This window comes from Pseudoroseomonas cervicalis (assembly GCF_030818485.1).
GTDB lineage: Bacteria > Pseudomonadota > Alphaproteobacteria > Acetobacterales > Acetobacteraceae > Pseudoroseomonas > Pseudoroseomonas cervicalis_A.
Window position 1 is genome coordinate 3,663,784 of the sequence record NZ_JAUTAJ010000004.1, and the last position, 56,027, is coordinate 3,719,810.

At 71.3% G+C, this 56,027-nt stretch carries 51 protein-coding genes (2 of these 51 only partly in view); 40 read left to right on the forward strand and 11 right to left on the reverse strand.

Going from position 1 to position 56,027, the window contains the following annotated elements; all coding sequences use genetic code 11:
• From bcsA to QE401_RS21250, 6 genes are all read left to right on the forward strand, one after another.
• A protein-coding gene (gene bcsA, locus QE401_RS21225) for a UDP-forming cellulose synthase catalytic subunit (protein WP_307140087.1) crosses the window boundary here: on the forward strand, positions 1-21 show its end. It extends 4,893 nt beyond the left edge of the window; only the last 21 of its 4,914 coding nucleotides appear in the window; its start codon lies beyond the left edge, outside the window; it ends in the stop codon at positions 19-21.
• Positions 21-3,857 (forward strand): cellulose biosynthesis protein BcsC, encoded by a 3,837-nt coding sequence (locus tag QE401_RS21230; protein WP_307140088.1) that lies wholly within the window; start codon positions 21-23, stop codon positions 3,855-3,857. The genes bcsA and QE401_RS21230 overlap by 1 nt, the downstream gene beginning before the upstream one ends.
• A 113-nt stretch (positions 3,858-3,970) precedes the next feature.
• Entirely contained in the window at positions 3,971-4,450 is a 480-nt protein-coding gene (gene bcsD, locus QE401_RS21235) for a cellulose biosynthesis protein BcsD (protein WP_307140089.1), read from the forward strand.
• Between the two features lie 114 nt (positions 4,451-4,564).
• On the forward strand, positions 4,565-5,719 hold the full coding sequence (locus tag QE401_RS21240; RefSeq protein ID WP_307140090.1) for a Re/Si-specific NAD(P)(+) transhydrogenase subunit alpha: 1,155 nt from the start codon (positions 4,565-4,567) through the stop codon (positions 5,717-5,719).
• 11 nt (positions 5,720-5,730) lie between these two features.
• The gene (locus tag QE401_RS21245; protein ID WP_007003260.1) at positions 5,731-6,123 is read left to right on the forward strand and encodes an NAD(P) transhydrogenase subunit alpha part 2; all 393 of its coding nucleotides are present in this window, start codon (positions 5,731-5,733) and stop codon (positions 6,121-6,123) included.
• A 4-nt stretch (positions 6,124-6,127) separates the two neighbouring features.
• The gene (locus tag QE401_RS21250; protein ID WP_307140091.1) at positions 6,128-7,534 is read left to right on the forward strand and encodes an NAD(P)(+) transhydrogenase (Re/Si-specific) subunit beta; all 1,407 of its coding nucleotides are present in this window, start codon (positions 6,128-6,130) and stop codon (positions 7,532-7,534) included.
• Positions 7,535-7,616: 82 nt separating this feature from the next.
• On the opposite strand, the gene QE401_RS21255 is transcribed toward QE401_RS21250, so the two are convergent.
• Complete coding sequence (locus tag QE401_RS21255; protein ID WP_307140092.1) at positions 7,617-8,189, reverse strand: hypothetical protein; 573 nt, start codon at positions 8,187-8,189, stop codon at positions 7,617-7,619.
• Between the two features lie 67 nt (positions 8,190-8,256).
• Between QE401_RS21255 and QE401_RS21260 the strand changes: the two genes are divergently transcribed.
• From QE401_RS21260 to QE401_RS21290, 7 genes are all read left to right on the forward strand, one after another.
• A complete protein-coding gene (locus QE401_RS21260; protein ID WP_307140283.1) occupies positions 8,257-8,439 on the forward strand; it encodes a helix-turn-helix domain-containing protein in 183 nt (60 codons plus the stop codon).
• A gap of 242 nt (positions 8,440-8,681) precedes the next feature.
• Positions 8,682-10,292, forward strand: a complete 1,611-nt coding sequence (locus tag QE401_RS21265; protein WP_307140093.1) for an ABC transporter substrate-binding protein — start codon at positions 8,682-8,684, stop codon at positions 10,290-10,292.
• 9 nt (positions 10,293-10,301) lie between these two features.
• Complete coding sequence (locus QE401_RS21270) at positions 10,302-11,279, forward strand: ABC transporter permease (protein WP_307140094.1); 978 nt, start codon at positions 10,302-10,304, stop codon at positions 11,277-11,279.
• A gap of 3 nt (positions 11,280-11,282) precedes the next feature.
• Complete coding sequence (locus QE401_RS21275) at positions 11,283-12,116, forward strand: ABC transporter permease (RefSeq protein WP_307140095.1); 834 nt, start codon at positions 11,283-11,285, stop codon at positions 12,114-12,116.
• Positions 12,113-13,753, forward strand: coding sequence for an ABC transporter ATP-binding protein (locus tag QE401_RS21280; protein WP_307140096.1), 1,641 nt, complete (start codon positions 12,113-12,115; stop codon positions 13,751-13,753). The genes QE401_RS21275 and QE401_RS21280 overlap by 4 nt, the downstream gene beginning before the upstream one ends.
• Before the next feature lie 144 nt (positions 13,754-13,897).
• On the forward strand, positions 13,898-15,973 hold the full coding sequence (locus QE401_RS21285; protein ID WP_307140097.1) for a hydantoinase/oxoprolinase family protein: 2,076 nt from the start codon (positions 13,898-13,900) through the stop codon (positions 15,971-15,973).
• Positions 15,973-17,607: a hydantoinase B/oxoprolinase family protein gene (locus QE401_RS21290; protein WP_307140098.1), complete on the forward strand. Its 1,635-nt coding sequence runs from the start codon at positions 15,973-15,975 to the stop codon at positions 17,605-17,607. Before QE401_RS21285 ends, QE401_RS21290 begins: the two co-directional genes overlap by 1 nt.
• 123 nt (positions 17,608-17,730) lie before the next feature.
• Here QE401_RS21290 and QE401_RS21295 read toward each other — a convergent pair whose 3' ends face one another.
• Entirely contained in the window at positions 17,731-18,735 is a 1,005-nt protein-coding gene (locus QE401_RS21295) for an SDR family oxidoreductase (RefSeq protein WP_307140099.1), read from the reverse strand.
• Between the two features lie 357 nt (positions 18,736-19,092).
• Here QE401_RS21295 and QE401_RS21300 point away from each other — a divergent pair, with 357 nt between their 5' ends.
• The 14 genes from QE401_RS21300 to QE401_RS21365 all read left to right on the forward strand — a co-directional run bounded on the left by QE401_RS21300 (position 19,093) and on the right by QE401_RS21365 (position 33,107).
• On the forward strand, positions 19,093-20,235 hold the full coding sequence (locus QE401_RS21300; protein WP_307140100.1) for a transporter substrate-binding domain-containing protein: 1,143 nt from the start codon (positions 19,093-19,095) through the stop codon (positions 20,233-20,235).
• Entirely contained in the window at positions 20,235-20,879 is a 645-nt protein-coding gene (locus tag QE401_RS21305; protein WP_307140101.1) for an ANTAR domain-containing response regulator, read from the forward strand. Before QE401_RS21300 ends, QE401_RS21305 begins: the two co-directional genes overlap by 1 nt.
• The gene (locus tag QE401_RS21310) at positions 20,879-22,129 is read left to right on the forward strand and encodes an urea ABC transporter substrate-binding protein (RefSeq protein WP_307140102.1); all 1,251 of its coding nucleotides are present in this window, start codon (positions 20,879-20,881) and stop codon (positions 22,127-22,129) included. The genes QE401_RS21305 and QE401_RS21310 overlap by 1 nt, the downstream gene beginning before the upstream one ends.
• A 4-nt stretch (positions 22,130-22,133) precedes the next feature.
• Entirely contained in the window at positions 22,134-23,000 is an 867-nt protein-coding gene (locus QE401_RS21315) for a branched-chain amino acid ABC transporter permease (protein ID WP_307140103.1), read from the forward strand.
• Entirely contained in the window at positions 22,997-24,037 is a 1,041-nt protein-coding gene (locus tag QE401_RS21320; protein ID WP_307140104.1) for an ABC transporter permease subunit, read from the forward strand. Before QE401_RS21315 ends, QE401_RS21320 begins: the two co-directional genes overlap by 4 nt.
• Positions 24,034-24,762 (forward strand): ATP-binding cassette domain-containing protein, encoded by a 729-nt coding sequence (locus tag QE401_RS21325; RefSeq protein WP_307140105.1) that lies wholly within the window; start codon positions 24,034-24,036, stop codon positions 24,760-24,762. The genes QE401_RS21320 and QE401_RS21325 overlap by 4 nt, the downstream gene beginning before the upstream one ends.
• Positions 24,759-25,466 (forward strand): ABC transporter ATP-binding protein, encoded by a 708-nt coding sequence (locus QE401_RS21330; protein WP_307140106.1) that lies wholly within the window; start codon positions 24,759-24,761, stop codon positions 25,464-25,466. The genes QE401_RS21325 and QE401_RS21330 overlap by 4 nt, the downstream gene beginning before the upstream one ends.
• A 38-nt stretch (positions 25,467-25,504) precedes the next feature.
• Complete coding sequence (locus tag QE401_RS21335) at positions 25,505-27,019, forward strand: amidase (RefSeq protein WP_307140107.1); 1,515 nt, start codon at positions 25,505-25,507, stop codon at positions 27,017-27,019.
• Between the two features lie 2 nt (positions 27,020-27,021).
• Positions 27,022-27,324, forward strand: coding sequence for a putative quinol monooxygenase (locus tag QE401_RS21340; RefSeq protein WP_307140108.1), 303 nt, complete (start codon positions 27,022-27,024; stop codon positions 27,322-27,324).
• On the forward strand, positions 27,321-28,739 hold the full coding sequence (locus QE401_RS21345; RefSeq protein WP_307140109.1) for an amidase: 1,419 nt from the start codon (positions 27,321-27,323) through the stop codon (positions 28,737-28,739). The genes QE401_RS21340 and QE401_RS21345 overlap by 4 nt, the downstream gene beginning before the upstream one ends.
• Positions 28,736-29,686, forward strand: coding sequence for an acetamidase/formamidase family protein (locus tag QE401_RS21350; protein WP_307140110.1), 951 nt, complete (start codon positions 28,736-28,738; stop codon positions 29,684-29,686). The genes QE401_RS21345 and QE401_RS21350 overlap by 4 nt, the downstream gene beginning before the upstream one ends.
• Positions 29,683-31,314, forward strand: coding sequence for a GMC family oxidoreductase (locus tag QE401_RS21355; RefSeq protein ID WP_307140111.1), 1,632 nt, complete (start codon positions 29,683-29,685; stop codon positions 31,312-31,314). Before QE401_RS21350 ends, QE401_RS21355 begins: the two co-directional genes overlap by 4 nt.
• A gap of 153 nt (positions 31,315-31,467) precedes the next feature.
• Positions 31,468-32,460 carry a 2-dehydro-3-deoxygalactonokinase gene (locus QE401_RS21360; RefSeq protein WP_307140112.1) on the forward strand — a complete coding sequence of 331 codons (993 nt, stop codon included), beginning with the start codon at positions 31,468-31,470 and terminating at the stop codon, positions 32,458-32,460.
• Positions 32,457-33,107: a 2-dehydro-3-deoxy-6-phosphogalactonate aldolase gene (locus tag QE401_RS21365; RefSeq protein WP_307140113.1), complete on the forward strand. Its 651-nt coding sequence runs from the start codon at positions 32,457-32,459 to the stop codon at positions 33,105-33,107. Before QE401_RS21360 ends, QE401_RS21365 begins: the two co-directional genes overlap by 4 nt.
• A gap of 3 nt (positions 33,108-33,110) precedes the next feature.
• Here the strand turns inward: QE401_RS21365 and QE401_RS21370 are convergent, their stop codons facing one another.
• Both QE401_RS21370 and QE401_RS21375 read right to left on the reverse strand, forming a co-directional pair.
• Positions 33,111-33,851, reverse strand: a complete 741-nt coding sequence (locus QE401_RS21370) for an SDR family oxidoreductase (protein WP_307140114.1) — start codon at positions 33,849-33,851, stop codon at positions 33,111-33,113.
• A 187-nt stretch (positions 33,852-34,038) separates the two neighbouring features.
• The gene (locus QE401_RS21375) at positions 34,039-34,848 is read right to left on the reverse strand and encodes an alpha/beta fold hydrolase (protein ID WP_307140115.1); all 810 of its coding nucleotides are present in this window, start codon (positions 34,846-34,848) and stop codon (positions 34,039-34,041) included.
• 156 nt (positions 34,849-35,004) lie between these two features.
• Here QE401_RS21375 and QE401_RS21380 point away from each other — a divergent pair, with 156 nt between their 5' ends.
• Positions 35,005-35,550 carry a MarR family winged helix-turn-helix transcriptional regulator gene (locus tag QE401_RS21380; RefSeq protein ID WP_307140116.1) on the forward strand — a complete coding sequence of 182 codons (546 nt, stop codon included), beginning with the start codon at positions 35,005-35,007 and terminating at the stop codon, positions 35,548-35,550.
• Positions 35,551-35,574: 24 nt separating this feature from the next.
• Here QE401_RS21380 and QE401_RS21385 read toward each other — a convergent pair whose 3' ends face one another.
• Positions 35,575-36,159, reverse strand: coding sequence for a hypothetical protein (locus QE401_RS21385; protein WP_307140117.1), 585 nt, complete (start codon positions 36,157-36,159; stop codon positions 35,575-35,577).
• Positions 36,160-36,592: 433 nt separating this feature from the next.
• On the opposite strand from QE401_RS21385, the gene QE401_RS21390 reads away from it, so the two are divergent.
• Genes QE401_RS21390 through QE401_RS21435 form a run of 8 tightly spaced genes read left to right on the forward strand, consistent with a single transcriptional unit; the run spans position 36,593 to position 46,280 of the window.
• Positions 36,593-37,444: a VOC family protein gene (locus QE401_RS21390; protein ID WP_307140118.1), complete on the forward strand. Its 852-nt coding sequence runs from the start codon at positions 36,593-36,595 to the stop codon at positions 37,442-37,444.
• Positions 37,445-37,448: 4 nt separating this feature from the next.
• Positions 37,449-38,462: a quinone oxidoreductase family protein gene (locus tag QE401_RS21395; protein ID WP_307140119.1), complete on the forward strand. Its 1,014-nt coding sequence runs from the start codon at positions 37,449-37,451 to the stop codon at positions 38,460-38,462.
• Entirely contained in the window at positions 38,459-38,881 is a 423-nt protein-coding gene (locus tag QE401_RS21400) for a PaaI family thioesterase (RefSeq protein ID WP_307140120.1), read from the forward strand. Before QE401_RS21395 ends, QE401_RS21400 begins: the two co-directional genes overlap by 4 nt.
• Before the next feature lie 13 nt (positions 38,882-38,894).
• Positions 38,895-40,484, forward strand: coding sequence for an ABC transporter substrate-binding protein (locus QE401_RS21405; RefSeq protein WP_307140121.1), 1,590 nt, complete (start codon positions 38,895-38,897; stop codon positions 40,482-40,484).
• Complete coding sequence (locus QE401_RS23115) at positions 40,484-42,337, forward strand: ABC transporter permease subunit (protein WP_475638095.1); 1,854 nt, start codon at positions 40,484-40,486, stop codon at positions 42,335-42,337. The genes QE401_RS21405 and QE401_RS23115 overlap by 1 nt, the downstream gene beginning before the upstream one ends.
• A gap of 23 nt (positions 42,338-42,360) precedes the next feature.
• Entirely contained in the window at positions 42,361-43,905 is a 1,545-nt protein-coding gene (locus tag QE401_RS21425) for a class I adenylate-forming enzyme family protein (RefSeq protein ID WP_307140122.1), read from the forward strand.
• Positions 43,893-44,672 carry an SDR family oxidoreductase gene (locus QE401_RS21430; protein WP_307140123.1) on the forward strand — a complete coding sequence of 260 codons (780 nt, stop codon included), beginning with the start codon at positions 43,893-43,895 and terminating at the stop codon, positions 44,670-44,672. Before QE401_RS21425 ends, QE401_RS21430 begins: the two co-directional genes overlap by 13 nt.
• 30 nt (positions 44,673-44,702) lie before the next feature.
• Positions 44,703-46,280 (forward strand): ABC transporter substrate-binding protein, encoded by a 1,578-nt coding sequence (locus QE401_RS21435; protein ID WP_307140124.1) that lies wholly within the window; start codon positions 44,703-44,705, stop codon positions 46,278-46,280.
• Between the two features lie 141 nt (positions 46,281-46,421).
• Here the strand turns inward: QE401_RS21435 and QE401_RS21440 are convergent, their stop codons facing one another.
• Genes QE401_RS21440 through QE401_RS21455 form a run of 4 tightly spaced genes read right to left on the reverse strand, consistent with a single transcriptional unit; the run spans position 46,422 to position 50,606 of the window.
• Entirely contained in the window at positions 46,422-47,351 is a 930-nt protein-coding gene (locus QE401_RS21440; protein WP_307140125.1) for an ABC transporter substrate-binding protein, read from the reverse strand.
• Positions 47,348-48,145, reverse strand: coding sequence for a class II aldolase/adducin family protein (locus QE401_RS21445; protein ID WP_307140126.1), 798 nt, complete (start codon positions 48,143-48,145; stop codon positions 47,348-47,350). Before QE401_RS21445 ends, QE401_RS21440 begins: the two co-directional genes overlap by 4 nt.
• Positions 48,142-48,969 carry a peroxidase-related enzyme gene (locus QE401_RS21450; RefSeq protein WP_307140127.1) on the reverse strand — a complete coding sequence of 276 codons (828 nt, stop codon included), beginning with the start codon at positions 48,967-48,969 and terminating at the stop codon, positions 48,142-48,144. Before QE401_RS21450 ends, QE401_RS21445 begins: the two co-directional genes overlap by 4 nt.
• A 41-nt stretch (positions 48,970-49,010) precedes the next feature.
• Positions 49,011-50,606, reverse strand: a complete 1,596-nt coding sequence (locus QE401_RS21455; protein WP_307140128.1) for an ABC transporter substrate-binding protein — start codon at positions 50,604-50,606, stop codon at positions 49,011-49,013.
• Positions 50,607-50,896: 290 nt separating this feature from the next.
• Between QE401_RS21455 and QE401_RS21460 the strand changes: the two genes are divergently transcribed.
• From QE401_RS21460 to QE401_RS21475, 4 genes are all read left to right on the forward strand, one after another.
• The gene (locus QE401_RS21460; protein WP_307140129.1) at positions 50,897-51,034 is read left to right on the forward strand and encodes a hypothetical protein; all 138 of its coding nucleotides are present in this window, start codon (positions 50,897-50,899) and stop codon (positions 51,032-51,034) included.
• 36 nt (positions 51,035-51,070) lie between these two features.
• Positions 51,071-52,162 carry an LLM class flavin-dependent oxidoreductase gene (locus tag QE401_RS21465; protein ID WP_307140130.1) on the forward strand — a complete coding sequence of 364 codons (1,092 nt, stop codon included), beginning with the start codon at positions 51,071-51,073 and terminating at the stop codon, positions 52,160-52,162.
• 211 nt (positions 52,163-52,373) lie between these two features.
• Entirely contained in the window at positions 52,374-53,588 is a 1,215-nt protein-coding gene (locus QE401_RS21470; RefSeq protein WP_307140131.1) for an MFS transporter, read from the forward strand.
• Positions 53,589-53,787: 199 nt separating this feature from the next.
• The gene (locus QE401_RS21475; RefSeq protein ID WP_307140132.1) at positions 53,788-54,789 is read left to right on the forward strand and encodes an alginate O-acetyltransferase AlgX-related protein; all 1,002 of its coding nucleotides are present in this window, start codon (positions 53,788-53,790) and stop codon (positions 54,787-54,789) included.
• Between the two features lie 251 nt (positions 54,790-55,040).
• On the opposite strand, the gene QE401_RS21480 is transcribed toward QE401_RS21475, so the two are convergent.
• Positions 55,041-55,355: a hypothetical protein gene (locus tag QE401_RS21480; RefSeq protein WP_307140133.1), complete on the reverse strand. Its 315-nt coding sequence runs from the start codon at positions 55,353-55,355 to the stop codon at positions 55,041-55,043.
• 51 nt (positions 55,356-55,406) lie between these two features.
• A protein-coding gene (locus QE401_RS21485) for a DUF3320 domain-containing protein (protein WP_307140286.1) crosses the window boundary here: on the reverse strand, positions 55,407-56,027 show its final stretch. Its footprint extends 1,692 nt past the window's final position; 621 of the gene's 2,313 nt are visible here — the last part of the coding sequence; its start codon lies off the right edge, out of view; the stop codon is at positions 55,407-55,409.

A 56,027-nucleotide genomic window follows, 5' to 3' on the forward strand; every position in this document is an offset into this window, starting at 1 on the left:
CTCCGGACCAGGACGCAATGATGCCGCTCCGCGCCGCGCTGCTCGCCACGGCCTGTTCCCTCGCGCTGCTGCCGGCCCTGGGGGCGGCGCCGGCCCGGGCGCAGGACGCGGCCTATGCGGTGCTGCTGGAGCAGGCGGAATACTGGCGCCTGCAGGGCCGGCCGGACCGCGCGGCGCTCACCCTGGACCGGCTGCTGGCGGCCGAGCCCGATCATCCGGGCGCGCTCGCCGCCGCCGTCGCCGCCCGCGCCGAGCTGGGCGAGGTGGAGGCGGCGACGCGGCATCTGGAGCGGCTGCGCCTGCTGGCGCCGGCCGATCCGCGGCTGCAATCGGCGGCGCTGGCGCTGCGCGGCGCGCAGCTCGACCCGCAGGCGGTGGAGGCGGCGCGCCGCCTGGCGCAGGGCGGCGCGGCGGATGAGGCGGTGGCGCGCTATCGCGCTTTGTTCGGCGGCAGCACCCCGCCGGATGCCTTCGCGCTGGAATATTACGAGGCGCTCGCCGGCACCGCCGAGGGCCAGGCCGAGGCGCGCGACGCGCTGGAGGCGCTGGCCGCCGCGCGGCCGCAGGATGCGCGGCTGGCGCTGGCGCTCGCCCGCGCCATGACCTATCGCCCCGGCTCCCGTGCCGAGGGGGTGCGGCGGCTGCGGGCGCTGGCGGCGCAGCCGGACAGCGCCGCCCCGGCCATGGCCGCCTGGCGCGCCGCCCTGCTGTGGGAGCCGCCCTCGGCCACGCAGATCCCGGCCATCGAGGCCTATCTGGCGGTGGCGCCGCAGGATGCCGCTCTGCGCCAGCGCCTGGCCGAGGCGCGCGGCGCCGGCGCCGGGCATGAGGCCGGGGCGCGCCGGCTGCGCGGCTTCGCCCTGCTGAATGCCGGGCGGCTGGAGGCGGCGGCGCAGGATTTCGAGATCGTGCTGGCCGCCCGCCCGGGCGATGCCGAGGCGCTGGGCGGGCTGGGCCTGGCCCGGCTGCGCCAGGGCCGCATCGCCGAGGCGCGGCGCAGCCTGGCCGAGGCGGTGGCGCGCGACCCGGAGTCCGGCCGCGCCCGCTGGGGCCGCGCGCTGGAGGGCGCCAGCGGCGACAGCCAGCCAGAGCAGGCGCGCGCCCTGGCGCAGCGCGGCGCCCATGACCAGGCCGAGGCGCTGCTGCGCCGCGCGCTGCGCCGCGATGGCGCCGAGCGGGCCGAGGCCGAGGCGCTGCTGGCCGAGCTGCTGCTGCGCCGTGGCGACTGGCCGGGCGCCGAGCTGCATTACCGCGCCGCGCTGGAGCGCCGCCCCTTCCTGCCCACCGCCCTGGCCGGTCTGGCCGAGGCGCTGCAGCGCCAGGGAAGGGTGGCCGAGGCCGGGTCGCTCGCCGCCCTGCGCGGGCGGCTGCTGGAAGGCAGCGCGGCGCAGCGGGCCGAGGCGCTGCGCCTGGAATCGCTGCGCGCCGGCGACGCCGAATCGGCCGCCGGCCTGCTGCGCGCCGCGCTGGCCGCCGAGCCCGGCAATCCCTGGCTGCGCCTCGATTTGGCCCGCGCCCTGGCGCGCCAGGGCATGGCCGGGGAGATCCCGGCGCTGCTGCCGGCCGGGGAGGGCGCCGCGCCGGACACGCTGCAGGCCGCCGCGCTGCTGGCCGCCGATGCCGGCCGCATGGGCGAGGCGGCGCTGCTGCTGGAGCGCATCCCGGCCCGGCTGCGCAGCGCCGAGATGGTGCGGCTGGCCCGCCGCGTGCGGCTGAACCTGCTGCTGGCCGAGGCCGCCGAGCCCGCCTCCTACGGCCATGCCACCGAGGCGGCGCGTCGTCTGGTGGCGCTGGCCGGCCAGCCCGACCCTTCGGGCGAGCTGGCGGCGCTGGTGGTGCAGGCGCTGACCGGCGCCGGCCAGCCGGTGGCGGCGGAACAGGCGGCCGAGGCCGCGCTGGCCGCCAATGCCGGCGCCCCCGCCAGCGCCCGGCTGCGCCTGGCCGATGCCCTGGCCGAGGCCGGGCTGGACCGCGCCGCCGGCGCGCTGGCCGCCAGGCTGGCGCAGGAGGGAAGGCTCAGCCTGGATGAGCGGCGCCAGCTGGCGGTGCTGCGCCCCGGCGCCGATGCCGGCCCTGTCCTGGCCCGCGCCGAGCCGCGCCCGCGCGCGCCGGAGGCTGCGCCGCAGCCGGTGGTCGCGCAGCAGGCGCCGCCGCCGGGTCCCGCCCCTGGCCCCGCCATGTCCGACCCGCGCGCCACCCAGCGCCTGGCCGAGGCGGTGCTGCGCCGCGACCCGCGCCATGTCGAGGCGCGCGCCAATGCCATCGAGGCGGCGCTGGCCCTGGGCGAGGGCGCCCGGGCCGAGGCGCTGCTGGAGGATGGCCGCGCCCTGCTGCCGAATGATCCGCGCCTGTCGCTGCTGGAGGCCCGCATGGCCCGGCTGCAGGGCGACGGGGTGCGCGCCCGCGCCGCCCTGGCCCTGGCCGCCGAGCAGCGCCGCGGCCAGCTCGGCGCCGCGCCGGGCGGCATGATGGCCCAGGGGGGCGCGCCGCAGCCCGGCGCGCCGCAGCGCGTGGCGCTGGCCGGGCAGGGGCTCTCCGCCCCGCCCGCCGCCTATGGCGCCGTGCCCCAATCCTACGCCCAGCAGCAATACGCCCAGCAGCAGTATGCGCAGGCGACCTATCCGCAGGCGGTCGGCCAGACGGGCTTCCCGCTGCCGCTCTCCGCCCCGCCCGCCGCGGTGGAGGATCCGCTGCTGCGGCAGATCGATCGCGAGCTGGCCTCGGTGCAGGACGAGGCGGCGCCGCGCCTGGCCGCCAGCTTCAACGCCCGCGGCCGCTCCGGCGAGGGCGGGCTGGACCGCATGACCGAGTTCGGCGCGGGGGCCGAGGCCTCGGCGCCGCTGCCGGGCGTCGGCGGCCGCGTCACGCTGCGCGCCCAGGCGGTGACGCTGGATGCCGGCGACATGTCGCAGAATGCCGCGACGCTCAGCCGCTTCGGCAGCGGCGCGCAGATCGTGCCCAGCAATGGCAGCCTCTCGGCCGACCAGGCGCGGGCGCTGACGCCCTCGGGCACCACCGCCTCCGGCCTGTCGCTGGGGCTGGGCTATGCGCGGGACAGCTTCTCGGCCGATATCGGCTCCACCCCGCTCGGCTTCCGCAAGCAGAATGTGCTGGGCGGGGTGGAGGTGGCGCCGGCGCTGGGCAACAATCTGCGCCTGCGCGTCACCGCCGAGCGCCGCGCCATCACCGACACGCTGCTCTCCTGGAGCGGCATGCGCGACCCGAGCAGCGGCACCACCTGGGGCGGCGTGGTGCGCAACACCGGGCGCGGCCAGCTCGAATACGCGGTGGGCGATACCAGCTTCTATCTGGGCGGCGGCTATTCGACGCTGGAGGGCGATGGCGTCGCCGACAACACCCGCATCGAGGCCTATGGCGGCGTCAGCCACGCCTTGTATCGCCGCGCCGATTCCGAGCTGGTGACCGGCCTCGACCTGCTCTACCAGTCCTACGACAAGAATCTGCGCTACTTCACCCTCGGCCATGGCGGCTATTTCAGCCCCCAATCCTTCGTCGCCGCCTCGGTGCCGCTGGATTACCGGGCACGCTCGGGCGATTTCTCCTACCGCATCGGCGCCAGCGTCGGCATCGCCTCCTTCCGCGAGGATCGCAGCGCCGTCTTCCCCGACGATGCGGCGCGCCAGGCGCAGCAGGAGGCGCTGGCGGCGTCCAACAGCGGCTACACCGCCTTCTATGCCGGCCAGTCGCAGACGGTGGTCACCGCCGGGCTGCGCGCCGATCTGGAATATGCGGTGACGCCCAGCCTGCGGCTCGGCGCCGCGCTGCGCTATGACCGCTCGGCCGATTGGAACGAGGCGCGCGGCCTGCTCTATGCCCGCTACCGCATCGACCAGTAGTGTCAGTGCGGCAGGCCGCGAATCGGCCGACAACCACGGGTTGCAGGCGCGACCCGCGGGGCGGCGCGAGGGGCGGCGGAGAGTTGGGCGGCAGGCGGTAGGGACGAGACAGGATGCAGGGCACCCCCGGAAGCGATGCGGCCATGCTGGCCTATCTGGCGCGGCGCGGCACCAGCGCGCAGTGGCGCGGTTTCCTGCGCGCCCTGGTCGAGACGCTGGATGGCAGCCTGGACCGCGCCGGGCGCGACGCGCTGCTGCGCGCCGTCGGCGGCCGGCTCGGCGCCACCCTGCCGCTCGGCCCGGCCGACACCCTGGCCTCGCTCGAGGCGCGGATGAACGAGGCGCTGGCCGGGCTGGAATGGGGTTTCGTGGGCATCGGGGTGGATGAGGCCGATCGCAGCCTGCGGCTGACGCATCACGCCATGCCCGCCGTGCCGCTGCCGGCCGACGAATCGGGGCATTGGTTCGGCGCCGTGCTGGAGGGCCTCTACGGCGCCTGGATGACGGCGCAGCAGGGCGGCGCCACGGGCGGGGCCACCATGCGCGTGGTGCAGAGCGATACGGCCAGGCTCGTGCTGCGCTACGGCAGCTGAGGCGCCGCGCCCGGCCGGGCGCGCCCCGCCCCGGCCACCCCCCGGGCGCGGATGCCTTGCGGCGCCGCAACAGCCTCGGCATCCTCGCCCGCAAACCTGGGAAGGAGGATCCGGATGCGCCTCGCGGTGCTCAAGGAAAGACGCGCGGGCGAGACCCGCGTCGCCGCCACGCCGGAGACGGTGAAGAAGCTGATCGCGCTCGGCCTCGCCGTGGTGGTGGAGAGCGGCGCCGGCCTCGCCTCCGGCCTGCCGGATGCGCAGTATCGCGAGGCCGGGGCGGAGATCGCCCCCGACGCGGCCGCGGCGCTGGCCGGCGCCGGCATCGTGCTGAAGCTGCGCGCGCCGCTGGGCACGGGGGAGGGGGCGGTGGACGAGCTCTCCCTGATCCCGCGCGGGGCGCTGCTGATCGGCACGCTCGACGCGCTCTCCGAGCCGGCCCGCGCGCGCGTCTATGCCGAGCTGGGCATCGATGCCTGCTCGATGGAGCTGCTGCCGCGCATCACCCGCGCGCAGAGCATGGATGTGCTCTCCTCCCAGGCCAATCTCGCCGGCTACCGCGCGGTGATCGAGGGCGCGGGCGCCTTCGACAAGGGTTTTCCCATGCTGATGACGGCGGCGGGCACCATCCCGGCGGCCAATGTCTTCGTCATGGGCGCGGGCGTGGCCGGGCTGCAGGCGATCGCGACGGCCCGGCGCCTCGGCGGCCGCGTCTCGGCCACCGATGTCCGGCCGGCGGCGAAGGAGGAGATCAAGTCGCTCGGCGCCAGCTTCGTGGGCTATGAGGATGCCGAGAGCCAGGCGGCGCAGACCGCCGGCGGCTATGCCAAGCAGCTCTCGGCCGAGTTCTACGCCAGGCAGGCCGAGGTGGTGGCCGCCCATGTGGTGAAGCAGGATGTCGTCATCTGCACCGCGCTGGTGCAGGGCCGCAAGGCGCCGATCCTGCTGACCGCCGAGATGGTGGCCAGCATGAAGCCGGGCAGCGTGGTGGTCGATATCGCCGCGGATGCCGGCGGCAATTGCGCGCTGACCGTGCCGGGGGAGAGCATCACCACCGAAGGCGGCGTGAAGATCCTGGGCCACCGCAACTGGCCCGGCCGCATCCCCGCCGCCGCCTCCAGCCTCTATGCGCGCAACCTGCTGACCTTCCTGACCACCTTCTGGGACAAGGAGGCCGGCGCGCCGAAGCTGCCGGTGGAGGATGAGATCATCCGCGGCGTGGCGCTGACCCGCGCGGGCGCCGTCGTGCACCCGCAACTGGCGCAAGCCTGAGGAGAGAAGCGATGAACGCGACCGATCTCGCCAACCAGGCCTCCGCCACGGCGGAGCGCGCCCTGGCGCTGGCCGCCCAGGCGCGGCAGATGGCCGAGGCCGTGGCGCCGGTGGCCCAGGCCGCCGAGCCCTTCCTGCTGCTGCTGACGATTTTTCTCCTCGCCTGCTTCGTCGGCTACTACGTCGTCTGGAACGTCACGCCGGCGCTGCACTCGCCGCTGATGGGCGTCACCAACGCCATCTCCTCGGTCATCGTGGTGGGCGCCATCCTGGCCACCGGCCTCGGCGATTCCTGGGCGGCGAAATTCTTCGGCTTCCTGGCGGTGACGCTGGCCTCGGTGAACATCTTCGGCGGCTTCCTGGTGACGCGCCGGATGCTCGCCATGTTCAAGAAGAAGGGCTGAGGCGATGGCGCACACGCTCTCGACGCTCGCCTATCTCGCAGCCTCCGTCCTGTTCATCCTGGCGCTGCGCGGCCTGTCGCATCCGGAGACCAGCCGGCAGGGCAATCTCTTCGGCATGGTCGGCATGGCCATCGCCATCCTCGCCTCGCTGGCGCGGCCGGGCATGGACATTGGCGGCATCGCGCTGATCCTGGCGGGGCTCGCCCTCGGCGGCGGCATCGGCGCGGTGGTGGCGCAGCGCATCCAGATGACGGCGCTGCCGCAGCTGGTCGCCGCCTTCCACTCTCTGGTGGGTCTCGCCGCCGTCTTCGTCGCGGCGGCGGCCTTCTACAACCCCGAGGCCTTCGGCATCGGCCATCCCGGCGCGATCCACACCGGCAGCCTGGTGGAGATGTCGCTGGGGCTGGCCATCGGCGCCATCACCTTCAGCGGCTCGCTGATCGCCTTCGCTAAGCTGCAGGCGCTGATGGGCTCCGCGCCGATCACCTTCAAGGGCCAGCACTGGCTGAATCTGGGCCTGGCGCTGCTGCTGCTGGTGCTGGTCATCGCCTTCTGCGCCACCGGCTCGGGCGTGCTGTTCTGGCTGATCGCGCTGCTGGCGCTCGGCCTCGGTTTCCTGCTGATCATCCCGATCGGCGGCGCCGACATGCCGGTCGTCGTCTCGATGCTGAACTCCTATTCCGGCTGGGCGGCGGCGGGCATCGGCTTCACGCTGGGCAATCTGCTGCTGATCGTCACCGGCGCGCTGGTCGGCGCCTCGGGCGCGATCCTGTCCTACATCATGTGCAAGGGCATGAACCGCAGCATCATCAATGTGCTGCTGGGCGGTTTCGGCAGCGAGGCGGGGGGTACCTCCGCGGGCGGCGGCGGCGGGCCCGCGCGGCCGGTGAAGGCCGGCAGCCCGGAGGATGCCGCCTACATCATGAAGAACGCCGCCAAGATCATCATCGTGCCGGGCTACGGCATGGCGGTGGCGCAGGCGCAGCAGGTGGTGCGCGAGATGGCGGACCTGCTGAAGAAGGAAGGCGCCGAGATCTCCTACGCCATCCACCCCGTCGCGGGCCGCATGCCCGGCCATATGAACGTGCTGCTGGCCGAGGCGAATGTGCCCTATGACGAGGTGCATGAGCTGGAGGAGATCAACCCCGAATTCGCCGAGGCCGATGTGGCCTATGTGATCGGCGCCAATGACGTGACCAACCCGGCGGCCAAGACCGACAAGTCCAGCGCCATCTACGGCATGCCGATCCTGGATGTGGAGCGCGCCAAGACGGTGTTCTTCGTCAAGCGCGGCATGGCCAGCGGCTATGCCGGCGTCGAGAACGAGCTGTTCTTCCGCGACAACACCATGATGCTGTTCGGCGACGCCAAGAAGGTGACGCAGCAGATCGTCCAGGCCCTGCAGAAATAATTCTTTCGGGCTGCCGCCGTCCGGTGGGGCGGCGGGACGCTGCACTGAGGGGCCTTATCGCCTTCTCGGTGCAGCTTTCATGTCACGCGGCGGTTGAGGAGACCGGCGCGGGGAAATGAAACGGTTGCAAACTCTTTGTCGACCGCTCCCCCTGGCCTATAACCTTCTGGTCATGGCGGCCAAAACCAGTCTCACGCCCCTGCCGGGCGCCTGCGCGGCCTGCGCCGTGCGCCCCTTCGCCCTGTTCCGCGTCGTGCCGCAGGCGCGGGTGGGGGAGATCGCGCGCGTCCGCTCCGCCGTGCGCCTGGTGCGCTCGGGCGACGCCATCCGTGACACCGTCTTCACCCTCTATGCCGGCTGGGCCTTCTCCTGGACGACGACGCCGGATGGGCGCCGCCAGATCCTCGACTTCCACCTGCCCGGCGACCTGGTCGAGCGCAGCGAGGACGGGGCCGAGGTCTCGGCGCTGACCGATGCCAGCTTCTGCGTCCTCGCCAAGGACCGGCTCTGCGAGTTCATGGGCCGCGATCCGGGCCTGGCCATGTCCTATGCCGATGGGCTGGTGCGCGACCGCGCCCGGCTGCGGGAGCGTCTGACCAGCCTCGGCCGGCGCGATGCCATGGGCCGCGTCGCGCATCTGCTGCTGGAGCTGCACACCCGCCTGTCGCATCGCGGCGGCGCCGACCGCAGCGGCGCGCCGCTGCCGCTGAAGCAGGGCGCATCTGGCCGATGCGCTGGGCCTGTCGGTGGAGCATGCCAACCGGGCGCTCGCCGCTCTGCGCCGCGATGGCGTGGCGGCGCTGCAGAAAGGGCGGCTCGACATCCTCGACCGCGAGGCGATGGAGGAGCTGGCCGGCTGGTCCAGCGCCCCCGCCGCGCCCGTGCTGACCACGCTCAAGGCCTGAGGCGCCCCCGCCCCGCCTGTTTGTGTCAGGGGGCAGGGGGCGGCTTTTCCATGCCCACCGTATCCGCCATGCTGCGCGCGGCCCCTTGCGGGGCGGCTCAGCCTATGTTGCGCTGCATCATGCGTGGCGTGCAGGGCAGGAATGGCCCTCTTCCGGCCTCGCCGCGGTCAAACTACACGCCGCAGTGATTGACAGAATCTCACTTTCGCCGATTGTTGATTCGAACGACGGAGATAGGGACCATGGCCATCACACGCCGCCATCTGCTTCTGTCCGGTGTGGCGACCGGGCTTGCCGCCAGCCTGCCGGCCGGGCTGCCGCTGCCCGCCCTGGCCCAGGAGCCGCGCCGCGGCGGCGTGCTGACCGTGCATCTGGGGTCGGAGCAGCGCATCCTGAACCCGGCGCTCCGCGCCTCCACCGGCGTCTACGTCATCACCAGCAAGATCATCGAGCCGCTGGTCGATCTCGGCGAGGGCGGCAGGATCGTCCCCGTGCTGGCCACCTCCTGGGAAGCGGCGGAGGACGGCAAGACCGTCACCTTCAGGCTGCGCGAAGGCGTGCAATGGCATGACGGCAAGCCCTTCACCAGCGCCGATGTGCAGTATTCCGCGATGGAACAGTGGAAGAAGCATCTGAACTACGGCACCACGCTGCAGCTCTATCTCGACGCGGTCGAGACGCCGGACGCCCACACCGCCATCTTCCGCTATTCGCGCCCCATGCCGCTGAACCTGCTGCTGCGCGCGCTGTGCGATCTCGGCTATGTCGTGCCGAAGCATGTGTTCGAGGGCACCAATGTGCTGGAGAACCCGGCCAACACCGCCCCCATCGGCACCGGCCCGTTCAAATTCGTCGAGTACCAGCGCGGCCAGTATGTGATCGCCGAGCGCAACCCGAATTACTGGCGCCAGGGCTTCCCCTATCTCGACCGCGTGGTGTGGCGCTTCATCACCGACCGCTCGGCGGCGACGGCGGCGCTGGAGACCGGGGCGGTGCAGCTCTCGGCCTATAACGGCCTGCCGCTGGCCGATCTGGACCGGCTGCGCAAGGACAACCGCTTCGAGGTCTCGACCCGCGGCGTCGAGGGCAATGTCTTCAACAACACCCTCGAATTCAACACCCGCCGGCGCGAGCTGTCGGACAAGCGGGTGCGCCAGGCGATCGCCCACGCCATCGATGTCGATTTCTTCCTGGAGAACTTTCTTTACGGCCTGGGCAAGCGGGCCACCGGGCCGATCCCGTCCTCCTCGCAAGAATTCTTCCCCGGCAACCCGGTGCCCTACACCTATGACAAGGCGCGCGCCGAGCGGCTGCTGGACGAGGCCGGCTTCCGCCGCGGCGCCGGCGGCATCCGCTTCAGCCTGAAGATCGTGCCGATCATGAATGGCGAGGATGTGCCGCTGCTGGCCACCTTCGTGCAGCAATCGCTGCAGCAGGTCGGCATCCGGGTGGAGATCGTGCAGCTCGACATCGCCGGCGCGCTCTCCGCCGTCTATCGCGACTGGAATTTCGACCTGGCCACCGGCTGGCACCAGTATCGCGGCGATCCGGCGGTCTCCACCACCGTCTGGTACCGCTCCGGCAGCCCGAAGGGCTCGCCCTGGACCAACCAGTTCGGCTGGCAGTCGGACAAGGTCGACCAGCTGATCGACCAGGCCGCGACCGAGCTGGACGTCGCCAGGCGCAAGGCGCTCTATGCCGAATTCGTGCGCGAGGTGAATGAGGAGCTGCCCGTGTGGATGATGACGGAGCGGCCCTTCTATGCCGCGACCAGCAGGCGCGTGCAGAACCACCACAATGTGCCGCGCTGGGATTCCGGCGACTGGCACGACACCTGGCTGCAGCCGGGCTGAGGAGACGGGATGCGCATCCTCCTGCTTGCCCTGCGCCGGCTGGCCGCCAGCCTGCCGACGCTGTTCCTGATCCTGGTCGGGCTGTTCCTGCTGCTGCAGCTGGCGCCGGGCGACACGGTGGATGCGCTGATCGCGCAGATGGGCGGCGGCGACCCGGCGATGGCCGAGCAGCTGCGGCAATTCTACGGGCTGGACGCGCCGGTGGTGGTCCAGCTCGGCCGCTACCTGCTGCGGCTGGTGACCCTCGATCTCGGCTTCTCCGCCATCTATGGCAAGCCGGTGGCGGACGTCATCCTGGAGCGGCTGCCGGTCACCCTGCTGCTGATGGCCAGCGCGCTCAGCTTCGCCTTCGCCGCCGGCATGGCGCTCGGCGTGCTGGCGGCGCGGCGGGTCAATCGCTGGCCGGACACGCTGATCTCGACGCTGGGGCTGGTCTTCTATGCCACCCCCTCCTTCTGGTTCGGCATGATGGGCATCGTGGTCTTCGCGGTGCACCTGGCCTGGCTGCCCGCCGGCGGTTTCGAGGAGATCGGCAGCGGCAATACGGGCCTCGCCCGCGCCCTCGACATCGCCTGGCATCTGGTGCTGCCGGTGGCGACGCTGGCGCTGACCTACCTCGCCACCTATCTGCGCATCATGCGCGCCTCGATGCTGGAGGTGCTGACGCTGGATTTCGTCCGCACCGCCCGCGCCAAGGGCTTGGGCGAGACGGCGGTGGTGCTGCGCCACGTGCTGCGCAACGCGCTGCTGCCGGGGGTGACGCTGATGGGGCTGCAGGCCGGCACCATGCTGGGCGGCTCGGTGGTGGTGGAAAGCGTCTTCGCGCTGCCCGGCCTCGGGCGGCTGGCCTATGAATCGGTCGTGCAGCGCGACGTGAACACGCTGCTCGGCATCGTCTTCGTCTCGGCGCTGCTGGTCATCGCCATCAACTTCATCGTGGACATGCTCTATGCGAAGCTCGATCCGCGCATCCTGTCCGGGCGCTGAGGCATGATCGGCTTCCTGAAACGCTATGCGCGCAGCCCGGCCGCGGTGGTCGGGCTGCTGATCGTGCTGGCGGTGATCGGCATGGCCATCGCCGCCCCCTTCGTCTTCCCGCGCGACCCGCTCTCGCTGGCCGGGCGGCCGCTGCAATGGCCGCTGGACAATCCGCGCTTCTGGCTGGGCACCGACAATGCCGGGCGCGACATCGCGGCGCAGATCTTCCACGGCGCCCGCACCTCGCTGCTGATCGGGCTGGTGGCGACGGTGGTCGCCATCGGCATCGGCATCGTCATCGGCGCCATCGCCGGCTATTATGGCGGCTGGGTGGATGACGCGCTGATGCGCGTCACCGAGGCCTTCCAGACCCTGCCGAATTTCCTTCTGCTGCTGGTGCTGGTGGCGGTGTTCGGCTCGAACATCACCTTCGTCACCATCGCAATCGGCATCGTTTCCTGGCCGCCCTCGGCAAGGCTGACGCGGGCCGAGTTCCTGAGCTTGCGGAACCGCGAATTCGTCCAGGCCTGCCGGGTGCTCGGCATGCGCGACCGGCAGATCATCTTCCGCGAGATCCTGCCCAACGCCCTGCCGCCGGTCATCGTCTATGCCAGCGTCATCATGGCGGTTGCCATCCTGCTGGAAAGCGCCCTGGCCTTCCTCAACCTCTCCGACCCCAATGTGCCGAGCTGGGGCAATCTGATCGGCGCCGGCCGCGGCGTGCTGCGCGTGCAATGGTATGTCTCCGCCATTCCCGGCCTGGTCATCCTGCTCACCGTGCTCGGCGTGTCGCTGGTCGGGCAGGGTCTGAACGACGCGCTGAACCCAAGGCTGAAGGGACGATGAGCCTGCTCTCCATCGAAGGCCTGACCGTCGCCCTGCCGAAAGGCGCCGACCGTCCGCATGCGCTCGAGGATGTCTCGCTCCATCTCGACGCCAATGAGATCCTCTGCGTGGTGGGGGAGAGCGGATCCGGCAAGTCGCTCACCGCCGGGGCGGTGATGGGGCTGCTGCCGGAAGGCGTGCTGGCGACCCGCGGGCGCATCCTGTTCGAAGGGCGCGACCTGCTGGAACTGCCGCCTGCCGAGATGCGCAAGCTGCGCGGTGCCCGGATCGGCATGGTGTTCCAGGAGCCGATGACGGCGCTGAACCCGCTGCGCAGCATCGGCAGCCAGATCGCCGAGATGTTCCGCATCCACACGCGCCTCTCCCGCGCCGACATCGAGAAGCGTGTGCTGGCGCTGCTTGAGGATGTGCGCATCCCCGACCCGGCGGCGGCGGCGCGCGCCTATCCGCATGAGCTGTCGGGCGGCCAGCGCCAGCGCGCCATGATCGCCATGGCGCTCGCCCTGGAGCCGAAGCTGCTGATCTGCGACGAGCCGACCACCGCGCTCGACGTCACCACCCAGGCGCAGATCCTGCACCTGATCCGCGACATGCAGCGCCGCACCGGCACCGCCGTGCTGTTCATCACCCATGATTTCGGCGTGGTGGCCGATATCGCCGACCGGGTGGCGGTGATGCGCCAGGGGCTGCTGGTGGAGCAGGGGCCGGCGGAGGAGGTGCTGAACCGCCCGCAGCACCCCTATACCCGCGCCCTCGTCGCCGCCGTGCCGCCGCTGCTGCCACCCCCCGCCGCCGCCGCGCCGGCCGAGCCGGCGGCGCCGGTGCTGGAGGTGCGCGACCTCTCCAAGACCTATCGCAAGGGCGGGCTGCTGAAGCGCAGCCGCCGCGTCACCCATGCGGTGAAGCAGGTCTCTTTCAGTTTGCCGCGTGGGTCGACGCTGGGGATCGTGGGCGAGAGCGGCTCGGGCAAGTCGACGCTGGCGCGCTGCATCGTGCGCCTGCTCGACCCCGAGCAGGGAGAGATCCGCGTCGAGGGGCAGGACCGCATGGCGCTGTCGCGCGAGGCGCTGCGGCGCGACGCGCGGCGCGTGCAGATGGTGTTCCAGGACCCCTTCGCCAGCCTCAACCCGCGCCGCCGCGTGGGCGAGCTGGTGGCGCAGGGCCCGATCATCCACGGCACGCCGAAGGCCGAGGCCTTCGCCCGGGCGCGCGAGCTGTTCGGCCTGGTCGGGCTGGATCCCGCGGCGCTGGACCGCTTCCCGCATGAATTCTCCGGCGGGCAGCGCCAGCGCATCGGCCTGGCCCGCGCCCTGGCGATGCGGCCGGAGCTGCTGGTGGCGGATGAACCGGTCTCGGCGCTCGATGTCTCGGTGCAGGCGCAGGTGCTGAAGCTGCTGGCGCGGCTGCGCGAGCAGCTCGGCCTGTCCATGCTGTTCATCACCCATGATCTGCGCGTCGCCGCGCAGCTCTGCGATCGCATCGCGGTGATGCGCCAGGGCGAGGTGGTGGAGGAAGGCCCGACCGCCGAGGTCTTCGCCAATCCGCGCCACGACTACACGCGCGCGCTGATGGCGGCGGTGCCGGGGCAGGGCTGGACACCCCCCGTCGCCTTCGGCAGCGAGGAAGTGACCGTCTGAGCCGCTGCCCGCGCCGGCGCCAATTGCGCGCCGGCCGGGCAGCGCGCCGCGCCGCGCAGGCGCATTGAAGGGGCGGGCCCCCTTTTCAGCGGCATCGAAGCGATGAACACTCCCACCCCTCACGGACCGGGAGAGTTCGACCTGATGGCATCCGCACGTCTGGCCTCCGATATCGGCGGCACCTTCACCGATCTGGCCCTGGAGCGCGGCGGGGAGCGCTGGACCGCCAAGGTCCTCACCACGCCGCACGCCCCCGAGCTCGGCGTGCTGGAGGGCATCCGCGTTGTCCTGGCCAAGGCGGGGCTGCAGCCTTCGGACATCGCGCTGTTCATCCATGGCACCACCCTCGCCACCAATGCGGTGATCGAGCGCAAGGGCGCGAAGACAGCGCTGCTGACCACCGAGGGCTTCCGCGACGTGCTCGCCCTCGGCAATGAGTCACGCTACGACCAGTACGATCTCAACATCGAGCTGCCGCAGCCTCTGGTGCCGCGCCGCTGGCGCCTGGCGGTGCCGGAGCGGCTGGACAATGAGGGCAAGGTGCTGCTGCCGCTGGACGAGGCGGCGCTGCGCAAGCAGATCGCCTTCATGAAGTCCGAGGGCATCGAGAGCGTCGCCATCGGCTTCCTGCACGCCTTCGTCAACCCGGTGCATGAGCAGCGCGCCGCCGCGATCCTGGCCGAGGAATGGCCGGAGGTGCCGGTCTCGCTCTCCTCCGAGGTCTCGCCCGAGATGCGGGAATGGGAGCGTTTCTCCACCACCGTCGCCAATGCCTATGTGCAGCCGCTGATGGCGAGCTATCTGCAACGGCTGCGCGAGGGCGTGCGCGAGGCGGGCTTCGCCTGCCCGCTCTTCCTGATGCTGTCGGGTGGCGGGCTGACCACGCTGGAGACGGCGGCACGCTTCCCGATCCGCCTGGTGGAGAGCGGCCCCGCCGGTGGCGCCATCTTCTCCGCCCATGTCGCGCGGCAGCGCGGCTGGCGGAAGGTGCTGTCCTTCGACATGGGCGGCACCACCGCCAAGGTCTGCCTGATCGACGATTTCGCGCCGCAGGCCAGCCGCACCTTCGAGGTCGCGCGGGTCGGCCGCTTCAAGAAGGGTTCCGGCCTGCCGCTGCGCATCCCCGTCATCGAGATGGTGGAGATCGGCGCCGGCGGCGGGTCGCTGGCGCAGGTGGACAGCCTGGGCCGCATCCAGGTGGGGCCTGAGAGCGCCGGCGCCGATCCGGGACCGGCCTGCTATGGCCGCGGCGGCACGCGTCCGGCGGTGACGGATGCGAATCTGGCGCTCGGCCGCTACGAGCCCTCGCTGTTTGCCGGCGGCCAGTTCCCGCTGCAGACCGAGCCCGCCAAGGCGGCGCTGGCCGAGCATGTCGGCCGCAAGCTGGATCTCGCGCCGGAGATGGCGGCGCTCGGCGTGGTCGAGATGGTCGATGAGAACATGGCCAATGCCGCGCGTGTCCACGCGATCGAAAGCGGCAAGGGTTATGAGGGCCGCGCCATCATCGCCTTCGGCGGCGGCGGGCCGGTGCATGGCTATCGCGTGGCGGAGAAGATCGGCGTGTCGCGCATGCTGGTGCCCTCGGGCGCCGGTGTCGGCAGCGCCATCGGCTTCCTGCGCGCGCCGGTCGGCTATGAGGTGGTGAAGTCGCTCTACCAGCGCTTCCGCAGCTTCGACGTGGCGGCGGTGAACGGGTTGCTCAACGCCATGTCGGCCGAGGCGCGCAGCGTGGTGGAGCAGGGCAGCTTCGGCGCCGAGCTTTCCGAGACCCGCATTGCCTATATGCGCTATGTCGGCCAGGGGCATGAGATCGCGGTGGCGCTGCCCGCGCGCGACCTGGCCGAGGCCGATATCGCCGCCATCCGCGCCGATTACGACGCCGAATATTCGCGCTTCTACGACCGCCCCGTGCCGGGCAGCGATGTCGAGATCCTGTCCTTCGCCGTGACGGTGGCGACGCTGCTGCCGGAGGTGGCGCCGGCCGAGGCCGTCGCCGACAGCGCCGCGCCGGCGCCGGTGCGCCAGCAGGCGGTGCGCGACACCAGCAGCGGCGAAGTGGCCGAGTGGTCGGTCTATGAGCGCGAGCAGCTCGCCCCCGGCGTTACCCTCGCCGGCCCCTGCATCGTGGCGGAGGCGGAGACCAGCACGCTGGTCGGCCCCGGCTGGACCTGCCGCATGGATGCGCTCGGATATCTGGAACTGACGAAGGAGGCCGCGTGATGGACGCCCAACCGATGAACGCCCTCGAAAAGATCCAGCGCCAGATCCAGTGGAACCGCTTGATCGCGGTGGTGGAGGAGCAGGCGCAGACCATGATCCGCACCGCCTTCAGCACCACGGTGCGCGAGGCGGGTGATCTCTCCGCCGGCATCTTCGACCTGAAGGGCCGCATGCTGGCCCAGGCCGTCACCGGCACGCCGGGCCATGTGAATTCCATGATGGAATCGGTGGGCCACTTCCTGGCGAAATTCCCGGCCGGGACGATGAAGCCGGGTGACCACTACATCACCAACGATCCCTGGCTCGGCACCGGGCATCTGCACGACCTCACCGTCGTCTCGCCCGCTTTCCGCAATGGCAAGATCGTGGGTCTCTTTGCCAACACCGCGCATGTCATTGATGTCGGCGGGCTCGGCATGGGCCCCGAGGGGCGCAGCGTGTTCGAGGAGGGGATGTACATCCCCATCGTCAAATGCTTCGACCAGGGCAAGGCTAACGAGACCTTCTTCGACTTCATCCGCGCCGGAAGCCGCACGCCGGTGGAGCTGGAGGGCGATGTCTATTCGCTCTGCGCCTGCAACGATGCCGGCATCAAGCGGCTGGTCGAGATGCTGGACGAGTTCGGCATGGACAGCATCGATCCGCTGGCCGAATACATCTTCGACAGCTCGCTGGCCGCGACGCTCGCCGAGATCGCCAAGCTGCCGCGCGGCACCTACCACGCCAGCATCAGCAGCGATGGCTATGAGGCGCCGGTGACGCTGAAGGCGGCGATGACGCTGCATGACGACCATATCAGCGTCGACTTCACCGGCACGTCCGGCCTGTCGGGGCGTGGCATCAATGTGCCCGCCGCCTATTGCCGCGCCTATTCCTGCTTCGGCATCAAATGCGTCGTGGCGCCGGAGATCCCGAACAACTGGGCCAGCCTCGCGCCCTTCCGCATGGAGATCCCGGAGGGCTGCATCCTCAACGCGCCGCGGCCCTTCCCGGTCAGCGTGCGGCATGTGGTGGGGCAGCTGCTGCCGGATCTGATGATGGGCTGCCTGCACCAGGCGGTGCCGGACCGCGTCACCGCCGAAGGTTCCTCCTGCCTGTGGAACCCGCCGCTGCGCGGCGGCGCCCAGGTCTCCGGCGGCGCGGCCGAGCTGCCGGATTTCGAGGTCATCACCTTCAACTCCGGCGGCACCGGCGCGCGCCCGGGCAAGGACGGGTTGGACGGCACCGCCTTCCCCTCCGGCGTGCGCACCATGCCGGTGGAGGCGACGGAGAATGTCGCGCCGGTGATCTTCTGGAAGAAGGAGCTGCGCCCGGATTCCGCCGGCGCCGGCCGCACCCGCGGCGGCTTCGGCCAGATCATGGAAATCGGCACCAAGGGCGAGGCGGAGTTCGCGGTGAACGCCATCTTCGACCGCGTGGCCAACGCCCCGCGCGGCCGCGATGGTGGTGGCGATGGCGCGGCCGGCTGGGTCGGGCTGGATGATGGCTCGCTGCTGCGCACCAAGGGCTACCAGGTGGTGCCCAAGGGGCGCCGCCTGCTGCTGAAGCTGCCGGGCGGTGGTGGCATGGGCAATCCGGCGGAGCGCGATCCGGCGCTGGTGGCGCGGGACAAGGCCGACGGGCTGGTTAGTTAAGGCCTTCTTTTTCTGAAGAAAAAGAAGCAGAAAGACTTCTTCCGGTTTGGCGTCCCGCCTCAGGCCTGAGGCGGGACGCCAACAGACAAAGGTTTTTTGGTTCTTTTTTCCAAAAAAGAACTCTTACCTTCTGCTTTGCATCGCCAGGAAGGCCAGCGCCGCCACGCCCAGCCCGATGCTGGCCAGAGGGTTCCTGTTCAGCGACATCTGCAGGCTGTGGCGCAGGCTTTCGCCGCTGAACGGCCCCTGCACCGGCGCCGCCTTGCCGCTGGGCTGGAACAGCGTCTCGTCGCGCTGCGCCGCCACGCGCGGATCATGGCTGACCTGCTGGCTGGCGCCGAAATGGCCGAGCAGCCAGTCCAGCGCCCCCGGCATCAGCGCATTGGCCGCGGCGAACATCACCGGCTGCGCGGTGACGCGCACCGAGCGGCGCCCGCTGCTGACGGCGAGATGGATGGCCTCCGCCACGATCTCCGGCGCATAGACCGGCGGCGGCGGGCGCGGCACGCCGCCTTCCGGCAGATGCGCGGAAGCGTGGCTGAAGAAGGGCGTGTTGGTGGAGGGCGGATGCACGATGCCGAGCTGCACGCGGCTGCGCGCCTCGATCAGCTCGGCCCGCACCGCTTCGGTGAAGCCGGCGACGGCGTACTTCGCCGCCGAATAGGCGGATTGCAGCGGCACCGCGCGCATGGCGACGGCGGAGCCGATATTGACGATGCGCCCCTCATCGCGCGGCAGCATGCGGCGCAGCGCGCTGCGCGTGCCATTCACCACGCCGAGATAGGTGACACGCGTCACCCGCTCGTAATCCGCCTCGGGCAGGTCCATGAAGCGGCCATAGGCGCTGACGCCGGCGCAATTCACCCAGGCGGCGATGGGGCCCAGCTCCTGCTCGGTGCGGTCGGCGGCCTTGTCCAGCGCCTCGGCCTCCGACACATCGGCCTCGGCGATGCAGGCGCGGCCACCGGCTTGGCGGATGGCGGCTTCGGTGGCCTCCAGCCCGGCGCGGCCGCGTGCCACCAGGCCGACATCCCAGCCCTTGCGGGCGAAAAGCTCGGCGGTGCAGCGTCCGATGCCGGAGGAGGCGCCGGTGATGAGGAGGACAGGGCGGCGCGGCGCGTCGGACATGGGACGTCTCCGGAAAGTGAGGCAGCGCCCGGCCTGGGCATCCTGCCTTCCACCTACCGCCCAGGGAGCCGCCGGTTCCCGCGGACACCGGCGCATCTGCCGCGAAGGCGCCGGTCCTGTGGTCCAGGTGTTGTCACAATTGCAGGTTCAAACGCCCCATCTTTGAGCTGTATGAGCGAATTTCGCGCAAAAAACTTCTGTTGACTCCCCGAACGGCCCCTGACAGGCTGATTTTTAGGCGATAGAGCAGCGTTGCTCATCTCATAACGCCATCCTCGGCTTGCACCTTGCCCGGCAACGGCGCCGCAGCCCGGACCCCGCAGATCGCGGCGGCCCCGGGAGAGGATGGGGTTTCGCATGCGCGCAACACGACACCGCATCGGCCTGCTGTTCTCCACCGCCGGCGCCTATGGCGCCGCCTCGGCGGAGATGCTGAAGGGCGCGCAACTCGGCATCGACCACGTCAATGCCGGCGGTGGCGCGGTGCGGCTGCAGGCGGTGGTGGGCGACCCGCAGGGGCAGCTGGCGCGCTACACCGCGCTCGGCGCCGCGCTGCTGGATGATGGCGTGCGCCACATCGTCGGCTGCTACACCTCGCAGAGCCGCAAGGAGGTCATCCCGCTGATCGAGAAGCGGGATGCGCTGCTCTGGTACACCGCACATTACGAGGGCTTCGAGGCCTCGCCCAATGTCGTCTACACCGGCGCCTCGCCGAACCAGCACGCCATCCCGCTGATCGATTTCGCCATGCGGCATTTCGCGCTGCGCGCCTGCTGCGTCGGCTCCAACTATGTCTGGGCCTGGGAGAGCAACCGCGTGCTGCGCGAGGCGCTGCTGCCGCGCGGCGGGCGCATCCTCTCCGAGCGCTACGTGCCGCTGGGCGACCCGGATTTCGCGCAGATCGTGGCGGAGATCCTGCGCCTGCGCCCGGCCTTCGTCTTCAGCACGCTGGTGGGCGAATCCATCCCGCATTTCCTGCGCGCCCTGCGCCGCGCCTGCCGCGAGGCGGGTATCGACCAGGCGCGCGAGATGCCGGTGCTCAGCTGCAACCTGCCGGAACTGGCCATCGCCGCCGCCGGGCCGGAATATGGCGACGGGCATATCAGCTCGAATGTCTATTTCTCCACGGTGGACAGCGCCGCCAGCCGCGCCTTCGTCGCCGAATACCGCCGCCGCTTCACCGAGAACCCGACCGCCGATGCGGAGGCCGCCTATCTCACCATCCATCTCATCGCCCAGGCGCTGGCGGCGGCGGGCAGCGACGCGGTGGAGGCGGTGCGCGAGGCGGTGAAGCACCAGCGCCTGCAGGCGCCGCAGGGCGAGGTGTGGATCGACCCCGACACGCTGCATGCGGCACTGACGCCGCGCATCGGCCGCTCCCGCGCCGATGGCACTTACGAGATCCTCTGGCAGGCGCCGCGCCCGGTGGCGCCGGACCCCTATCTGGTCCGCCTGCCAGCCACCCATGCCCTGCCGCGCGCGCGACTGAAGGTGGTGTGATGGCCGAACCCGCCCTGCTGCAGAATTTCCGGGGCCTGCGGGCCCTGCTGCTGAGCCCGGCGCCGGAACCGGGCGAGGCGACGCGCATGCTGGAGCCCTCGCTGCAGCGCCTGGGCGTGGAGCTGACGCGCTGCGCCGAGGCCGCCGCCCTGCCGCCGGCGCAGCCGCAGCGCGACCTGCTGATCCTGGATGGCGATGACGATTTGGCCACGCTGCTGGCGCCGCTGCCGGCTTCCTGGCTGGCCTCCCTGCCCATCCTCGGCCTGGTGGGGGTGGAGGCGCCGGGGCGGCTGCGCGGGCTGATGCAGGCCGGCGCCACGGCCTTCCTGCGCAAGCCGGTGCATGGCGCCAGCGTCTATGCCGCGCTGTTCATGGGCATCAACGCGCATCGCGCGCGGCAGCACAGCGCCGCGCTGCTGGCGGCGCATGAGCGCCGCCGGCGCGGCCGCCCGGCGCTGATCCGCGCGACTTTGCGCGTGATGCAGCTGCACGGGCTGGATGACGACGCCGCCTATGACCTTCTGCGCCGCGCCGCGATGCGCGCGCGCATGAGCATCGAGGAATACAGCGAGGCCTGGCTGGCCCGGCAGGCGCCGGCCGCCACCGCCCCGCAAGCCCCCAACACGACGCAGAGGATCGCATGATGCAGAACGGGATTGTCTCGCGCCGCTTCTTGCTGCAGGGCGGCCTGGCCCTGGCCGGCGGCACGCTCGCCGCGCCCCTGGTGGCGCGCCACGCGCTGGGCGCCGAGCCCATCAAGGTCGGCAGCCTGCTCGACCTCTCGGGCCCGATCGGCGCTTCGGGCCAGGCGATGTTCGACACCATCCGCCTGGCGGTGGAGGAGGTGAATGCCGGTGGTGGCCTGCTCGGCCGGCCGGTGGAGCTGGTGAATTACGACACCCAGTCGACCATCCAGCTCTATTCGCAGTATGCGCAGCAGCTGGCGCTGCGCGACAAGGTGGCGGTGGTGCATGGCGGCATCACCTCCGCCTCGCGCGAGGCGATCCGCCCGGTCTTCAACCGCTACCGCATGCTGTATTTCTACAACGTGCTGTATGAGGGCGGCGTCTGCGACCGCGACACCTTCGTCACCGGCACCACGCCGGCGCAGACGGTGAACAAGCTGGTGCCCTATGCGATGGAGAGCTGGGGCAAGAAGGCCTATATCCTCGCCGCCGACTACAATTACGGCCAGATCACCGCCAAGTGGATGAACAAGTATGTCCGCGATGGTGGCGGCACGGTGGAGGCGATCGAGTTCTTCCCGCTGGACGTCACGGAATTCTCGGCCACCATCAGCAAGATCCAGCGCGCCGCGCCGTCCATGGTGCTCTCGGCGCTGGTGGGCGCCAACCACACCGCCTTCTACCGCCAATGGGCGGCCTCGGGCATGAAGTCGCGCATCCCTATCGCCTCCACCACCTTCGGCCTGGTCAATGAGGTGGCCAGCCTCGACCCGGCGGAGAGCAATGGCATCGTCACCAGCTATGGTTACTACCAGGAGATCGACACGCCGGCGAGCAGCGGCTTCGTGGGCAAGCTGCGCGCCAAATACGGCGCCAACATGCCCTATACCAGCGAGCTGGCGGCGGCGAATTATGAGGGCTTCATGCTGTGGGCGGAGGCGGTGCGCAAGGCCGGCTCGCTCGACCGCGTCAAGGTGACGGAGGCGCTGGAGACCGGCATCGCCTATGACGGCCCCTCCGGCAAGGTGACGATGGACCGCCAGACGCACCACGCCGTGCGCAACGCCTATCTCGCCGAGGCGCGTGACAAGAGCTGGAAGGTGCTGCAATCCTATCCCGACCAGCCGCCGGCCGACACCGCCGCGGTCTGCGACCTGGTCGCCAATCCGCGCATGAGCCGGCAATTCGTCATCGAAGTGTCGAACTGACGCCATGGCACTGACCGGTCTCCTCTCCTTCAACATCCTGAACAGCATCGCGCTGCTGCTGCTGCTGAGCCTCGGGCTCGGCGTCATCTACGGGATGATGAAGGTGATCAACCTGGCGCATGGCGAGTTCGTCATGCTCGGCGCCTACACCACGGTGGTGGCGGCGGATGCGGGGATGAACATCTGGCTGGCCATGCTGGTGGCCGCGCCGCTGGTCTGCGGCCTGGTCGGGCTGGTGGTGGAACGCGGGTTGATCCGCTTCCTCTATGGCCGCATGATCGACACCATGCTGGCCACCTGGGGTCTCAGCCTGGCGATGATCGGCCTGGTGACGACGATCTTCGGCAACACCGTGCGCGGCGTCTCCAACCCGCTCGGCGGCTTCACCATCGGGCCCTACCAGACCAGCCTCTACGGCATCTTCGTCATCCTGCTGGCGGTCGCGGTGTGCGCGCTGCTCTGGGCGGCGCTGAAGCGGCTGCGCTTCGGGCTGGTGGTGCGCGCCACCATGCAGAACCCGGACATGGCGGCCGCCCTCGGCGTCTCGCCGCCGCGCATCTACATGGCGACCTTCGCCATCGGTGCGGCGCTGGCGGGGCTCGCCGGCGGGGTGCTGGCGCCGATCTCCGGCGTCTCCCCCGGCATGGGCGCGGCTTTCATCGCCAAGGCCTTCATCACCGTGCTCGGCGGTGGCCCGGCCATCATCACCGGCACCGGCCTCGCTTCCGCCCTGTTCGGCAGCGTCAGCGAGCTGGCCAGCTTCCAGACCACGCCGGTCTTCGGCCAGGTGGCGCTGCTGCTGGTCGCCATCGTGATGATCCGCCTGCTGCCGCAGGGCATCACCGGCCGTTTCCTGAGGAGGAGCGTATGACCGCGAACTCCGGCCTGCTCAGCTTCGTCGCCATGCTGGGCATGGGGCTTGCCCTGCTCATCGGCGCGCCGATGGTGTTCGACCTCTTCGCCCTGCTGCAGGTCACCGTCTTCGTCGCCATGGCGGTGCTGGCGCTCAGCCAGGGCTTCATCTGGGGCTATGGCGGCATCATGTCCTTCGGCCAGTCCGCCTTTTTCGGCCTCGGCGGCTACACCTATGCGGTGATGGCCATGAACATCCCGGAGACCGGCTGGGCGGTGGCGGGCGCCATCCTGCTGCCGGCGCTGTTCGCCGCGGCGCTCGGCTACTTCATGTTCTATGGCCGCATCAGCGACGCCTATGTCGGCGTCATCACGCTGACGGTCACCATCATTCTGTTCAGCGTCATCAACTCCACGGCGGGCGATGCCTACACCATCGGCAATGCGCCGCTCGGCGGGTTCAACGGCATGCCGGCGGTGCCGCCGCTGACCATGCCCGGCAATCCGGACATGCCGCTCGAGCCCGAGCAGCTCTGGTATGCCAGCATGGGCTGCCTGGTGCTGGTCTATGTGCTGCTGCGCGCCGTCCTGGCCAGCCGCTTCGGCCGCGTCGTCGTCGCCATCCGCGAGAACGAGACACGCGCCCAGCTGCTCGGCTACGACACGCGGCTCTACAAGCTGCTGGTCTTCGCCATCGGCGGCGGCATCGCCGGCGCCGCCGGCTGCCTCTTCACCAATTGGGGCGGCTTCATCAGCCCGACGGTCTTCTCGCTGGCGACCTCCGCGCAGGTGCTGATCTATGTGCTGGTGGGCGGGCTCGGCACGCTGCTGGGGCCGATCCTCGGCGCCTTCGCCATCCAGTACCTGATCACCGCCCTCGGCGCGCAGCAGGCGATCAACGCCAATCTGGTGCTCGGCATCATCCTCGTGGTCTTTGTGCTGCTGGTGCCGCAGGGCGTGGTGCCGGTGCTGCGCGACGGGCTGAAGCGCCTGTTCCGCCGCGCGCGGCCGGCCGAGGCGGCGCCGGCGCCGCTGGGCGCGGAGGCCAAGCCATGAGCGACGGCCTCACCCCGCTGATCCAGGCGCGCGGCGCCACCATGCGCTTCGGCGGCGTCACCGCCGTGAACAATGTCGATTTCACCCTGGGCGAGATGGAGCTGCGCTGCCTGATCGGCCCCAATGGCGCGGGCAAGAGCACCTTCTTCAAGATGCTGACCGGCCAGCTGACGCCCAGCAGCGGCACGGTGAAGTTCCGCGGCCGCGACATCACCGGCGCCGCGCCGCATGCCATCGCCCGCCTCGGCATCGGCATCAAGACGCAGGTGCCGAATGTCTTCAACGGCCTCACCGTGGCGGAGAATGTCGCCATCGCCGCGTCGCGTGGTAAATCGGCGCAGCAGGCGCGGCGCATCGTGGCGGAGACGCTGGAGCGTGCGCGGCTGACCGGCATCGCGCACCGCCTGGTCGGCCAGCTCGCCCATGGCCAGCGGCAATGGGTGGAGATCGCGACCGTGCTGGCGCAGGAGCCCGAGCTGGTGCTGCTGGACGAGCCCGCCGCCGGCATGACGCATGAGGAGGTGCTGCGCACGGCCGAGCTGATCCGCGAGATCAATCGCAGCCAGGCGCTGATCGTCGTCGAACACGACATGCAGTTCATCCGCATGATCGCCCGCAAGGTCACCGTCTTCAACCAGGGCGCCATCCTGGTGGAGGACGAGGTGGAGGCCGTGCTGGCGAACCAGGCGGTGCGCGATGTCTATCTCGGAAAGCAGGCGGCATGATGTTGCAGGTGCAGGGCCTCCGCGCCGGCTATGGGCGCATCCCGATCCTGGCCGGGGCCAGCTTCTCGGTGGGGCAGGGCGAATTCGTCGGCATCCTCGGCCATAACGGCATGGGCAAGACGACTCTGCTGAAGGCGCTGATGGGCTATCTGCCCGCCACCGCCGGCAGCGTCGTGCTGGAGGGGCGCGACATCACCCGCGCCAGCCCCACCGCCCGCGCCCGGCTCGGCCTCGGCTATGTGCCCCAGGGGCGGCAGATCTTCGGCGCGCTGACGGTGCGGGAGAATCTCCGCATGGGCTGCCTGCTCTCCGACAAGCCGGAGGAGCAGGTGATCGAGGAGGTGCTGGCGCTGTTCCCGCGCCTGGTGCGGCTGCTCGACCGCGCCGGCGGCGCGCTGTCGGGCGGCGAGCAGCAATTGCTGGCGCTGGCCCGCTGCCTCTGCGGCGATCCGCGGCTGATGCTGCTGGACGAGCCGACCGAGGGCATCCAGCCCTCGATCAACGAGGAAATCGTCGAGACGCTGCTCGCCCTGCGGCGGAGCCGCGACATCACCATCCTGCTGGTCGAGCAGAAGCTCGATTTCATCGCCGCGCTGTCGCAGCGCATCCTGATCATCCAGAAGGGCGCCATCACGCGGGAGACCACGCCGGAAGCGGTGCAGGATCCCGCCCTGATCGCGGAGTTCGTCGGCATGGCTGCCTGAGGCGCCACGACCCTTCCCAAGAAAAGACGGAGAGAAGCATGAGTGTCGCGAAGCCGAGTCTCGCGCAGCTGGAGGATATCGCCCTCGATCTGGGCTTCGACCTGGAGCCGGAGCGGCTGGCGGAGTTCCAGGCGCTGATGGAGGGTGCCGTCGCTGCCTACAACATCGTCGACGCGCTGCCCGACGAGAAGCCGGCGGTAACCTATCCGCGCATCCCGGGCTACCAGCCGCCGGCGGAGGAGAATCCGCTGAACGCCTGGTATGTGCGCACCGAGGTGAAAGGCGCAGCGGAAGGAAAACTCGCCGGCAAGCGGGTGGCGCTGAAGGACAATGTCTGCCTGGCCGGCGTGCCGATGATGAACGGCGCCGCCACGCTGCAGGGCTATGTGCCGGATCTGGATGCCACCATCGTCACCAGGCTGCTCGATGCGGGCGCCACCATCCTCGGCAAGGCGCATTGCGAGAGTTTCTGTCTGTCGGGCGGCAGCCACACCTCGGCGCTGGGGCCGGTGCACAATCCGCACAGGCATGGCTATTCCGCCGGCGGCTCCTCCTCCGGCTCGGCGGCGCTGGTGGCAGTGGGGGAGGTGGAGCTGGCGATCGGCGGCGACCAGGGCGGCTCGATCCGCATCCCCGCCTCCTTCTGCGGCATCTATGGCATGAAGCCGAGCTGGGGGCTGGTGCCCTATACCGGCATCATGCCGATCGAGGCGACCATCGACCACACCGGGCCGATGACGGCAAATGTCGCCGACAATGCGCTGATGCTGGAGGTGCTGGCCGGCCCCGACGGGCTCGACCCGCGGCAATCCGGCGTGCCGGCCGCGCCCTACACCGAGGCGCTGGGCCGTGGCGTGCAGGGCATGCGCATCGGCCTGGTGAAGGAGGGTTTCGGCTGGCCCGCCTCGCAGCCGGAGGTCGATGCCAAGCTGCGCGACGCCGCCGAGCGTTTCGCGAAGCTCGGCGCGGTGGTCGAGGATGTCAGCATCCCGATGCACCGTATCGGCAAGGAGATCTGGGCGCCGATCGGCAATGAGGGGCTGCAGGCGCAGATGATGCGCGGCAATGGCATGGGCTTCAACTGGAAGGGGCTCTACACGGTCGGGCTGGTGGATGCGCATGCGCCGTGGCGGGAGCGCGCCAACGACCTCTCCGACACGCTGAAGCTGTCCATGTTCATCGGCGAGTATTTTTCCCGCCATTATCGCGGGCGCTACTACGCCAAGGCGCAGAACATCGCCCGCCGCCTGACCGCCGCCTATGACGCGGCGCTGGCGCGCTACGATCTGCTGCTGATGCCGACCCTGCCGATGGTGGCGACGCCGCTGCCGCCCGCGGATGCGCCGCTGGCGCTGATCGCGCAGCGCGCCTTCGAGATGCTGCCCAACACCTGCCCGACCGATGTCACCGGCCATCCGGCGATGAGCCTGCCCTGCGGCCTGGTCGACGGGCTGCCGGTGGGCGCCATGCTGATCGGCCCCCGCTGGGGCGAGAGCGCCATCTACGCCGCCGCCGCCGCCTTCGAGGCGGATGGCGATTGGCGGAGCTTCTAGCCGTGATCAGCATCACCGCCATCCTGCGCGCGCGGGAGGGGGAGGGGGAAAGGCTGGCCGCCGCCCTCGGCGCCGTCGCCGCGCATGTGCGCGAGAAGGAGCCCGGCACGCTGGGCTTCTACATCGCGCGCGACCTCCAGGACCCCGCGCGCTTCACCACCTATGAGCGCTTCGCCGATGTCGCGGCGATGGAGTCGCATAATGGCTCCGACGCCGTGGCGCGCTTCTTCGCCGAGGCGGGACCGCTGATCGACGGCCCCGTCACCCTGCTGCATTGCCAGGAATGGGAGGCTGTCCAGAAATGACCGCTCTGCACGAGATGGAGTTGCTGGAACTGACCGCGAAGATCCGCGCCCGCGAGATCTCGCCGGTGGAGGCGACGCGCGCGCAGCTCGACCGCATCCGCGCGCTGGACGGGGCGCTGCATTCCTACGCGCTGGTGCTGGAGGCGCCGGCGATGGACGCCGCCCGCCAGGCGGAGGCGGAGATCGCCCGCGGCGAATGGCGCGGGCCCCTGCATGGCGCGCCGATCGCGGTGAAGGATCTCTGCTGGACGGAGGGTGTGCCCACCGCCGCCGGCACCACCATCCATCGCGATTTCCGCCCCGCCGAGGATGCCACCGTGGTGGCGCGGCTGCGCGCGGCGGGGGCGATCATCCTGGGCAAGCTGCAGATGACGGAGGGGGCGTATTCCGCCCATCACCCCAGCATCCCGGCGCCGCTGAACCCCTGGGGACCGGCGCATTGGACCGGCGCCTCCTCCTCCGGCTCCGGCGCGGCGACCGCCGCGGGGCTGTGTTATGGCGCGCTGGGTTCGGACACCGGCGGCTCCATCCGCTTCCCCTGCGCCGCCAATGGGCTGACCGGCATGAAGGGCAGCTGGGGCCGGGTCAGCCGGCATGGCGTGTTCGATCTCGGCGCCAGCCTCGACCATATCGGGCCGATGACGCGCAGCGCGGCGGATGCCGCCGCCATGCTCGGCGCCATCGCCGGCGAGGATGCCAAGGACCCGACCGCCGCCTCCCTGCCGGTGCCCGACTACCTGGCCGGCATCGGCGAGGGCATTGCGGGTCTGCGCATCGGCCTCGACCCCGCCTGGAACGCCGAAGGCTGCGATGCCGACACGCTGGCCGTGGTCGAAGCCGCGGCGAACACCCTGGCAGCCCTCGGCGCCCAACTGACAGAAGTACGGTTTCCGGATCCGTCGCAGGTGATCCGCGACTGGTTCCCGCTCTGCGCGGTGGAGGTGGCGGCGGCGCATGCGGCGACCTGGCCGGCGCGGCGCGATGAATACGGCCCCATCCTCTCGGCGCTGATCGAGCAGGGGCATGGTGTCTCGGCGCTCGACCTGCATGCCATCGACATGCGGCGCCGCGGCTTCACCGCCCGGGTCAATGCGCTGTTCGCCGATATCGACCTGCTGCTGGTGCCGGTGCAGGCCTTCGCCGCGCCGACCCTGGCGCGCATGGGCGATCTCGGTGCCGACGAGGCGCTGATGAAGGGGCTGCTGCAATACACCTGCCCCTTCGACATGACCGGCCATCCGGCGCTGACCCTGCCCGGCGGTGTCACCGCCCAGGGCGGCATGCCGGTCGGCTTCCAGCTGATCGGCCCGCACTGGTCGGAGGCGATGCTGTTCCGCGCCGGCCATGCCTACCAGTCGGTGACCGGCTGGCACCGCCGCCACCCGGCGATGGACGCGCTGGCGGTGCCGGCATGAGCCGCCACCACACCATCCCCGCCACGCCGGAGAGCATGGTCTGGGGCTATTTCGAGGCCGGCCAGAAGCCGGTGCTGGAGGTGGAGAGCGGCGACATCGTCACCCTCTCCTCCTGGCCGGCGGGGGGGATGGAGGCGATGCCCGCCGACATCCCGCTGCTGCCCGAGCATCGCGCGGCGCTGGAGGGGCTGCCGCGGCTCGGCGCGCATTTCATCACCGGCCCCGTGCAGGTGCGCGGCGCGCGGCCGGGCGATGTGCTGCAGGTCGACATTCTCTCGCATGAATTTCCCACCGATTGGGGCTTCGTCTCCATCCTGCCGCTGCTCGGCGCCCTGCCGGAGGAATTCACCGAGTATGAGACGGTGCATCCGCGGCTGGACCGCGAAACGGGGGAATGGGTGCTGCCCTGGGGCGGCCGGCTGAAGGCCGAGCCCTTCTTCGGCATCCTCGCCACCACCCCGCCGCCGGAATGGGGAAGGCAGCCCTCGCCGCCGCCGCGCGCCTTCGGCGGCAATATGGACAACAAGGCGCTGAAGCCCGGCACCACCCTCTACCTCCCGGTCTTCGTCGAGGGCGCCGGTTTCTGCGCCGGCGACGGCCATGGCGTGCAGGGCGATGGCGAGGTCTGCATCACTGCGGTGGAGACCGCGCTGACCGGCAGTTTCCGCCTCACCCTCCGGCGCGATTTCGCGCTGCGCGGCCCCTTCGCCGAGGATGCGGAGAATCTGATCTCCATCGGCCTGGACGAGGATCTCGACGACGCCGCCAAATCCGCGGTGCGGCAGATGGTGGAGCAGATCGTGGCGCGCACCGGCCTCAGCCGCAACCACGCCTATATGCTCTGCTCGCTGGCGGGCGATCTGCGGGTGACGCAGATCGTCGACGGGGTGAAGGGCTGCCACATGGTGCTGCCGAAGCGCGCCCTGCCGCCGGGCTCGGCCGCATGAGCATGGCGCTGTTCGACCGCATCATCATCGGCGCCGGCTCCGCCGGCTGCGTGCTGGCCAACCGGCTGAGCGCCGACCCCGCCTGCCGCGTGCTGCTGCTGGAGGCCGGGCGGGAGCCGCCGCTGGCCTCCCGCATCCCCTCCGACTGGAGCACGATGTTCAACACGCGGGTCGATTGGGGCTACCACACCGAGCCGCAGCCAGGCTGCCGCGGCCGGCGCATCTTCTGGCCGCGCGGCCGGATGCTGGGCGGCTCCGGCTCGCTGAACGCCATGATCTACATTCGCGGCGTCGCCTCGGATTACGAGGGCTGGGCGGCGCTGGGCTGCCCGGAATGGGGCTGGGCGCAGGTGCTGCCCGCCTTCCTGGCCAGCGAGCACAATGCGGACCTCCCCGCCGGCCCCTACCACGGAAAGGGCGGCCCCCTGCATGTGGGGCAGGCGCCCTATCGCGACCCGCTGGAAGAGTCCTGGCTGGTGGCCGCCCTCGCCGCCGGCCTGCCGCGCAACCCGGATTTCAACGGGCCGGAGCAGGAGGGGGTGGGCTTCTTCCAGCTCACCCTGCGCCATGGGGAGCGGCATGGCACCGCGGCCGCCTATCTGCGCCCGGCGCTCACCCGGCCGAACCTGGCGCTGGAGAGCGGTGTCACCGTGACACGGCTGCTGCTGGAGGGCAGCCGGGTGCGCGGCGTCGAATATCTGCGGCAGGGCCAGCCCTGCCGGGTGATGGCGGAGGAGGCGGTGGTGCTGGCCGCCGGCGCCATCGGCTCGCCGCATCTGCTGATGCTCTCCGGCATCGGCCCGGCCGATGCGCTGCGCGAAGCCGGCGTCACCCCGCGCCACGACCTGCCAGGCGTCGGGCAGAATCTGCAGGACCACATCAACATCCCGATCTGCTTCCACATGGAGGAACGGCGCGGCATCGGCGCCATGGACGAGGCGGAGCGTGAGGCCAGCCTGGCGCGATGGCAGGCGACGCGGGACGGGCCGCGCAGCTCCCCCTGGGTGGCGGCGGGCGGCTTCGCCCGCACCCGGCCCGGTCTGGTGGCGCCCGATATCCAGCTCTACGGCGCCGCCAGCGCGCATCAGGATTACGGGCGGCACCTTTCCACCCGGCCCGGCATGACGCTGCACGCCACGCTGCAGCGGCCGAACAGCCGCGGCGAGATCCGCCTGCGCTCGGCCGACCCGCTGGAGGCGCCGGCGATCGACCCGCGCTATTTCAGCAGCGACCCCTCGGGCGAGGATCTGGCCACGCTCGCCGCGGGCATCGCGCTGAACCGCCGCATCGCCGCGAGCGCGCCGCTGGCCGGCCTGCTGACGCGCGAGGCCGGGCCGAGCGCCGATTGCCGCGACGCGGCCGAGCTGCGGGAGTTCATCCGCGGCCATTGCACCACCCTCTACCACCCGGCCGGCACCTGCCGCATGGGGCGCGACGCAAGGGCGGTGGTGGAGCCCGACACGATGCGGCTGCGCGGGCTGGAGGGGCTTTATGTCGCCGATGCCTCGGTCTTCCCGATGATGGTCTCCGGCAACACCAATGCGCCGACCATCATGGTGGCGGAGCGCGCGGCGGCGATGCTGGCCGGCCGCCAGGGCGCGGCGCGGGAGGCGGCGCTGCCCGGCTGACAGGGCGTGGTTTGACGCGCCCGGGGCCGCGGTCTAGGCAGGAAGCCGGGCGAAGGGGCGGCGCCCGGCGCCTGCGCGCGCGGTCCATCGGGCCGGGGCGGGCAGGGCGCGTCGCCGCCCGGCGCCCGCCGCGCCGCCGGGCAGGATCCACCGATGCCGCATGCCGATCCCGTGCTGATCGCTCTCGACTGGGGCACTTCCAGCCTGCGCGCCTTCCTGATGGGCGCCGGCGGCGCCGTGCTGGCGCGGCGCGAGGGCGGCCCGGGCATCACCGCCCTGCCGCGCCCGGGGCCGGAGGGCTTCGCCGACATCTTCACCGCCGAATGCGGCGCCTGGCTGGCGCGCTGGCCCGGCCTGCCCGTGGTGGCGGGCGGCATGGTCGGCAGCGCCCAGGGCTGGCGCGAGGCGCCCTATGTCGAATGCCCCGCCGACCTGGCCAGCCTGGCGCAGGGCGCGGTGGCGGTGGAGGCGCCGGGCGCGCGCATCCTGATCGCCCCCGGCGTGCTGCTGCCCGCCCAAGGGGAGGCCGCGCCGGATGTGATGCGCGGCGAGGAGATCCAGCTGGCCGGCGCGCTGGCTGGGCATCCCGCGCTGCGCGGCGCGGCGCGTTTCGTCATGCCGGGCACCCACAGCAAATGGGTGTCGCTGCGGGATGGCCGCATCACCGGATTCTCGACCTACATGACCGGCGAGCTGTTCGCCGTGCTGCGCCGCCACTCGCTGCTGGGCCGGCTGATGCCCGACACAGCCGCCCCGCCCGACCAGGCGGAGGCCGGTTTCGCGCGCGGGCTGCGCATGGCGCGCGACAGCGGGCCCGGCGATCTGCCGCACCAGATCTTCGCCGCCCGCAGCCTCGGCCTGACCGGGCAGCTGCCGCCGGCGGCGCTGGCCGATTTCCTCTCCGGCCTGCTGATCGGGCATGAGCTGGTCTCCGGCCTGGCGCGCGCGGCGGGCGAGGGGGAGACGCTGGCGCTGATCGGCGAGGCCGCGCTCTGCGCCCGCTACGCGGCGGCGCTGCGGGATTTCGGCGCGCCGCCGGCGCTGCTGCTCGGCAACACCGCGCCCGCCGGGCTGTTCGGCTTCGCCGCCGCCGCCGGGCTGGTGCCGCCCGCCCCCGATGCCCCGCCGCAGGAGCCCGCGCCATGACCGCCTCCCCCCATGCCGGTCGCTTCGACGCGGCGCTGGCCGCGCTGCCGCTGATCGCCATCCTGCGCGGGCTGACGCCCGCGGAGGCCGAACCGGTGGCGACCGCCCTCTACGCGGCCGGCTTCCGGCTGATCGAGGTGCCGCTGAACTCGCCGGAACCTTTCGACAGCATCGCCGCCATCCGCCGCGCCCTGCCGCAGGATGCGCTGGTCGGCGCCGGCACGGTGACGCGGGAGGCCGAGGTGGCGGAGCTGGCGCGGCTGGGCGCCGAGCTGGTGGTGATGCCGCATGCCGACATTGCGGTGATCGGCGCGGCGGCGCGGGCCGGGCTGCTCTGCACCCCGGGCGTCGCGACACCGACCGAGGCCTTCGCCGCGCTCGCCGCCGGCGCCACCGCGCTGAAGCTGTTCCCGGCCGAGCTGGTGACGCCGCCGGTGCTGAAGGCGATGCGCGCCGTGCTGCCCAGGGGCACCAGGCTGCTGCCGGTGGGCGGCATCACGCCGCAGGGCATGGCGCCGTTCCGGGCGGCGGGGGCGGCGGGCTTCGGCCTGGGCTCGGCGCTCTACGCGCCCGGCATGGCGGTGGCGGAGATCGCCGAGCGCGCGGCCGCCTTCCGCGCTGCCTGGGCGGCGCTGCCGGAGGGCTGAGGCTCAGACCACGCCGCCATTGGCGCGCAGCACCTGGCCGTTGATCCAGCCGCCATCCGGCCCGGCCAGGAAGGCGACGGCGGCGGCGATGTCCTCCGGCGTGCCCAGCCGCTCCAGCGGCGCCATCTTCGCCATGCGCTGCACCAGCTCCTCCGGCTTGCCGGTCAGGAACAGATCGGTGGCGGTGGGGCCGGGGGCGATGGCGTTGACGGTGATGCCGCGGCCGCGCAGCTCCTTGGCCAGGATCGCCGTCAGCGTCTCCACCGCCGCCTTGGTGGCGGCATAGATCCCGTAGCTTTCGAGCTTCAGCCCGACGACGCTGGTGGAGAAATTGACGATGCGCCCGCCCGGCCGCAGCCGCTTCGCCGCCTGGCGCAGCGTGTGGAAGGTGCCGCGCAGATTGACATCGACCTGCCGGTCGAACTGGGCGTCCTCGGCCTCGGCCAGCGGGGAGAGCGCCATGATGCCGGCATTGTTCACCAGCACGTCCAGGCCACCGAAGGTCTCTTCGGCCGTGTCGAACAGCCGCGCCACGGCGGCGGCATCGGCCACATCGGCCTGGACGGCCAGGGCGCGGCCGCCCGCCGCCTCGATCCGCGCCACCACCTCGGCCGCGGCGCCGGCGCTGCCGGCATAGTTGACCACGACGCCATAGCCGTCGCGGCCCAGCCGTTCGGCGATGGCGGCGCCGATGCCGCGCGAGGCGCCGGTGACGAGGGCAATGCGGGATCCGCTCTGGGACATGGGGGGTCTCCTGTCGCTGGGGCCGCCATCGGGGCGGTGCCGCGCCTGATCTACGCCGCCGCGCCGGGCGGATCATCGGGCACAACCCGGCAGGAGTGTTCGGGAATGCCGCACAATGGCGAGGGCGGCGGGGCAGGGCGCGGGCGGCGGCCACCATCACGGTGCCCGCCGCCCGCCGGCCAGGGGCTCAGCGCGCCGGGCGGGCGCTGCCCTGGGCCGCCTGCTCGATCACCCCGGCCACCGCCTGCGGCTGGCTCACGAAGGGCACATGGCTGGCCGCGACCTCGGTCACCTGCGCGCCGATGCGGCTGGCCATGGCGCGCAGCATGCGCGGATGGATCGCCTTGTCCTCGGTGGCGATCACCGCCCAGCTCGGCCGGTCGCGCCAGGCCGCCCGGGTGGTGGGGGCGCTGAAGGCGGACATGGCGATCGGCACCTGGGAGTCGCGCAGGAAGGCGGCGTCGGCATCGCTGAGATCGGCGGCGAAGCCGGCCTTGAAATTCTCCGGCCGCAGGAAGCCGAAGCCGTCGGCATGGGTGTCGATGACGAATTCGGCGGGGATGCCGTAGCCCTCATATTGCTGCGCCGTCGTCTCCCCCACATCCGGGGAGAAGGCCGAGACATAGACCAGCCCCGCCACCTTGGGGTCGGCGCCGGCCTCGGTGATGACGGTGCCGCCCCAGCTATGGCCGACCAGGATGACCGGGCCATCGGCGCGCTCGATGACGCGGCGGGTGGCGGCGACATCGTCGGCCAGCGAGGTGAGCGGGTTCTGCACGATGCTGACGCGGTAGCCGCGCTGCGTCAGCAGGTTATGCACCCCGCGCCAGCCCGAGCCATCGGCGAAGGCGCCATGCACCAGCACGACATTGCGGACCGGGCCGGGGGCCGTGGCGGCGTTGTTGCCCCCCTGGTTCCGGCCCTGGGCCGAGGCGGCGACCGGCAGGGCGGCGGCGGCCAGGGCGGCGGCGAGGGCGGTGCGGCGATCAAGGCTCATGGGAAGCTCCTTCCTGGAATGGGTCAGATCGGCGGCGGAGCCTCCGGCCGGAAAGGCGGGGCGGCTCCCTCCATATTGTCCGCGATAATCATTATCGCGATAACCAAAACATGGCGCGTGACGCGGTGCTTGTCGAGCGCAAAATTATCGCGATATATGTCCTCGCGATTTCGTTATGCCGAGGAGGTGCCGCGCGCCATGACCGGGAATGAGAAGGGCCCGCCGCCGCTGGAGGAGCAGCTCTGCTACGCCATCTATTCGGCGGGCATCGCCATCCAGCGAGCCTACAAGCCGCTGCTGGACGAGCTGGGGCTGACCTACCCGCAATATCTGGTGCTGAACGTGCTGGCGCGCGAGGGGCAGCAGACGGTGGGCGGCATCGCCGAGCAGCTGGCCCTCGAATCCAGCACCCTGACCCCGCTGCTGAAGCGGCTGGAGGGGGCCGGGCTGGTGCGGCGCGCGCGCAACCCGGCCAATGAGCGCCAGGTGATGGTGGCGCTGACCGAGGCGGGCGAGGCGGTGCGGCGCCGCGCCACCTGCCTGGGCGACCGGCTGCTGGCCGCCTCCGGCCAGTCCATGGGCGCGCTGGGCGACCTCAATGGCGAGGTGAAGCGGCTGCGCGACGCCATCTACCGCCATATCGGCGGCTGGGAGGTCGCCCCCGGCAACGGCAAGCCGGGCGAGGTGCAGCCCGGCGACTGAGCGCCGGGCGGCCGACAGCCCGGCTCAGCCCGGCGCCGCCTCCGGCGTGGTGGCGATGGACAGCCGCAGGCCGCGCAGCAGCCCCGCCGCCGCGCCCGGCGCCTCGGCCGGCAGCAGCAGGATGGGGGAGCTCTCGCCCATCTGCGCCAGCAGCTCCGGCAGGCCCAGCGCCGTGACCAGGCCGCGCAGGCGGCGGGTTTCGGCATCCTCCGCGGCCGGGGCGGCGCCGAAGGTCAGCAGGGCGCTGTCCAGCGCCTCCGGCACCGCCTCCGCCCCGCCGGCGATGCGGAACTGGCGGGCGGAGAAGCCGTTCGGCCGGCGCTCCACCAGCCAGCCCTGGCGCCGCTCCTGACCCGCGGCATCCTCCTCCCGCATCTCCATCCAGAAGATCGGCGGCAGCGCCTCGGCCACGGCCGGGCTGCGCGACACCTCGGATTGCGCCAGGCCCTGCGCCAGCCCGGCGATCTCCTCCTCCACCGCCACGGCGTGCCCGCCCTCGGCGCGCAGGCGCTGCGCCGCGCGGCGCAGGTCGCGCGGCGCCGCCTCGCCCAGCAGGGCGGCCAGCAGGCTGTCCTGCGGGAATCTCGGTCGGGACGGTCCGGGCTGCATCGCCGCTCTCCTTGGCCAGGCGCCGTGATGCCCCGGCCGGGCCGCGACGCCAAGGGGAGCGGGTAAAGGCCGATCCCCGTGCGGATTTTTTCGGACCTATAGCGGAGCAGCTGCGTGGATTCGCGTGGGCCGCCGGCTGCGCCGACCAGCCCGGTTGCCGCCGAGCGCGGTATCGCTCTTCGATGCAGTGCTGCGCTGCGCTTTCCGAGTCCTGTCGCGACCCTCACGCCGGCGCGGCCACAGCCGGGCGCCGGATGCCGGCGCCCGGGCCGAGCCGCACCCGCAGCGGCGGCGCCGCGCGCCCGCGGCCTGGAATGGAACCGGATTCATTATTGGTGATCGTGGTTGAGGTCTGCTCCCCGCACATTTTTTGGCCTATTAAGCGAATTAGAAATGTGCATTCTGAGATTCACGAAACTTCGGGTGATAAGCGATGGGCCAGATACCTCCCCGCATCGATCATGTTGTCATCACCGTCAGGGACCGGCTGGACGAGGCGGCGGCGCAGTACAGGCGGCTCGGCTTCGCGCTGACCGAGCGTGGGCACCACTCGCTCGGCTCCAGCAACCACCTGGCGATCTTCGGGCAGGATTATCTGGAGCTGCTGGGCTTCGAGCCGGGCCGGGCGCAGCAGCGCGCCGATCTCTGGCACTATCCCGACGGGCTGAGCGGGCTGGTCTTCAAGCCGCTGCCCGAGCCGGGCTTCTTCGAGGCGCTGCGCGGGCGCGGCGTGCCGGTGGGCCCCGACAATGTCTTCCACCGCCCGGTGCGCACCGCCGAGGGCGAGGCCGATGCGCGCTTCCGCACCGCCACGCTGCAGGATCCCGCGATCCGCAATGGCCGGATCTTCTTCTGCCACCATGAGACGCCGGAACTGGTCTGGCGCGACGAATGGCGCGGCCATGCCAATGGCGCGCGCGGCATCGCCGAATTCGTCATCGCCAGCCGCGACCCCGACGCCACGGCGGCGCCCTATCGCGCGCTATTCGGCGCGGCGGCGCTGCAGCCGGTGCCGGGCGGCCTGGCCCTGGCCACCGACACCGCCCGCATCCTGCTGCTGAGCCCCGAGGCCGTGGCCGAGCGCTTCGGCGATGCCGCCCCGGTGCAGCCGGATGGCAGCGACCGCATGGTGGCGCTGGGCCTGGTCTCCGGCCGGCTGGACGGGCTGGCGGAGCGGCTGCGCGGCGCCGGCATCGCCGGCCTCGCCGAGCGCGGCGGCCGGCTGGTGGTGCCGGCGGCGGAGGCCGCGGGCCTCGCCCTGGCCTTCCAGCCGGCGGAGGGCTGAGCGCATGAAGGCCCTGGTGCTGCGCGAACATGGCGGGCTGGAGAAGCTGCGCCTGGAGAGCGATTTCCCCGATCCCGTGGCGGGGCCGGGGGAGGTGGTGCTGCGCGTGCGCGCCTCCTCGCTGAATTATCACGACGTCTTCACGCGCCGCGGCATGCCCGGCATCCGGCTGAAATTCCCGGTCATCATCGGCCTCGACGTGGCCGGCGAGATCGCCGCCCTGGGCGAGGGGGTGGAAGGCTGGGCGGTCGGCGACCGCGTGCTGGTCGACCCGATCAACCGCGTCGATGGCGGGCTGATGGGCGAGACCGAGCATGGCGGCCTGGCCGAGCTGTGCCGCGCCAAGGCGCATCAGCTGATCCGCCTGCCCGACACGGTCAGCTTCGAGCAGGCGGCGGCGCTGCCGGTCGCCTATGGCACGGCGCTGCGCATGATGCAGGCGGTGGGCCAGGTGCAGGCCGGCGAGAAGGTGCTGGTGCTGGGCGCCAGCGGCGGTGTCGGCGTCTGCTGCGTGCAGCTGGCGAAGCTCGCCGGCGCCCATGTCATCGCCTGCGCCGGCAGCGCCGAGAAGGGCGAGCGGCTGCGCGCCCTCGGCGCCGACGAGATCATCCTCTACACCGAGACGGATTTCCTGAAGGAAGTGCAGGAGCGCCACGGCAAGCCGGCGCGGCGGCGCGGCGCCAGGGGCGGCGGCGTCGATGTGGTGGTGAACTACACCGGCGGCGACACCTGGGTGCGCTCGCTGCGCACGCTGCGCAATGGCGGCAGGCTGCTGACCTGCGGCGCCACCGCCGGCTACGACCCGGCCGAGGATCTGCGCTTCATCTGGACCTTCGAGCTGCAGATCCGCGGCTCCAATGGCTGGGACACGCCGGACATCCACACCCTGCTGGACCTGGTCGGCAGCGGCCGGCTGCAGGCGGTGATCGACCGCACCTATCCGCTGGAGCAGGGGGCCGAGGCGCTGCGCCAGATCGAGGACCGCCAGGTCATCGGCAAGGTGGTGGTGACGCCATGAGCAGGCTGACGCCGGAGCAGGTGCAGGCCAAGCTCGACGCCTCGCCCTTCATCGCCTTCTCGGGGCTGCGCGTGGTCTCGGCCGATCTGGAGAAGGGCGAGATCACCATGCACGCCCCCTTCCGCCCGGAATTCGAGCGCGCCGCCGGCACCGGCCAGTGGCATGGCGGGCCGATCGCCGCCGTGATCGACACGGTGGGGGATTTCGCCCTCGGCATGCTGCTGGGGCGCGGGCTGCCCACCATCAATTTCCGGGTGGATTACCTCCGCCCGGCCATCAACACCGCCCTGGTCGCCACCGCCCGCGTGCGCCGCAACGGCCGCAGCGTCGGCACCGCCGATGTCGATGTCTTCGACGAGGCGGGCCGGCTGCTCGCCATCGGCCGCGGCACCTATGCCACGGCCGAGAAGCCGGGCTGAGAAAGGACGCGCCATGACACTCTCCCGCCGCTTCCTGCTGGCCGCTTCCGCCGGCCTTGTCACCGCCAGCGGCCTGCCGGCCCTGGCCCAGGCGCCGCGCCGCGGCGGCTCGCTCACCGCCAGCTGGGGCGGGTTTGAGCCGCAGGCGCTGTTCGTGCCGGGCGGTGGCGGCTCCAGCCCCTTCATGACCTCGACCAAGGTGCTGGAGCGGCTGCTGGCCTACACCGCCGATCTGCGCTTCCAGCCGGTGCTGGCCACCGCCATCGAGCCCTCGGCCGATTTCCGCAGCTACCGTGTGGTGCTGCGGCAGGGTGTCACCTGGCATGATGGCCGCCCCTTCACCGCCGAGGATGTGGTCTTCACGGTGCAGGAGCTGTGGAAGCCGATCGCCCTCGGCGTGGCGCTGAAGGCGCTGGAGGGCGTGGAGGCCGAGGGCAGCCACGCGGTGGTGCTGCGCTTTTCCTCGCCGGTGCCGGAATTCTTCTTCCGCTCCACTTTGGCCAGCCAGTTCGCGCAGGTGATCCCGAAGCATGTCTATGCCGGGCGCGACATCATCACCAACCCGGCCAACAACCGGCCGATCGGCACCGGGCCCTGGGTGGTGAAGGAATGGGTGCGCGGCAGCCATGTCGAATACGCCCGCAACGAGAATTACTGGGATGCCGGCAAGCCCTATCTCGACCGGCTGTTCATCCGCTGGTGGCGCGACCCGGCCTCGCGCGCCGCGGCCTTCGAGGCGGGGGCGCTGGATCTCGGCCTGTCCAACCCGGTGCCGCCGCCGGAGGTGGACCGGCTGGTGCGCGGCGGCAATTTCATCGCCAGCACGGATGGCTACCAGACCGCCAGCTGGTGCTCGACGGTGGAGTTCAACCAGCGGCGCGACCCGGTGAAGCGGCGCGAGGTGCGCCAGGCCATCCTGCACGGCATCGACCGGCAGTTCATCGCCGATACGGTGTATTTCGGCCGCGCCCGGCCGGGTGTCTCGCCGATCCACAGCGGCAATGGCGTGTTCTTCTCGGCCGATGTGCCGACCTATGCCTTCGACCCCGAGCGCGCGGCGCGGCTGCTGGACGCGGCCGGGCTGCCGAAGCGGCGTGGCGGGCGCTTCGCCATCAGCCTGGTCGCCGCCGGCTGGTTCGAGGAGAATGTGAAGATCGGCCAGTACCTGAAGCAGGCGCTGGAGGATCTCGACATCGCGGTGACGCTGGCGGTGCCGGACCGCGCCACCTCGCTGAAGCGCATCTACACCGATTACGACTACGACATCGCCGTCTCCAACTACACCGCGCCGATCGAGCCGGTGCCGGTGGTGACGCAGTACTTCACCAGCGACGGCATCGTGAAGGGCGCCGCCTTCCGCAACGCCACCGGCTTCTCGCTGCCGGCCATGGATGATGTCGTCGGCCGGCTGGCGGTCGAGACCGACGAGGCGCGGCGCAAGACTTTGGCGCACGACTTTGCCCGGCTGGCGGCGACCGAGGTGCCGCACACCCCGCTGGTGGAATTCGAGTCCTTCACCGTGGCGCGCAAGGGGGTGCGCAACCACAGCCTCTATGCCAACCAGATCGGCGAGAGCTGGGCCGATCTCTGGGTGGATGGCTGATGCTGCCGCTGCCGCTGCGCCGCCTGGCCCAGGGCGTGCCGCTGGTCCTCGGCGTCGTGGTGCTGAATTTCGTGCTGATCCAGCTGGCGCCGGGCAGCTTCCTCGACGTGATGACGGCGGAGCAGCAGGTCTCCGACCCGGCGCTGATCGAGCGGCTGCGCGTCACCTATGGCATGGACCAGCCGGCCTGGATGCAGCTGCTGCGCTATATCGGCGCGGTGGCGCGGCTCGATCTCGGCTTCTCCTACCGGCAGAACATGCCGGTGCTGGAGGTGATCCTGGCGCATCTGCCGGCGACGCTGCTGCTGATGCTGGCCAGCATCCTGGTGGCGGCGCTGCTCGGCGTCACTGCGGGAGTCATCGCGGCGGTGAAGGTGAACACGCTGTGGGACAATCTCCTGTCCTTCGCCGCGGTGTTCTTCTTCGCCGCCCCCAGCTTCTGGCTCGGCATCATGCTCACCGTGCTGTTCTCGGTGAAGCTGGGCTGGCTGCCGGTGGGCGGCATGGCGACTCTGGGCGGCGTCGGTGGTGCCCTCGCCACAGCGCTCGACGTGCTGCGCCACCTGCTGCTGCCGGCCATGGCGCTTGGCCTGTTCTACGCTGCCGTCTATGCCCGCGTCATGCGGGCCTCGATGCTGGAGGTGCTGCACCAGGATCATGTGCGCACCGCCCGCGCCAAGGGCCTGCCGGGCTGGCGGGTGGTGACGCGGCATGTGCTGCGCAACGCCCTGCTGCCCATCGTCACCCTGCTCGGCCTGCAGCTCGGCCACCATGCTCGGCGGCAGCGTGGTGGTGGAGACGGTGTTCTCCTGGCCCGGCATCGGCAGCCTGCTGCTCGACAGCGTCTCCAGCCGCAACTACCCGGTGGTGCTGGGCGTGATGGTGTTCAGCGCGCTGCTCGTCATCCTCGCCAATATCGTGGTAGATGCCGCCTATCAGCGGCTCGACCCGCGCATCCGGGGGCGCTGAGCATGTCCGCGACCGTCCTCTCCCCGGCCGGCGCCGGCGCGCCGCGCCCGCGCGCCGGGCTGCTGCGCCGCTTCGCCCGCAACCGCGCCGCGCTCATCGGCGCCGCCGTGCTGCTGCTGCTGGCCATCGTGGCGCTGCTGGCGCCCTGGTACTATCCGCGCAACCCGCTGCGCATCGTCGGCCGGCCGGAGATCTGGCCCTTCCTCGATCCGCGCTTCCCGCTGGGCACCGATTCCATGGGGCGCGACATTGCCGCCATGCTGGCGCATGGCGCGCGCGCCTCGCTGCTGATCGGGCTCTGCGCCAGCCTCACCGCCACGCTGATCGGCGTCACCATCGGCGCCACCGCCGCATGGTGCGGCCGCTGGGTGGATGAGGCGCTGATGCGCTTCACCGAGCTGTTCCAGGTGGTGCCGGGGCTGGTCTTCGTGCTCTCCATCGTCTCCATCCTGGGCGGCACCATCGCCAACATCACGCTCGCCGTCGGCATCGTCTCCTGGACGCAGATCGCGCGGCTGACGCGGGCCGAGGTGATGACACTGCGCAACCGCGAATTCGTCGAGGCCTGCCGCGTGCTCGGCATGCGCCCCTGGCAGATCCTGGCGCGCGAGATCCTGCCCAACGCCCTGCCGCCGGTGGTGGTGCTGGCCTCGCTCACCGTCGCCGCCGCCATCCTCTACGAATCCTCCGTCTCCTTCCTGGGTCTCGGCGACCCCAACATCGCCAGCTGGGGCCGGCTGGTGGGGGAGGGGCGGACGCTGATCCGCACCGCCTGGTACATCTGCGCCCTGCCCGGGGTCGCCATCATGCTGATGGTGCTGGCGCTGAACCTGGTGGGGGACGGGCTGAACGACGCGCTGAACCCCCGGCTGGGCCGCCATTGAGCGCGCGCCCGGAGGAACCCGACATGACCGACACCCTCTCCGCGCCCGCCGCCGCGCCCATCGCCGCGCGCTGGCGCAATCTGGGCGAACTCGCCGACCGCGGCCTCGACCCGCAGCGCCTAGCGCTGATCGATCTGCGCGAGCCCGGCACGGCGCGGCGCTACACCCATGGCGAGGTCGATGCGCTGGCCGATGGCGTGGCGCAGCACCTGCTGCAGCGCGGCCTGCGCCGCGGCCAGCGTGTCGCCATCCTGGCGCTGAACCGCGCCGAATACATCATCGCCTATTTCGGCATCATGCGGGCCGGGCTGGTGGCGGTGCCGGTGAACATCAAGCTGCCGCGCGAGACCATCGACTATGTGCTGCAGGATGCCGGCGTGGCGCTGGCCTTCGCCGATGCGGCGCGGCGCCCGCTGCTCGACCGCGCCTTGCCGGTGATCGATTTCGACGATCCGGCGGGCTGGCCCGTGCTGATCCGCCCGGCGCGCTTCGAGGCCGTGACGGCCGGGCCGCAGGAGATCGGCCAGATGCTCTACACCTCGGGCTCCACCGGCCGGCCCAAGGGCGTGCCGCTGAGCCATGCTGGGCAGCTCTGGGCGCTGTCCACCCGGCTGCAGCCGGGCGGCGAGGCGGAGCGCTACATCCTGGCGCAGCCACTGTTCCACATGAACGGGCTGTTCATGACCAAGACGGTCTTCGCCAGCAATGCCTCGCTGGTGGTGCTGCCCGCCTTCGAGACCCGCGCCTATACCGAGGCGCTGGCGGAATGGCGCGTCACCACCCTGACCGCCGTGCCCACCATGTTCGCCCGCGTGGTGAAGGAGGCGGAACTTCTGGCGCGGCATGATTTCTCGGCGCTGCGCCGCATCGGCCTCGGCTCCGCGCCGCTGACGCTCGGGCTGATCGAGCGGCTGCGCGCCACCTTCCCGCACGCCCAGATCGGCCATGGCTATGGCACCACCGAGGCCGGGCCGGCGGTGTTCGGCCCGCATCCCGATGGCCGGCCGGCGCCGCCCCTGGCGCTGGGTTATCCGGTGGCGGGGGGTGAGGTGAAGCTGGTGGGCGGGGCCACGCCGGAGGAGGGCGTGCTGTGGATGCGCAACCCCGCGGTGATGGCCGGCTACCACAATCTGCCCGAGCGCAGCGCCCGCGTGCTGCAGGATGGCTGGTATGACAGCGGCGATCTGATGCGCCGCGATGCCGATGGATTCTACTATTTCGTCGGCCGCGCCGACGACATGTTCGTCTGCTCCGGCGAGAACATCTACCCGGCCGAGGTGGAGAAGCTGCTGGAGGCGCATCCCGCCATCCAGCAGGCCAGCGTCGTGCCGCTGCCGGATGAGGAGCGCGGCCAGGTACCGGTGGCCTTCCTGGTGGCGCGCCCCGGCGCCGCGCCCTCGGCCGAGGCGGTGAAGCGTTTCGCGCTGGAGCGCGGCCCGGCCTACCAGCATCCGCGCCGCATCGCCTTCCTGGCCGAGCTGCCCTGGGCCGGCACCAACAAGGTGGACCGCGCGGCGCTGATCGCCGAGGCGCGGGCGCGGGAGGCGGCCGGCACATGGGCGCGCTGAACCCGGCGCCGCTGGCCGGCCGCGTGGCGCTGGTCACCGGCGCCAGCCGTGGCATCGGCCGCGCCATCGCGCTGCGCCTGGCCGCCGGCGGCGCCGCGGTGGTGGTGCATTACGCTGCCGCCGAAGCAGCGGCGGAGGCGGTGGTGGCGGAGATCCGCGAGGCCGGCGGCCGCGCCTTCGCCTTCCAGGCCGACCTCGCCGAGCCCGAGGCGCTGCGCCGCTTCCATGACCGCCTGGCGCCGCTGCAGCGGCAGCACTGGGGCGACGAGGCGCTGGACATCCTGGTCAACAATGCCGGGGTCGGCAGCGGCCGTCAGACCATCGAGCAGGTGAGCGAGGCGGAGTTCGACCGGCTGCTGCAGGTCAATCTGCGCGCGCCCTTCTTCCTGATCCAGGGCGCCCTGCCGCGGCTGAAGGATGGCGGGCGCATCATCAACATCTCCTCCATGGGCACGCGCGCCGCCTTTCCCGGCATGGCGGCCTATGCCCCCGCCAAGGCGGGGCTGGAGGCGCTGACGCGGCTGCTGGCGCAGCAGCTCGGCGCCCGCGGCATCACCGTCAACGCCGTGCTGCCCGGCGCCACCGCCACCGACATGAACCCGGCCGCGCGCGACCCGGTGCAGAGCCGGGTGACGGCGCAGGGCATCGCCCTCGGCCGCGTCGGCACGCCACAGGACATCGCCGGCGTGGTCGCCTTCCTGGCCTCGCCCGAGGGCGGCTGGGTGACCGGGCAGAGCATCGACGCCAGCGGCGGCCAGCGGCTGTAGCGCCCGCCTTTTCCCGACAGGATCGCCATGATGAACCGACGCCATTTCCTGGCGGCTTCCGCCGCGCTCAGCCTGGCCCGCCCCGCTGTGGCGCAGGACAGCCGCGCCCGCGTGCTGCGCTTCGTGCCGCAGGCCAATCTCAGCGCCATCGACCCGGTCTGGACCTCCGCGCATGTCGCGCGCAACCATGGCTACCTGGTCTATGACACGCTCTACGCCACCGATCGCCGCTTCCAGGTGCAGCCGCAGATGGCCGCCGGGCATGTGGTGGAGGAGGATGGGCTGCGCTGGATCATCACCCTGCGCGAAGGCCTGCGCTTCCATGATGGGGAGAAGGTGCTGGCGCGCGACGCGGTGGCCTCGATCCGCCGCTGGGGCCAGCGCGTGCCCTATGGCCAGAAGCTGCTGAGCGTGACGGAGGAACTGTCCGCCGCCGACGACACGCGCATCGTCTTCCGCCTGCGCAAGCCCTTCCCCCTGCTGACCAACGCCCTGGCGCTGTCCGGCCAGCCGATGTTCGTCATGCCGGAGCGGGTGGCGCGCACCGACGCCTTCACCCAGATCACCGACGCCACCGGCTCCGGCCCCTACCGCTTCAAGGCGGATGAGTTCATCTCCGGCGACCGCGCGGTGTATGAGCGCCATGCCGGCTATGTGCCGCGCCCCGACGGCGAGCCGAGCTTCGTCGCCGGCCCCAAGCGCGCCTTCTTCGAGCGGGTCGAATGGCGCATCATCACCGATGGCGGCACCTCCTCGGCGGCGCTGCAGGCGGGCGAGATCGACTGGTTTGAGCAGCCGGAATTCGAACTGACGCAGCTTTTCGCGCGCAATCGCCGCATCCGGGTCGAGGCGCTGGATTCCGCCGGTAGCAACGGCTTCCTGCGGCTGAACCACCTGCACCCGCCCTTCAACGACAAGCGGGTGCGCCAGGCGGTGCTGCGGGCGACGCGGCAGGAGGATTTCCTGATCGCCGATTACGGCACGGATCCGGATTTCTGGCGCACCGGCACCGGCGTCTTCACCCCCGGCACGCCGATGGCGAGCGATGCCGGGCTGGAATGGGTGCGCGACCCGCAGGACATCGCCACCGCGCGCGCCGCGCTGCGCGAGGCGGGCGCCGAGGGCGCGCCGGCACGGCTGCTCGGCGCCACCGACATCCCCTCCATCGCCGCGCGCGGGCCGGTGGCGGCGGATCTCTTCAGCCGGCTCGGCTTCGCGCTGGATTTCGCGCAATCCGACTGGGGCACGCTGCTGCAGCGACGCAACAGCCGCGAGCCGCTGGAGCGCGGCGGCTGGTCCGCCTTTTTCTCCGGCTTCACCGCCTATGATTTCGCCGACCCGGCCAGCCACCCGCTGCTGCGCGGCAATGGCACCGAGGGCTATCTGGGCTGGCCGACCATCCCCGAGCTGGAGCGGCTGCGCGAGCAATGGTTCGACGCGCCGGACGAGGCCGGGCGGCGCGCCATCGCGCGCGACATCCAGCGCGTGGCGCTGGAGGAGGTCTGCTACATCCCGACCGGCACCGGCCGCCCGCGCACCGCGCTGCGGGCCGAGCTGCAGGACCGGCTGGAGGGCGTGCCGATCTTCTGGAACATCCGCCGCGGCTGAGGGCCCGGGCCGGCGCCCTGCGCCGGCCGTCCCGCCGCGCCCCATGACACAAACCGCCGGGCGACGATCCTGTCCGAGGGACATGGATCGCCGCCCGGCGGCGCGGCAGGGCCCGTGGCGGATGCCCGCCATGGGGTCGGATCACAGCCGGTGGATCGCCTCGGCCACCTTCAGCGGGCGCGGGATGACACCGAAGCCCTGCGCCTTGTCCGCCGCCTCCTGCCATTCGGCGATGGCGGCCTCGTCGATTGGGATGGCGCGGGTGTCGTTCACCCGGTAGGCGCGCTCCAGCACCGGCACCGGCTGGCGCAGCAGCGTGGCGGTGGCGCGCGCATAGTCGGGGATGTTGCCGCGCGCCCAGTCCCAGCCGCGCGCCACGCGGTCGGACAGTTCCTTCAGCAGCGGCGCCTTGTCGCGCAGCGCGTGGTCATGCGCGGCGAGGAAGCTGGCGCTCGGCGTCAGCCCCCGCGCATCGGCCACCAGGCTGGCCTGGAATTCCAGGATCTCCAGCGAGGTGAAGGGCTCCCAGACCGACCAGGCATCCACCGCGCCGCTGCGCAGCGCCAGCGCCGCATCGGCCGGCAGCAGCCAGGCGATGCTGACATCGCCGGGGGCGAGGCCCTGTTTCTCCAGGATGCGCAGCAGGGAGTAGTGGGTCCAGCCTCCGCGCGCCGCGGCGATGCGCTTGCCGCGCAGCCCCGCGGCATCGGCGATGCCCGCCCCCGGCCGCGCCACCACCGCCTGCGAGGCGCCGTCGGAGCGTGTGGCGCTGATCGCCTTGATCGGCGCGCCGGAGGAGAAGACGTTGAAGAAGTTCAGATCGCCCATTGATCCCACATCGATGGCATAGGCGTTCAGCGCCTCCAGCAGCGGCTGGGCGGCGGGGAATTCATACCATTCGATGCGGAAGGGCAGGTCGCTCGCCAGGCCCGAGGCCTCCAGCAGCGAGCGCAGCCCGCCGCGCTGGTTGGCGACGCGCAGCACCGGCGTCTGGGCGCGCAGCACGGCGGGGCTGGCGAGCAGCGCGGCGCCGGCCAGCAGGGCGCGGCGGGGCAGGGGGGTGTGGCTCATTGCAGCAGCTCCGGCTCCTCGCGGATGATCTTCTCCCAGAGCGGCTGGAAGCTCAGCAGCCCGCCCTTGGCGCTGCCCACCTGCTGGGCGGTCAGCCGCGCCGTCTCCGGCGCGATCGGGCGCGGCGTGCCGGCGGCCTCGGCCAGCAGCTGGGCATGCGCCGAATCATTGAAGGCGATGAACCACCAGGCCGCCGCCTCCACCGAGGGGGCGGCGGTGAGCAGCCCGTGATTCTGCAGGATGACCGCCTTGTGCGGCCCGAGCGCGCGGGCGATGCGCTCGCCCTCCGACACTTCCAGCACCACGCCGGTGAAATCGTCGAACAGCGCGTGGTCCTCGAAGAAGGCGCAGGAATCCTGGGTCAGCGGGTCCAGCTTGCGGCCCAGCGCCGCCCAGGCCTTGCCGTGCAGCGAATGGGTGTGCGCCGCCGCCACCACATCCGGCCGCGCCGCATGGATGGCGGCGTGGATGGCGAAGGCGGCGCGGTTCACCGGCCAGTCGCCCTCCACCACCTCGCCCTCATGATTGACGAGGAGCAGGTCGGAGACCCGGATCTGGCTGAAATGCCGGCCCAGCGGATTGACCCAGAAATGGTCCGGCCGCTCCGGATCGCGCGCCGTGACATGGCCGGCCAGGCCCTGGTCGAAGCCGTAGCGGGCGAAGAGGCGGAAGGTGGCGGCCAGGCGCTGCTTGCGGTGCAGCCGCTCCTCCGCGGGGCTGCGCGGCGGCGGGCCGTCGCGCAGCAAGGCGGGGAAGGCTTCCGCCGGCGCGGCTTGGCTGAGGATGTGGTTCATGGCGTCGGGCTCTCCCGCAGGCCGCCGGCGGCGGTGGCCTGCTGTGCGATCGGGGTGGTCGCCGGATGCGGCGCGGTGTGGTGTTCGGCCGCGCGCTGCGCGGAGACATGGTCGGCCGTGCGCTGCGCGGAGGCATGGTCGGCCGTGCGCTGCGCGGAGACATGATCGGCCGCGCGGTGCGCGGAGACATGGTCGGCCGCGCGCTGCGCGGCGTGCGCCTCCACCGCGCGATGCGCGTCATAGGCCTCGCGGTTCGGCACGACGCCGAGCGCGCTGTTCAGCCGGTTGCTGAAGTTGAAATAGGCGGCGATGGCGGCGGCATCGAGAATGTCGATGTCGCGCAGCCCGGCGGCGCGCAGCGGGGCGAGATCCGCCTCCTCCAGCGCGCCGGGGTCGCGGGTGATGCGCAGCGCGTAATCGGCCAGCGCCCGCTCCCGCGCCGACAGCCCGGCATGGCGGTGGTTGATCGTCACCTGCGCCACCCAGAACGGGTCCTCGGTATGCCCGCGCAGCGCCGCGGCATGGCCGAAGACGCAGGGCTGGCAACGATTCTCGCTGCTCACCACCAGGGCGATCAGCTCGCGCTCGGTCGGGCTCAGTCCGCTTTGCGGGTTGCGGTTGACGGCCTGGCTCAGCGCGTCCTGCGCCAGCACCAGCTCGGGCCGGTTCAGCAGCGCGGCCTGTCCGTTGCGCAGATAGCCCAGCGCCGCGCGGCTGCGCGCCAGCAGGGCCCGCAGCGCCTCGCCCGGCGGCGGGGCGGGCGGCAGGTCGAGCCAGGAGATCGGCGGCGTCTCGGCGGGGGCCGTGTCCGGCAGCTCCGGCATGGGCGATGTCCCTTGTCTGGCGGCGGGGTGGGAAAGCGCGGTCACGGCGCGGGACGCACGGCGGTGGCGAGGGTCTGCTCATCGGCGCGCGCCGCGTAGGTGAGGCCCTGCCGGGTGGTCCAGGCGTTCTGCAGCAGGAAGAGCGGCAGGATGCCGAGCTCGCGCGCCTCCAGCGCCACCGCCTCGCGCAGGATCGCCTCGCGCGCCGCATCATCCTGGGTGGTCAGCGCGCGCTCGGTCAGCGCGTCCAGCTCGGGGTTGCTGTAGCGGCTGAAATTCGGCGAGCCCCAGCCCTTCTCGCGGTCATAGGTGCCGACGACATTGCGCAGCAGGGAGCTGGCCTCGCCGGTCGAGCTGCCCCAGCCGCCCAGGCGGAAGCCGAATTCCTGCTTCGGGCCGCGCGCCAGGTAGCTGGCCCAGGGCAGCGCCTCGACCTCGGTGCGCACGCCGATGCGGGTCCAGAACTGCGCCACCGCCTGGGCGGTGCGCGCATCGCCCGGGTAGCGGTCATTCGGCGTCGAGAGCACCAGGCGGAAGCCCTCCGGGAAGCCGGCCTCGGCCAGCAGGCGGCGCGCCGCGGCCGGGTCGGCCGGCACCACGCGCAGCTCCGGATTGTGCGAATAGGTGCCCTCCGGCAGCCATTGCGCGGTGGGGATGGCGCTGCCCTCCATCACCCGGCTGGCCAGCGCCTGGCGGTCGATGGCCAGGTCCAGCGCGCGGCGCACCCGGCGGTCGAGGAAGGGGTTGCGCTCCAGCGGCCGGCCCTGGTGGTCGGTGACGCCGGGCACCGGCCCCTGGCGGGAGAAATCCGGCTGCAGGTAGATCACCCGCACGCCGGGCGTCTCGCTGACGCGCAGCCGCGGCTCGCGCTTCAGCCGCGCCAGATCGTTGGACGGCACCTGGTCGATGACATCGACATCGCCGGCCAGGATGGCGGCGCTGCGCGCGCCGTCATTCGGCAGGAAGCGGTAATCGACGCGCGCCCAGGGCTCGGCGTCGCCCCAATAGGCCTCGTTGCGGGTGAATTGCGCGCCCTGGCCGGGGCGGAAGCCGGCGAAGCGGTAGGGGCCGGTGCCGATGGCGGCGCGGCCGGTGTTGAACTGGTCCGGCAGCGGCCCCTCCACCGCGTGGCGGGCGATGATCTGCACGCTGGCGAGATCATTCGGCAGCAGCGGGTTCGGCCGGTCCAGATGCAGGCGCAGCGTGTGCGCATCCACCACCTCGACACGGCGGATCGGCCGCACGGCGTAGGAATAGCCGCCGCCGGTCGGGATGGTCGGCACGCGGGCGAAGGTGGCGGCGACATCCTCGGCGGTGAAGGGCTGGCCGTCATGCCAGGCCACATCACGGCGCAGGCGGAATTCCCACACCGTGTCGGAGATCGGCCGCCAGCTCTCGGCCAGGCCGGGCTGCAGCTGGAGCGCCGCGTCGCGCCGCACCAGCGCGTCGAAGAGATGCGCGGTGAGGGCGAAGTTCGAGGTGGTGTTGGAGATGTGCGGATCGACCGAGGCCACCGGATTGGCGACGCCGATGGTCAGGTCCTGCGCCAGCGCGCCGCCACACATCCCGCCCCAGGCGAGGCAGAGCGCGGCGAGGCCTCCCCGGAGGGTGCGGGAGGACGGACGGGAATGCGGCATGGCGGTTCCTTGGGTGGCAGGTGAGCCGGCCCAGTAAGGCGCCTGCAAAAAAGTGAGTCAATAATTATACGATCAAAAACGACATTAATACGTGTCGCGCGCCGAGGCCGCGCCGCGCGGCGGGCGCCGGCGTCGCGCCTTTCAGCCGCCCCGCCGCGAAGGAATACCGCTAAAATCATTGACTCACGGCGGATTCGCCGATCACGATGGGTTTGCGTGAATTAACCGAACCGCATCGTGGTTCCGCCGCGCGGCCAGGCCGCCGGCGCCGGCATCGGAAGGATCGGGCCATGTCGCTGCTGCTCCGGGCGGGTCTCGGCCTGCTCTCCTGCCTGCTGCTGCTGCGCCTGCTGGGCCTGGCGCCGCCCGCCAACCCGGGCGCCGCGCCGCCGGCCGGTGCCGCGCCCCTGCTGTCGCTGCGGCTGTGAGCCGCCCCCTCCCTCCCCGAGAAGATCGAGAACCGCATGAGCCTGCACATCACGGGTATGATCTGGGCCCGCCCCACCTCCGACCTGGAGCCGCAGAGCGGCCCCGCCTTCCAGCCCGACTACATCGAGCGCATCACCCGGGCGCATGAGGAAGGCGGCTTCGACCGCGTGCTGGCCGGCTACTGGACCAATGCGGCGGATGGCTTCCTGGTGCTGGCGCATGCCGCATCGGTCGCCAGGCGCATCCATTTCCTGCTGGCGCACCGGCCCGGCTTCGTCGCGCCCACCCTGGCCGCGCGCAAGATCGCCACGCTGGAGAACCTGACCGGCGGCCGCCTGGCGCTGCATGTCATCTCCGGCGGCGAGGATGCCGACCAGCGCAAGGATGGCGACTATGCCGACCACGCCGCGCGCTACCGCCGCACCGACGAGTTCCTGACCCTGCTGCGCCGCAGCTGGACGGAAACCGCGCCCTTCGACCATGAGGGCGAATTCTACCGCGTGCAGCAGGCGCATTCCGATGTGCGGCCGCTGCAGCGCCCGGGCCTGCCGATCTTCTTCGGCGGCGCCTCCGATTCCGCCATCCGCGTCGCCGGGCGGCATGCCGATGTCTATGCGCTGTTCGGCGAGCCGCTGGCCGACACCGCCGCCATGCTGCGCCGGGTGCAGGCGGGGGTGCCGGCGGGGCGCGCCCTGGAATTCTCCTGGTCCAACCGCCCGATCATCGCCGCCACCGAGAAGCAGGCCTGGGAGAAGGCGCAGCATATCCGCGAGCGGGCGCTCGCCAAGCTGCGGCAGGCCGGCGATGCCGGGCTGATCCCGGCCGGGCAGGCGATCAATTCCCAGCGCCTGGTCGGGCTGTCGCAGCGCGGCGAGGTGCTGGATGAGCGGCTCTGGACCGCCATGGCGGGGGTGCTGGGCGGGCGCGGCAACAGCACCGCGCTGGTCGGCACGCCCGAGCAGGTGGCGCGCGCCATGCTGCGCTACCGCGAGATCGGCGTCTCCCACTACATCCTGCGCGGCTGGGACCCGCTCGAGGATGCGGTGCAATATGGGCGCGAGCTGATCCCGCTGCTGCGCGAGCTGGCGGCCGGGCAGGCGGTCGGCCGGGTCAGCGTCGCCGCCTGAGGCGCCCCAGGGGGCAGGCAAGGGGCGGGCAGGGGGGGCGCCACGCCGCCCCATGCCCGCCCCCGCATGGACAGCCCCCCGCGCCCGGCCCATCATGCCGGGGAAGAAGGCCGGCGGCCGGCTGCCGCGCGGCACCGCCCCGACCCGGCCAGCGAGGGGTGGGGCGTCCCATGACACAACGAGCACAGCGCGTCCGGCGCGAGAGCCGGCGATGAACCGCGTCGACCTGCTGGATTCCCGCACCGCCTGGCTGCGCCTCGGCGTCGTCGTGGCGCTGGCCACGCTGGGCGGCGTCGGCATGTGGTCGGTGGTGGTGACGCTGCCCTCGCTGCAGACGGAGTTCGGCATCACCCGCGGCGATGCCTCCATGGTCTACACCCTGGCCATGCTGGGCTTCGGCGCCGGCGGCGTGCTGATGGGGCGGCTGATCGACCGGCACGGCCCGATGCGGCCGCTGCTGGCGGCGACGGCGATGCTGGGCGGCGGCTATATCCTGGCCGGGCTGGCGCCGGGGCCGGTGGTCTTCACCCTGGCCCAGGCGCTGCTGATCGGCATGCTGGGCTCGGCCGCCGCCTTCACCCCGCTGGTGGCCGAGGTGTCGCTGTGGTTCCGCAAGCGGCGCGGTGTCGCGGTGGCCATCGCCGCCTCCGGCAACTACCTGGCCGGCGCGATCTGGCCGCCGGTGCTGAGCTGGCTGATCGGCGCCTATGGCTGGCGCACCGCGCATGTCATCGTCGGCCTGGTCTGCCTGGTGACGATGGCGCCGCTGGCCCTGCTGCTGCGCGCCCGGGCGCCCGAGATCCCGGCCGGCGCCGGTGCGGGCGAGGGCGGCGAGGGCCGCTCCTTCGGCCTGTCGCGCAATGCGCTGACCGTGCTGCTCTGCGCCGCCGGGGTGGCCTGCTGCGTCGCCATGGCGATGCCGCAGGTGCATATCGTCGCCTATTGCGGCGATCTCGGCTATGGCGTGGCGCGCGGGGCGGAGATGCTGTCGCTGATGCTGGCCTGCGGCATCGTCTCCCGCCTGGCCTCGGGCGTGATCGCCGACCGCATCGGCGGGCTGCGCACCCTGCTGCTGGGCTCGGTGCTGCAGGGGCTGGCGCTGTCGCTGTTCCTGTTCTTCGACGGGCTGGCCTCGCTCTATGTGCTCTCGGCGCTGTTCGGGCTGGTGCAGGGCGGCATCGTGCCCTCCTACGCCGTCATCGTGCGCGAGAGCTTCCCGGCCTCCGAGGCCGGCACCCGCGTCGGCATCGTGCTGATGGCGACGCTGGTCGGCATGGCACTGGGCGGCTGGCTGTCGGGGGTGATCTTCGACCTGACCGGCAGCTACGCGGCCGCCTTCCTCAACGGCATGTTGTGGAACCTGGCCAATGTGCTGATCATGGTGTCGCTGTTGGCGCGGCGGCGGGCGCGGCTGGCGACGGTGTGAGGCGCATCGATGGTGCCGGTCCCGGCGCGGTGGCCCTTCCGGCGCTCAGGCGAGTTGCCGGCGGGGCTGGTGTGCAAGGGGTGCTGGCCGGCCCGTTGCGCGCGCCAGCCTCGGACCGGCGCGGAGCGGTGGCGCCAGGCATGGACAACTTCGCGCCTGCAATATAGTCTGGAAGAATCCAGATTCTGGACTGAAAACCATGACCAAATTTGTGCTTTTTGGGTTCAGCATCTCTGAGCAGAGTTCCGGATTTGCGCCGCTCGTGAAAAATATGGCCGAATCATCCGCAGAAGGACTGGAGTTTTCCTTCAAGGCCATTGGGGGTGCCACGTTCAATGTCATCCCTTTTATTGCGGATCGCCTTGATTTTTCTGGCGCCGACTATGCTCTTCTGGAGATTTCGTCCTGCTTGCGCTTTGCGGCCGAACCGGAGGGCTACCTGCCGCATCTGCAGCGCATTGCCCATCATTGCATGAGCGTGGGCGCCATTCCCTGTTTCATCCATATGATGCGGCGGGCCATCGACTATGAAAACGATCCCCTGACCAATGCCATCGACGCCTTTGCGACGGAGCATGGTTATCCGGTGCTGGACCTCGTCCGCCCGATGCTGCGGTTCAAGGAACAGGGCCTCCTGCTGGACTATCTGAAGGACAGCACGCACACCGCTCCACTCGGTGCCGAATTCTACGCGCGCGAGGTCTTCGCCTTCATGCAGACCCTGGCGGCTCTCCGGCCGCAGCCCAGCAAGCCTGCCGCACTGCCGGAGGGGGAGGAAGAGCCCGCTTTTGTGCCCATCAGCGAACTGGTCCCGGATGGCACGGAGCTCAGCCTCTTCCGGCGAGCAAATCTCGAGCTTCCCTATCTTACGATCATGGAAGAGGAAGAGCGGCGCATCCAGCTGCCGGAGCATCACACATTCCGTGGCCTGCTGACGCTCAAGGGGCCGCGGACCGGGATGATGCAAATCAATTTTCACGATCAAAAAGTAAAAAAGAAGAAAATGATGTTTGATCGGAAGTCATATTACAGGAGGTATTCCTACTGGTTTGATCAGAGCATGCCCACCACTTCCTTCTCCGTGAAGCAGCTGTCTGGCTGCCCGCCTGTCGTGCTCGACAAGGGCGTCGCCTGGACAGGGGGGCGGGAGGCGCATGTGGTGGGCGTGTTGACTGCGCGGCGCAAAACGGCACCTGGCTGAGGCCCGTTCGGGACGGCCAGGCGGGCCAGCTGGCGCGCCTCGGAGCGCTTCCCCACAGAGCGCCACAATCCATTGGCCCGGCTGGATAGGCGTGTTGCCTGGCCGCACCCCGTCCGGCACTTGCGGCGGTCGATCCTGTCGCTGCCGCGGCCCTTGTGGATGACCAGCGTCACGCCCTGGAAGGTGCCCAGGTCGGGGCGCTGGTCGGATTCGATGACATGATCGTCCACCGTGATGATCTGGCCGCAGCATCAGGCGCTGCCGTCGAAGGTCATGCTGTCCGGCGTGTAGTTGCTGTTGCCCTTGAAGATCAGCAGCAATCCACCAGAACCGCGCCGGCACCGGCGCAAGTGTGGTTGGAAGATGTCGCGCCGAGGCTGGTTGATGTTCGGCTGCTCGGCCCCGGTGCTGTTGAGGCGCATCCTGCCCGCGAACAGCCGGTGGTGCAGCAGGCGGTTGAGGGGGCCGCCGAAGCCGTTGATCTTGTCGACATGGCGCCGCTTCTCGCTGGAAACAGGTCGGGCCCGCCCCGACGCGACGCCGATCGGTTCCTGGCCTATGGGCATTCTGTCTGCCGTCTTTGCCTGGGCTCTAGCCACAGCTTCGGCCAGTGAATTCTACTCAGTCGCGCTCCGGTCTTGAACGTCTTCCGCCGCCATCAGCAATCCCGCCTGCTGTGTGAGCCTTCCCGCACCCTCCAGGCGCGCCACCGCGGCGGACACAAGCTGGCGAAGCTGAGCGCTCACCAACTTGAACCCCAGTAGCCGGGGAACGGCGGCCCCGATCTCATCAGGGCTTGCCCCGAGGCCGGTCCGAGCAACCTGAAGAACGGCGGCTTCCACTTCCTGAGGCGGCAGAACGTCCAGCTTGCGTAGGGAGGTGGCCAACACACCGCTCCGGTCGCGGACCGCGATCGATTGGCCTGGTATCAACAGAAATTCGCCGTCCCGGATGAGCTTGCCCCGCTGCACGCCGACCTCGGCACCCCGTTCCACGGCCGCCTGTATGCGGCCACCGGCACGCTGCAGGCCCCAGGCGGTGCGCAGCCGCACGACAACCTCATCCAGATGCACGGGGCCTTCTACGGCGACGACCTGCTCAACGAGTTCGGCCATGCGGCCGCTGGCCACCTCGTGCATCTCTTGGCCAAGCGGTACCTGCGGCATCGCCTCGCGGTAAGGGGAAGCGCCCACGGCACTTGTTTCGGCGATCTCATTGTCGCCTTCCAGAACCTGACT

Coding starts and splice junctions, on each gene's coding strand:
- QE401_RS21230 (WP_307140088.1), top strand. CDS start 21: ATGCCGCTCCGCGCCGCGCTGCTCGCCACGGCCTGTTCCCTCGCGCTG.
- bcsD (WP_307140089.1), top strand. CDS start 3,971: ATGCAGGGCACCCCCGGAAGCGATGCGGCCATGCTGGCCTATCTGGCG.
- QE401_RS21240 (WP_307140090.1), top strand. CDS start 4,565: ATGCGCCTCGCGGTGCTCAAGGAAAGACGCGCGGGCGAGACCCGCGTC.
- QE401_RS21245 (WP_007003260.1), top strand. CDS start 5,731: ATGAACGCGACCGATCTCGCCAACCAGGCCTCCGCCACGGCGGAGCGC.
- QE401_RS21250 (WP_307140091.1), top strand. CDS start 6,128: ATGGCGCACACGCTCTCGACGCTCGCCTATCTCGCAGCCTCCGTCCTG.
- QE401_RS21265 (WP_307140093.1), top strand. CDS start 8,682: ATGGCCATCACACGCCGCCATCTGCTTCTGTCCGGTGTGGCGACCGGG.
- QE401_RS21270 (WP_307140094.1), top strand. CDS start 10,302: ATGCGCATCCTCCTGCTTGCCCTGCGCCGGCTGGCCGCCAGCCTGCCG.
- QE401_RS21275 (WP_307140095.1), top strand. CDS start 11,283: ATGATCGGCTTCCTGAAACGCTATGCGCGCAGCCCGGCCGCGGTGGTC.
- QE401_RS21280 (WP_307140096.1), top strand. CDS start 12,113: ATGAGCCTGCTCTCCATCGAAGGCCTGACCGTCGCCCTGCCGAAAGGC.
- QE401_RS21285 (WP_307140097.1), top strand. CDS start 13,898: ATGGCATCCGCACGTCTGGCCTCCGATATCGGCGGCACCTTCACCGAT.
- QE401_RS21290 (WP_307140098.1), top strand. CDS start 15,973: ATGGACGCCCAACCGATGAACGCCCTCGAAAAGATCCAGCGCCAGATC.
- QE401_RS21295 (WP_307140099.1), bottom strand. CDS start 18,735: ATGTCCGACGCGCCGCGCCGCCCTGTCCTCCTCATCACCGGCGCCTCC.
- QE401_RS21300 (WP_307140100.1), top strand. CDS start 19,093: ATGCGCGCAACACGACACCGCATCGGCCTGCTGTTCTCCACCGCCGGC.
- QE401_RS21305 (WP_307140101.1), top strand. CDS start 20,235: ATGGCCGAACCCGCCCTGCTGCAGAATTTCCGGGGCCTGCGGGCCCTG.
- QE401_RS21310 (WP_307140102.1), top strand. CDS start 20,879: ATGCAGAACGGGATTGTCTCGCGCCGCTTCTTGCTGCAGGGCGGCCTG.
- QE401_RS21315 (WP_307140103.1), top strand. CDS start 22,134: ATGGCACTGACCGGTCTCCTCTCCTTCAACATCCTGAACAGCATCGCG.
- QE401_RS21320 (WP_307140104.1), top strand. CDS start 22,997: ATGACCGCGAACTCCGGCCTGCTCAGCTTCGTCGCCATGCTGGGCATG.
- QE401_RS21325 (WP_307140105.1), top strand. CDS start 24,034: ATGAGCGACGGCCTCACCCCGCTGATCCAGGCGCGCGGCGCCACCATG.
- QE401_RS21330 (WP_307140106.1), top strand. CDS start 24,759: ATGATGTTGCAGGTGCAGGGCCTCCGCGCCGGCTATGGGCGCATCCCG.
- QE401_RS21335 (WP_307140107.1), top strand. CDS start 25,505: ATGAGTGTCGCGAAGCCGAGTCTCGCGCAGCTGGAGGATATCGCCCTC.
- QE401_RS21345 (WP_307140109.1), top strand. CDS start 27,321: ATGACCGCTCTGCACGAGATGGAGTTGCTGGAACTGACCGCGAAGATC.
- QE401_RS21350 (WP_307140110.1), top strand. CDS start 28,736: ATGAGCCGCCACCACACCATCCCCGCCACGCCGGAGAGCATGGTCTGG.
- QE401_RS21355 (WP_307140111.1), top strand. CDS start 29,683: ATGAGCATGGCGCTGTTCGACCGCATCATCATCGGCGCCGGCTCCGCC.
- QE401_RS21360 (WP_307140112.1), top strand. CDS start 31,468: ATGCCGCATGCCGATCCCGTGCTGATCGCTCTCGACTGGGGCACTTCC.
- QE401_RS21365 (WP_307140113.1), top strand. CDS start 32,457: ATGACCGCCTCCCCCCATGCCGGTCGCTTCGACGCGGCGCTGGCCGCG.
- QE401_RS21370 (WP_307140114.1), bottom strand. CDS start 33,851: ATGTCCCAGAGCGGATCCCGCATTGCCCTCGTCACCGGCGCCTCGCGC.
- QE401_RS21375 (WP_307140115.1), bottom strand. CDS start 34,848: ATGAGCCTTGATCGCCGCACCGCCCTCGCCGCCGCCCTGGCCGCCGCC.
- QE401_RS21380 (WP_307140116.1), top strand. CDS start 35,005: ATGTCCTCGCGATTTCGTTATGCCGAGGAGGTGCCGCGCGCCATGACC.
- QE401_RS21385 (WP_307140117.1), bottom strand. CDS start 36,159: ATGCAGCCCGGACCGTCCCGACCGAGATTCCCGCAGGACAGCCTGCTG.
- QE401_RS21390 (WP_307140118.1), top strand. CDS start 36,593: ATGGGCCAGATACCTCCCCGCATCGATCATGTTGTCATCACCGTCAGG.
- QE401_RS21395 (WP_307140119.1), top strand. CDS start 37,449: ATGAAGGCCCTGGTGCTGCGCGAACATGGCGGGCTGGAGAAGCTGCGC.
- QE401_RS21400 (WP_307140120.1), top strand. CDS start 38,459: ATGAGCAGGCTGACGCCGGAGCAGGTGCAGGCCAAGCTCGACGCCTCG.
- QE401_RS21405 (WP_307140121.1), top strand. CDS start 38,895: ATGACACTCTCCCGCCGCTTCCTGCTGGCCGCTTCCGCCGGCCTTGTC.
- QE401_RS23115 (WP_475638095.1), top strand. CDS start 40,484: ATGCTGCCGCTGCCGCTGCGCCGCCTGGCCCAGGGCGTGCCGCTGGTC.
- QE401_RS21425 (WP_307140122.1), top strand. CDS start 42,361: ATGACCGACACCCTCTCCGCGCCCGCCGCCGCGCCCATCGCCGCGCGC.
- QE401_RS21430 (WP_307140123.1), top strand. CDS start 43,893: ATGGGCGCGCTGAACCCGGCGCCGCTGGCCGGCCGCGTGGCGCTGGTC.
- QE401_RS21435 (WP_307140124.1), top strand. CDS start 44,703: ATGAACCGACGCCATTTCCTGGCGGCTTCCGCCGCGCTCAGCCTGGCC.
- QE401_RS21440 (WP_307140125.1), bottom strand. CDS start 47,351: ATGAGCCACACCCCCCTGCCCCGCCGCGCCCTGCTGGCCGGCGCCGCG.
- QE401_RS21445 (WP_307140126.1), bottom strand. CDS start 48,145: ATGAACCACATCCTCAGCCAAGCCGCGCCGGCGGAAGCCTTCCCCGCC.
- QE401_RS21450 (WP_307140127.1), bottom strand. CDS start 48,969: ATGCCGGAGCTGCCGGACACGGCCCCCGCCGAGACGCCGCCGATCTCC.
- QE401_RS21455 (WP_307140128.1), bottom strand. CDS start 50,606: ATGCCGCATTCCCGTCCGTCCTCCCGCACCCTCCGGGGAGGCCTCGCC.
- QE401_RS21460 (WP_307140129.1), top strand. CDS start 50,897: ATGTCGCTGCTGCTCCGGGCGGGTCTCGGCCTGCTCTCCTGCCTGCTG.
- QE401_RS21465 (WP_307140130.1), top strand. CDS start 51,071: ATGAGCCTGCACATCACGGGTATGATCTGGGCCCGCCCCACCTCCGAC.
- QE401_RS21470 (WP_307140131.1), top strand. CDS start 52,374: ATGAACCGCGTCGACCTGCTGGATTCCCGCACCGCCTGGCTGCGCCTC.
- QE401_RS21475 (WP_307140132.1), top strand. CDS start 53,788: ATGACCAAATTTGTGCTTTTTGGGTTCAGCATCTCTGAGCAGAGTTCC.
- QE401_RS21480 (WP_307140133.1), bottom strand. CDS start 55,355: ATGCCCATAGGCCAGGAACCGATCGGCGTCGCGTCGGGGCGGGCCCGA.